The following is a 45,689-nucleotide window of genomic DNA, read 5'->3' on the forward strand; positions in this document are numbered from 1 at the left end:
TCATTTTAATTGGCCATTAACAATTGGCTTCGCGAACGTCCGCACCCCCGGCAAGACTCAACAAAAGCGAACACAGCCCCCCGATGTGATATGAGCCAATTTCCCCAGTGCTGTGAAAAACCTACGTCCAGTCTGTCTCGATATCAATGCTTCGAGCCGCACCCCAGATGCCTGCCATGAAATCGCAGATGCTGCTCGATAAAGCTCGAGATAAAGAAGTAGCTGTGGTCGTAGCCCTCCCGGAAATTGAGCTCCAGCGGGTAATTGTTGATGCTGGCTGCGGCCTCAAGCGCCTCTGGCCGAAGCTGCTCAGTCAGGAAGTTATCCGCGTCTCCCTGGTCGACCAGTGCCGGTACGAACTGTGTTGCATCCCGCATCAGCAGGCTGGCGTCGTATTCGGCCCAACGCGAGCTGTCTTTGCCCAGGTAGGCAGTAAAGGCTTTTTTGCCCCATGGGCAGTTTACCGGGTTGCTGATCGGGCTGAAGGCCGACACGGACTGGTAGCGCTCCGGGTTGCGCAGAGCCAGAACCAGGGCGCCATGACCACCCATTGAATGGCCCGCAATCGAGCGTTGATTCGTTACCGGGAAAACAGATTCGATCAGTGCAGGCAGCTCATTCAGAACATAGTCGTACATGCGGTAGTGGGGATGCCATGGGCTTTCGGTCGCGTTTACATAGAAGCCCGCCCCCTGGCCAAGATCGTAGCTTTCATCGTCGGCAACGTGATCGCCCCGGGGGCTGGTATCCGGTGCCACGATGGCCATGCCCAGTTCCGCAGCCGCGCGATGGGCGCCGCCTTTCTGCATGAAGTTTTCGTCTGTGCTGGTGAGGCCGGAAAGCCAGTAAAGCACCGGCACTTTCTGTCCATTGGCAACCTGCGGTGGCAGGTAGACCGCAAAGCGCATGGCGCAGCCAAGGCTTTCAGACGGATGGCTGTACTGTTTGTGCCAGCCGCCAAAACTTTTGTTACTGCTCAGGTTTTCAAGGGTCATTGGACACTCCGTTGCGGGGCGGCCCGCCGAAGTGGCAGGCCGCCCTCAACATCACTTGTCGAAATGGATAACGCTGCGAATGCTCTTGCCTTCGTGCATCAACTCAAAGGCTTCGTTGATGTCATCGAGGCCCATGGTGTGGGTGATGAAATCATTCAGCTTGAACTCACCTTGCAGGTAGCGTTCAACAATGCCGGGTAGCTCGGAACGGCCTTTGACCCCTCCGAAGGCGGAGCCTTTCCAGACGCGACCGGTAACGAGCTGGAACGGGCGGGTGGAAATTTCCTGGCCTGCCCCGGCAACGCCAATAATGACCGACTCGCCCCATCCCTTGTGGCAACATTCCAGTGCGGACCGCATGACATCGACGTTGCCGATGCATTCGAAGGAATAGTCCACGCCACCGTCAGTCAGTTCAACGATCACTTCCTGAATCGGCTTGTCATAGTCTTTGGGATTGATGCAGTCGGTTGCGCCAAGCTGTCGTGCCAGGTCGAACTTGCTGTTGTTGATATCGATGACGATAATCCGACTCGCCTTGGCCATGGTCGCACCAATAATCGCAGACAGGCCGATACCGCCGAGACCGAAAATGGCCACCGTAGCGCCTTCTTCCACCTTGGCGGTATTCATGACCGCGCCCATGCCGGTGGTTACGCCGCAGCCGAGCAGGCACACCTCTTCCAGCGGGGCTTCCTTGTTGACCTTCGCCAGCGAAATCTCCGGCAGAACGGTGTACTCGGAGAAGGTCGAGCAGCCCATGTAGTGATAGATTGGCTGGCCGTCCTTGTAGAAGCGGCTGGTGCCATCGGGCATCAGCCCCTTGCCCTGGGTTTCGCGGATTTTCCCGCACAGGTTGGTTTTGCCGGACAGGCAGAATTTGCACTCGCCACATTCGGGGGTATACAAAGGAATCACATGATCGCCGACGGCAACACTGGTAACGCCTTCACCAATCGCCTCTACAATGCCGCCCCCCTCATGGCCAAGGATTGAGGGAAAGTTGCCCTCGGGATCCTCACCCGAGAGGGTAAACGCATCGGTGTGGCATACACCGGTTGCGATCACTTTTATCCGTACTTCCCCTGCTTTCGGGGGCATCACGTCCACCTCTTCAACCGACAGTGGCTGACCCGGGCCCCAGGCAATTGCTGCTTTTGATTTGATTATCTCAGCCATAACGTTCTCCATTGATTATTCAGGAAGGGCGGGACGCCCAAGCGAAGTCCATATTGTATTTATGGCTATTTGATTGATAATCGCTGTTTTTATCAAATCACCTTTACGTGTGTGCAATAATCGGGTGTTGCAAAGCAAACGGGGAAAACCATGTATCGCTGGGAAGGGATAAACGAGTTTGTGGCGGTTGCCGAAACCGAGAGTTTCACGCGTGCCGCGAAGCGACTGGACGTGTCGACGGCACAGGTCAGCCGCCAGGTCAGTGCCCTGGAGGCCCGCCTATCGACCCGGTTGTTCTACCGCACCACACGCCGGGTGTCGGTAACCGAGGCCGGACAGATCTTTTACCAGCACTGCCGGCAGGTACTTGATGCCCTGGAGCAGGCGGAACGCTCTATTACCAACATGCAGTTGGTCCCGCGAGGCAGGCTGAGGCTGACTGCGCCGGTGACCTATGGAGAGAAATCCATTGCGCCGCTGGTCAATGACTTCGTTTTGCGATACCCCGAACTCGACGTGGACATGAAGCTTACCAACCAGACACTGGATCTGGTCGCTGAGGGGTACGATCTTGCCGTGCGCATGGGAAAGCTCGAGGATTCGACCTTGATGGCCCGGCGTCTCGCATCCCGAACCCTATACGTGTGTGCCTCGCCCGATTATCTCGCCACGCACGGCACGCCCCACTCGTTGACCGAACTGGCGAACCACAACTGCCTGCTGGGAAATCTGGATTACTGGCGCTTCCAGGAAGCGGGCCAGCCGCGCAATGTACGGGTAACGGGGAACATCCGTTGCGACAGTGGCAGGGCCCTGCTTGATGCCGCCCTCAAGGGGATTGGCATTGTTCAGCTTCCGGATTACTACGTTCAGAGCGCACTGGATTCCAGGCTGTTGATTCCGGTGCTGACCCGTTATCAGGAAGACGATGACGGTATCTGGGCGGTGTATCCCCATAACCGTCATCTGTCGCCGAAGATAAGGCTGCTGCTGGATTTTCTTTCGGAATCCCTGAAACCTGGCGGTTCTCCGCCGGACGCAGCAAACGCGGATTATTAAGCAATGAACCGATAGGATTGTGTATTCAAAGAACGGCGCTTTGCGACCGTAGCTCCCGTCTGTACCTCCTCAAGCCAGCCTGAATTCCAAAGAGTGTCAGGAGCACCGACCAAGCTGTCGGCCACACCTCAGCGCCAACGGCCGGCCAAACTGTGGGTTCAAGAACACTTTTGTTATACTCGCCGGATTCGACAATAAACCGGGTCATGGAATGGGCCGAACACGATGATGACCAAAAAGGATCTTCCCCTCCGTCAGTTGCTGAAGCTGCGCAATTCCTGGATCGCCTGGGTGGTATTCCTGGTGTCTGTGGTTGCGACGGTATTGCTTTGGCAGGTCTCCATCCGGCTGGTTGAAGATCGCACCGAGGCCCGATTCCGCACTCAGTCCCTGCAGCTTAAGACCGCGATTGAAGAACGCCTGCTCAATTACGAACAGGTTCTTGCCGGCAGTGCCGGTCTGTTTGCTGTCACCGGTAAAGTCACACGCGATCAGTGGAAAGAGTACGTCGACAACGTCGATATCAATCGTTATTACCCCGGTATTGAGGGTATCGGCTACGTTGAGCGTATTGGTGTCCGCGAAATGGCCGATCACATTGCCTCGGTTCGGGCGGAGGGGCTCTACAATTATCTGGTCAAGCCGCTGGGTACCGGGCCCTACTACTATCCCATGGTTTATCTGGAGCCGGGCACCGAGCGTAATCGCAAGGCGCTGGGTTATGACGCTTTCAGTGACCCCATCCACCGCACCGCCATGGAGCAGGCCCGGGATGACGCTATCCCGACGGTCACCGGCAAGGTTGTGCTGGTGCAGGAGTCTGTGGCCGAGGATCAGGCCGGTTTTCTGATGTACTACCCGGTGTTCCAGGGCGGCGAGATTCCGGAGATCCGGGCCGAGCGCCGCATGATGCTGGCCGGCTACGTGTTCAGTGCCTTCCGGATGAACAACCTGATCGACGGTATTGTTGGCCTGATATCGCCATTTCTGGATGTGCGCATCTACGACAGCGGGGTGGTGGCACGAGATACCCTGATGTATGGCTCCAATCTCGGTTCGCTGGACAACGAATTCAGCTTTGAAATGAGCCAGACCATCCGACACGGTGGCCGGGAATGGCTGCTGCAGACCCGTTCAACACCAGCCTTTGATTATCTCGCCGCCGATCCACGGCCTCCTATTGTTCTCGGCTCTGGCCTGGCCATCAGTTTGTTGCTCTGGCTGTTCGTGCTGGCCCTGATTCGCTCCCGGCTGATTGCCCAGGTCAGCGCCGGTCGCTATCGCGCGATCACCGAGGGTGCAGCCAACGTCACTCTGGTCATGGATCGTCGGGGGCGCCCGCTGTATGCGAGCCCGTCCAGTCGTGACATCCTGGGATTCGATCCGGACAAGGTGGAAGCCCTGGAATTCGAGAAGCTGGTGCACATGGATGACTGGTCGCACCTGCAAAGAGGCTTTGAAGAGTCCATGGCCTCACCGGGCAAACAGATGCCGGTGGTGCGTGCCCGGGTGCGCGATGCCGATGGCCAATGGCGTGATATGGAAGGCACCTTCACCGCGATGCTCTCGGTGCCTGGCGTCAACGGTGTGGTTCTGAGCCTTCGCGATCTTACCCAGCTCAAGGCGGCTCAGTCCGAACTGCACCGGCTGGCGTTCTACGATCCACTGACCGGGCTCGCCAACCGGCAGCTGTTCCGGGATCGGTTGAATCACGTGGTTCGTCGCAGTCGCCGAAGTGGCGAGGCGGCAGCCCTGATGTTCCTTGATCTGGACGGTTTCAAGCGGATCAACGATACCCTGGGGCACGATGCCGGTGACGAACTTCTGCGTCAGGTCGCGCAATGGCTGGAAGGCTGTGTCCGTGAGGAAGATTCCGTGGCCCGGCTCGGTGGCGACGAATTTGTGGTGTTGTTGTCCCGGATCAGCGGCTCTGAAGCCGCCGGCAAAGTGGCGGAAAACATTTTGCGGCGCCTGTGCCAGCGTATTCGACTGAACGACCATGAGGTAGGTGTGACCGTCAGCATCGGGATCACCATGATCCCTCACGACAGTGAGGATGCAGGCGCGCTGATGAAATATGCCGATTTAGCTATGTATCGCGCCAAGGAATTGGGGCGCAATACCTATCAGTTCTTCACGCCGGCCATGAACATCCAGGCCGCCCGTCGCTTGCTGCAGCAGGAAGAGCTGGCCACGGCACTCGATGGCGACCGGTTTGTCCTGCACTACCAGCCAAAAGTGGATCTGGCCACTCAGCGGGTGATCGGTGTGGAGGCTTTCCTGCGCTGGCATCATCCGGAAAAAGGCCTGGTCTCGGCCCAGCAGTTCATCACTCTGGCGGAAGAAACCGGGTTGATTATCCGCCTGGGCGAGCTGGCGCTGCGGCAAGCCTGTATCCAGGTCCAGGCGCTTGAGCGGGCCGGGTTCGAGTCGCTGAAGATGGCGGTGAACTTCTCGGTGCGTCAGCTGACGGACTCCGGCTTCCTGGACATGATCCGGCGGGTAATTACCGAGACGGGGGTCTCTCCCGAGCGGCTGGAGCTGGAAATGCCGGCGGAGTTGCTCAATGAAGATCCGAGAATGCTGCGGGAATTGCTGGTGTCCCTGAACGATCTGGGCGTGTGCCTGATTCTGGATGATTTCGGTACCGGCTCCTGCTCACTGGTGGCGCTGCAGCAGTTGCCGCTGGATGTGATCAAGATTGATCATCGCTTCATTCGCGACATTCCCTACAACGTCAGTGCCACCGATGTGGCGTCGGCGGTGATCGCCCTGGCTCACAAGCTGCACCTGACGGTGGTGGCGGAAGGGGTGGAAACGCTACAGCAGCTGACGTTCCTGAAATCCGCCGGTTGCGCCCAGTGCCAGGGCAATCTGTTCAGCTATCCGCTGGACGAAGATGCCCTGATCGGATTCCTGATCCGGCAGTACGAGAAGCCGCTTATTTCCTGATCATGGCAATGGCGGCCTGTAACCGGTAAAATCACGCCGTTCCCGGATCCCGGTAGCGGCCCCTCCGGGCTCAATCCTACGTCTTATATGAGTAATCATTGTCTGTGACTGAACTGAGCCGAATCCGTAACTTTTCCATTATTGCCCACATCGACCACGGTAAATCCACGCTGGCGGATCGTTTTATCCAGATCTGCGGTGGCCTGACAGACCGTGAAATGGCCGAACAGGTCCTGGACTCCATGGATCTGGAGCGGGAACGCGGGATCACCATCAAGGCCCAGAGCGTTACGCTCAACTACAAGGCAAAGGATGGGGAAACCTACAAACTGAATTTCATCGATACCCCGGGCCACGTGGATTTCTCCTACGAGGTGTCCCGCTCACTGTACGCCTGTGAAGGGGCGCTGCTGGTGGTGGATGCCGGTCAGGGTGTGGAAGCCCAGTCGGTGGCCAACTGCTACACCGCTATCGAACAGGGCCTTGAGGTGGTGCCGGTCCTGAACAAGATGGACCTGCCCCAGGCCGAGCCCGAGCGGGTTGCGGCGGAAATTGAAGACATTATCGGCATTGACGCTTCCGATGCCGTGCGCTGCAGTGCCAAAAGCGGACTGGGTGTTGAGGATGTACTCGAGGATCTGATCAAAAAGATTCCGCCCCCCAAGGGTGATCGCAGCGCGCCGTTGCAGGCACTGATTATTGATTCCTGGTTTGATAACTACCTGGGCGTGGTGTCACTGGTTCGGGTGACCGAAGGTGTACTGCGTAAAGGCGACAAGATCGTTATCAAGTCCACCAAGAAAGCCTGGAACGCCGACAAGGTCGGTGTCTTCAATCCCAAGCCCACCGACACTGATGTGCTTGAAGCGGGTGACGTCGGTTTCGTCGTTGCGGGAATCAAGGATATCCACGGTGCGCCGGTGGGTGACACCATCGTGCACCAGAAGTTTGCGGAAGAAACCCCGATGCTGCCGGGGTTCAAGAAAGTCAAACCCCAGGTATACGCCGGTCTGTTCCCGGTCAGCGCCGACGATTATGACGATTTCCGGGATGCCCTGGAAAAGCTCACCCTCAACGACGCCTCGCTGTTCTTTGAGCCCGAGAACTCGGATGCTCTGGGCTTCGGTTTCCGCTGTGGTTTCCTGGGCATGCTGCACATGGAGATCATCCAGGAGCGGCTGGAACGAGAGTACGACCTGGATCTGATTACCACGGCGCCGACGGTAATCTATGAAGTGGTCACCAAGCAGGGTGAGACTCTGTCGGTGGACAACCCATCACGGCTTCCGGATATTGGTTCCATCGAAGAAATGCGTGAGCCCATTGTCGAGGCCAACATCCTGGTACCCCAGGAGCACCTCGGTAATGTCATTGCCCTGTGTGAAGAAAAGCGCGGTGTGCAGAAGAACATGCACTTCATGTCCACACAGGTACAGCTCACCTACGAGCTGCCGATGGCGGAAGTGGTGATGGACTTCTTTGACCGGATCAAATCGGCCAGCCGTGGCTTTGCGTCATTGGATTACCACTTTGTCCGTTTCCAGAGTGCCAACCTGGTTCGACTGGATGTGCTGATCAACGGGGATCGTGTCGACGCCCTGGCGCTGATTGTGCACCGGGATCTGTCCCACCGCAAAGGGCGCCAGTTGATCGAGAAGATGAAAGAGCTGATCCCGCGTCAGATGTTTGATATTGCCATTCAGGCTGCCATTGGTACCCAGGTGGTCTCCCGGGTAACGGTCAAGGCCCTGCGCAAGAACGTAACGGCGAAGTGTTACGGTGGCGACGTCAGCCGTAAAAAGAAACTGCTTCAGAAGCAGAAGGAAGGTAAAAAACGCATGAAGCAGCTGGGTAATGTCGAGGTGCCTCAGGAAGCGTTTCTTGCTGTATTGAAAGTGGATAACTAAAAAGGCACCTGGATGGACATCGATTTTCCACTGGTACTGGTGGTTCTGACTTTCGTGACCGGAGCGGTCTGGCTGGCGGACATCGCGTTCCTGAGAAAGCGTCGGCTTGCCGGCGCAGAGCAGGGTGGCCAGGTAGACGAATCGGCCGATGAGTTCGAGGACCGGGAACCCTGGCTGGTGGATATCAGCCGCTCATTTTTCCCCGTGCTGGCGGTAGTCCTGGTGCTTCGGTCGTTCCTGATCGAGCCGTTCCAGATCCCCTCAGGCTCCATGTTGCCGACCCTCGAAGTGGGGGATTTTATCCTGGTCAACAAGTACGCCTATGGCCTGCGCCTGCCGGTGGCCGGTACCAAGATTGTTGAGATCGGCGATCCGGAGCGGGGTGATGTCATGGTGTTCCGCTATCCTGAGGATGGCACCACCAATTACATCAAGCGGGTTGTCGGCCTGCCGGGCGATCATATTCGTTACCGCAACAAGCAACTGTTCATCAATGATGAGCCGGTTCCCCGGGATTTCGTTGCGCGCTTGCCCCCCATGGAACGCTGGCGGGAACAGTTGGGTGAGGTTGAACATGATCTGTACCTGACCATGGGGCGGGTGAGCGGTTCCGGTGAGGGAGAATGGGTTGTTCCTGAAGGCCATTACTTTGTCATGGGCGATAACCGCGACAACAGTAACGACAGCCGTTTCTGGGGCACGGTGCCGGATGAGATGGTGGTGGGCAAGGCCTTTGCCATCTGGATGCACTGGAAATCACTGACAAGTCTGCCATCTTTTGATCGGGTGGGTGGCATCCAATAATTCTGATGGTTCCGGAGTACAAGACGATGAGAAGACACTATCCCGCAGGCCTGACCACTCAGCAGGGCGGCGCTTTGACGATGATGATCATGGCTCTGTTCTTTGGTGGCCTGCTGACTCTGGCGATCAAGATCGGGCCGGCCTACCTGGATGACTTTACCATCCAGGAGGCTCTGGAAAGCCTGGATGGTACCGACGGCCTGTCACAGATGGGGCCTGCACAGGTGCGCAGCCTGATTAACAAGCGCCTGAGTGTGAATAATGTTGACGGTTTTGATCCAAAGAACATCTCCGTTGAAAAAAATGGCGAACTGGTCGTGATCAAGGTGGATTACGAGGTTCGCAATAACATCTTCCGGAACGTGGACACCGTTGTGCACTTCCAGCACGAGTATGAGTTTCAGGGCCAGTGAGTTCACAACCAGACCTAGACCAACTTCAGCGCCGCATTGGCTACCAGTTCAAGGAACCGGAGCGGCTTCTGCTGGCGCTGACCCATCGCAGTTTTGGCAACCAGAATAACGAACGTCTTGAGTTTCTGGGCGATTCTATCGTGAACATGGTGATCGCCGAATATCTGTATCTTCATTTTGAGAAGGCCCGGGAAGGGCAGTTGAGCCGGCTTCGGGCCCGTATGGTCAAGGGGGTTACCCTCGCCGAGATCGGTCGTGAATTTCAGTTGGGCCAGTATCTGAGGCTCGGTTCGGGAGAGCTGAAAAGTGGTGGTTTCCGCCGTGAGTCCATACTCGCCGATGCCGTGGAATCCATTATTGGGGCCATTTATCTGGACAGCGACTTTCATACCTGTCGGGCTCAGGTGTTACGCTGGTTTGAACAGCGCTTGGCAAACCTGGATATTCAGGACACCCAGAAAGATCCGAAAACCCGGTTGCAGGAGTACCTGCAGTCCAGGCAATTTCCGTTGCCGCGCTATGAAGTGATTTCTGTTGACGGCGAGGCCCACAACCAGACTTTCCATGTCTCCTGCGCCTTGCCCTCGCTGGACCGTAAAACCACCGGCACTGGCAGTAGTCGACGTGTTGCTGAACAGCAGGCCGCCCGAAATGCACTCAAGCAACTGGGTGTGGAGAATTCCTGATGACTGATATTACCCGCCCGGAAAACCCGGAAAGCCGCTGTGGTTTCGTCGCCATTGTCGGCCGGCCGAATGTGGGCAAGTCCACACTGCTCAATCACATCCTTGGCCAGAAGCTGAGCATCACCTCACGGAAGCCTCAGACCACCAGGCATCAGGTTCTGGGCATCAAGACCGAGGGCCCGGTACAGGCCATTTATGTCGATACACCGGGCATGCATGAGGATGAGCCCCGGGCCCTGAACCGCTATATGAACAAGGCGGCGGCGTCCGCCCTGATCGACGTGGATGTGGTGGTCTTCGTGGTGGATCAGCTGGCGTGGACCAGTGCCGATGAGATGGTGCTGGAGAAGCTCAAGCGGGTAAAGTGCCCGGTTATCCTGGCGGTCAACAAAGTCGACAAGCTGGAGAAACGGGAGCTGTTGTTGCCCCATCTGGAGGCTCTGTCTAAAAAGCGGGACTTTGCCGAGATCATTCCTCTTTCGGCACTGAAAGAGACCAATCTGGAGCCGCTGGAATCGGCTGTTGGCCGTTTCCTGCCCGAAAGTGTCCACTTCTACCCCGATGATCAGATCACAGACCGCAGTGAACGCTTTATGGCGGCCGAAATGGTCCGGGAGAAAATCACTCGTCAACTGGGCGCTGAACTGCCGTATTCCGTGGCAGTGGAGATTGAAGAGTTCAAGCACCAGGGCAATACCCTGCATGTTTCGGCACTGATTCTGGTCGAACGGGAAGGCCAGAAGAAAATCATCATTGGCGATAAGGGTGAGCGCCTGCGCAGTATCGGTCAGGAAGCCCGGGTTGATATGGAGCGGATGTTCGGATCCAAGGTGATGCTCCGGCTCTGGGTCAAGGTCAAGCGAGGCTGGGCTGACAGCGACAGGGCTTTGAAAAGCCTGGGCATGAGCGATTTCTGAGGCCGCCATGAAGGGCGCGGTGCAGCAAGAGCCCGCTTATGTGGTCCATCGGCGACCCTGGCGCGAAACCGCCTTGCTGGTGGATCTGTTTACTCTGAATCACGGCCGCATGAGTGTGGTTGCCCGAGGCGCCAACAGCACCAAGAGCCCGCTCAAGGCCCAGCTTCAGCCATTCCAGCCGTTATTAGTGGACTGGACCGGCAAAAGTGAGCTGAAAACCCTGGTGCAGCTGGAAGTGCGCAGTGCGCCAGCGGTCAGCCAACCCCGCGCGTTGTACAGTGGTTTCTACATTAATGAACTGGTTCAGCGGGTGTTACCGGTGGCCGATCCCTCCCCCGCGTTGTTTGCCAGCTACATTGAAACCCTGCAGGCCCTGGCGGATCTGTCTTCACAGGACGATGTGGAGCCGTTGCTGAGGCGTTTTGAGCGCGCATTTGCCGCCTCGCTGGGCTACGATTTTGCCTGGGACGAAACCACGGATACCGGTATGTCTGTACAGGCGGGGGAGCTCTATGGCTACGACCCGGGCCAGGGGATCGTTTCCAATCTCGCGCCCGAGCTGCCATTGCGCCAATTGCCGGGTGAGGCATTGCTGGCACTGGCGGCCGGCGATTTCATGAGTGAAGCGCCCCGTAAAACCGCCAAGCGCGTCATGCGGGTGCTGGTGGATTACCTTTTGCAGGGCCGGCCGCTGCACAGCCGTTCCCTGTTCAGTCATTCGAATCCGTCATCTGGGAGAGAATCATGAATACCCGAGTCCTGCTTGGAGTGAATATTGATCATGTGGCCACCTTGCGTCAGGCCCGGGGCACCCGTTACCCGGACCCCGTGCAGGCGGCGTTGGTGGCGGAAGAAGCCGGTGCTGATGGCATCACCATTCACCCCCGTGAGGATCGCCGGCATATCCAGGACCGGGATGTGCTGCTGTTGCGGGAAGTACTGCAGACCAAAATGAATCTGGAAATGGCGGTGACAGACGCCATGCTGGCGTTCGCCGAGCAGGTGCGCCCGGAATGTGTCTGCCTGGTGCCGGAAAAACGCGAGGAGCTCACCACCGAAGGTGGACTGGATGTGGATGGCCAGGAAGAGCGCGTGGCCAAGGCCTGTGATCGTCTGGCAAAAATCGGCGCCGAGGTTTCGTTGTTTATCGATCCGGACCCGGTACAGATCGACGCGGCGGTGCGCTGCGGTGCGCCGGTGGTTGAGTTGCATACCGGTGAATATGCCGAGGCCGGGGAACCCGAAGCGGTGGAAGCCTCATTCAAAGTGCTTGCCGATGCCGTGGCCTATGCCCGCAAGAAGGGGCTGATTGTGAATGCCGGCCATGGTCTGCATTACCACAACACCGAGCGGGTGGCCGCTATTCCGGGTATCAATGAACTGAACATCGGCCATGCGATCATCGCCCGTGCCGTCTTTACCGGCCTGAAAGATGCGGTCCGGGACATGAAGGCGATTCTTGACCGGGCCAGGGCCTGATCAACAGTCAGGTGGTTTCCGGCTGGCGCTGCTGTTCCCGGAACAGTTGCTGCCAGTCGGTCTGCTCACTCCAGATCTGCAGCCGCTCCATGGCCGCAATCAGTTGATCTTTTAACAGCTCACGATCCGGAGCCTCGCACTTCAGGGCGGTCTCGAACCGGTTGGCGGCTGTGCGCAGCTCGGGAACGCCGCAGTACCGGGTGGCCCCGTGAAGCTTATGCACGCACTCAAGCAGGGGCTCGTTGTCGCCGGTCTGCCAGAGCGCCTGAATCCGGTCGATATCGGTGTGTAACTGCTCCAGCAGCATGCTGAACAGCTCCTCCGCCAGATCGGCCTTGCCCGCCGCCAGTTGAATGCTCTCCTCTACACTGACGCAGTCCTGCTGCATCCGGCGGTTTGAAGGCCGCAGTGTCCGGCGGGTATCCCGTACTTCGGAGATCCGGAAGCGGTCGGCGCTATTGGTGCAGTCGTAGCCGGTGTATTCGCGAATCAGTTCTACCAGTTGGCTGCTGCTGATCGGCTTGGGCATATAGCCGTCGAAGCCTTGTTGCGCCAGCCGTTCCTGTTCGTCCGCCAGAGCGTGGGCGGTCAGGGCAATAATGGGGGTGTGGTGTGAACCGCTGTCCAGATCACGGATGCGGGCCGTGGTTTCCACGCCGTCCATCCCGGGCATCTGCAGGTCCATGAACACCAGGTCAAACGCCTTCTGGCGCACCTTGGTCAATGCCTCGAATCCGCTGGAGGCGCCTTCGGCTTCCAGGCGGCAGTCATTGAGCAAGGTCATCACCAGTTTCAGGTTGGCTTCGTTATCGTCCACCGCCAGAATGCGGGGCGTGCCTGAGCCGCTGTTCTGCCTTAATGGTAGCGCGGCTTCCGGCGCGCTTCGGTTGCCCGACTGAATGCCATGGATCAGCAACAGCAGTTCGTCGTAGAGGGCGTCCCGGCAGACCGGTTTGGTCAGGTGGCCGCTGGCCAGGCCCGACAGCGGCGTGTCATGGGTTTCCAGAGTGGGCGTCAGCAATAGGGTGCGGCAGTCGCGTTCCACTTCCAGGGAACGCACCAGGTTGCAGTACTGGCTGGAGTTGAGCAGGTGGCGGGTAATGCCGATGATGGCGCCGGCGTAGCCTTCCTGCCGTCGTTGCGCCTCTTCTATCTGTTCCTGCAGCGCCCCGGGTGAGGCAACCCGTTCAACGGCCACGCCCCAGTCCCTTAACAGGTGTTCCACCGCCAGCCCGGTGGTCTTCTGGTGTTCGAGATAGATGATCTTCTCGCCCCGGAGCGCCTCTTTGGGGCTGGAGCTGTCGCCGGTTGAGGACAGTTCCGGCGTCAGGGTAAACCAGAACGTGGAACCTTTGCCCAGCTCACTTTCCAGGCCGATCTTGCCGCCCATTTCTTCCACCAGCCGTTTGGAGATGGCCAGCCCCAGACCGGTACCGCCATACTGCCGGGCAGTGGAGGCATCGGCCTGGCTGAAGGCGTTAAACAGTGACTGCTGCTGGGCACGTGACAGACCAACGCCGGAATCGGTTATGCTCAGGCGCAGTGTGACCCGGTTATGCTCGGTATCTTCGTCTTCCAGACTCGCCCGTAATACCACTTCGCCGGTCTGGGTGAACTTGATGGCATTGTTCACCAGGTTGGTGATCACCTGCTTGACCCGCAGCGGATCCCCCATGATGTTGTCCGGTACATCGTTGTAGACCAGTGGCACCAGGTCCAGGTTTTTAGCGTGGGCCGCCGGTGCCAGCATGACCATCACTTCCTCAACGATATCCCGGAGCTGGAACGGCACGCGGTCCAGGATCAGTTTGCCGGCTTCGATCTTGGAGAAATCCAGAATGTCGTTAATGATGGTCAGCAGGATTTCCGAGGATTTGCGGATGGTGTTCAGGTGGTCGCGCTGCTGGCGGGGCAGTGGGCTTTTCAGCAACAGTTCGGTGAAGCCGATGATGCCGTTCAGCGGCGTCCGGATTTCATGTGACATGTTGGCCAGGAACTCGGATTTGATCCGGCTCGCTTCCAGTGCTTCCTTGCGGGCAAAGTCCAGTTCGATATTCTGGATTTCAATGGTCTCCAGGGTCTCCCGCAGGTCTTCGGTGGCCTGGTCAATGTTCTGTTGCATTTCGGCCTGGGCCTTGCTCAATTCCGAGGCCATATCATTGAGCCCCGACTCCAGCTGTTCGAACTCCGGGCCGGCACTGGTGTAAACCCGGGTGTCGAGCTTGCCTTCCTTGAGTTTGGCTACGGCTTCGTTGAGCTGGAATACCGGGTCGGTGAAGGCACGGCTCAGGCGCAGCGCGATGGCAAGACTGAGCAGGACACCACCGATCACCAGCAGCAGCGAGATCAGTAGCGCCTTGTAGGTTTCCTTTTCCGTGCGGACGTGGGACATCTCTACGGCAACCCAGCCCAGCGGGGCCTGGCGTTCCGCCGCAGACTGGCGGGCGTCCGGGTCCAGCATGGTCTCGATCATCAGATCCTGAAGGTGAACCGGCGTGACAAAACGAGTGCTGCTGTCGTGGGTCAACCGGATCGGCTGGTTGGGTTCCAGCGGTGCCATCGCCACGGTTTCAGCGCTGCCTGGGCCAGTATGAAGCATGCGCTGGCCATCGCTGCCATAGAAGGTGATGGAGCGAACATCCTGTTCTTCAAGAAGGGCGTTGGAGAGGCTGCTCAGCAGGCTGCGATTGGCCGTGAACAGGCCGTATTCAGAGCCTGCGGCAAGCTGTCGGGACAGGGACTCACCGCGATCCTTCAGCAGGTTCTCAATGTTGTTCACCCAGCTGTAGGTAAAGAATAGCCCTAACAACAGCGTGGTGAGCAGGGTGGGAACCAGAGTTACCACCAGTACTTTCTTGCGAATGCCCCAACGTCGCATACCGTGTTCCTGTAAAATTACCTTGTCCGCCGGCAGGGAGCGCCTGCTGGTGGATACTTCCTTGTCAGCATAGCTGAACGGCAATGATATAACCGTGGCCGTTATCCCGGAAACAGACAGTTATAGCCGCAGGTCATGGATATAGCGACAAGCTGTATTGGGACAAGGCGGCCATAACGCGTATGATTCGAATCCGAAAGTGTATCACAGGGTTTCAATATGATTTTCCCCACCATTGAAGATTATGTCGGCCATACACCCCTGGTGCGTCTGCAGCGTCTGCCGGGAGACACCAGTAACGTCATCCTGGCAAAACTGGAGGGGAACAACCCGGCAGGTTCGGTGAAAGACCGGCCGGCTTTGAGCATGATCCAGGAGGCTGAACGCCGGGGCGAGATCAAGCCCGGGGACACCCTGATTGAAGCCACCTCCGGCAATACCGGTATCGCGCTGGCCATGGCCGCGGCCATCAAGGGCTACCGAATGGTGCTGATCATGCCTGATAACCTGAGTGAGGAGCGCCGGGCCTCCATGCGTGCATACGGCGCCCAGGTGGTGAACGTTTCCCGTGAGCAGGGCATGGAAGGCGCCCGGGATCTGGCCATTCGAATGGAGGCCGAGGGCAAGGGCAAGGTTCTGGACCAGTTCAGCAATGCCGATAACCCTTCGGCCCACTATCACACCACGGGCCCGGAAATCTGGGAGCAGACTGCCGGGCGGGTTACGCACTTTGTCAGCTCCATGGGCACCACCGGTACCATCATGGGCGTGTCCCGTTACCTGAAAGAGCGCAATCCCGATATCCGTATTATCGGCCTGCAGCCAGAGGATGGGGCTTCGATTCCGGGTATTCGCCGCTGGCCGGAGGCTTACCTGCCGAAAATCTACGATGCCAGCCGGGTCGACCAGGTTCTGGATATTGGCCAGCAGGAAGCCGAGGACACTATGCGGGCACTGGCCGAGCGAGAGGGCATTTTCTGTGGTGTGTCCTCCGGCGGTGCCATTGCAGCGGCCCTGAAATTGTCCCGTGAGGTTGAAAACGCCGTGATCGTGGCCATTATCTGTGACCGCGGAGACCGTTACCTCTCCACCGGTGTGTTTCCCGGCGCCTGAGTGGCCCCCAATCAAGAGAATTCTATATGAGTAAGCGTCGCCGCAAGGTTCTGCCCAAGGAGCCCGTGCGTTGTGAAATCGAGACCCTGAGCCACGATGGCCGGGGCATTGCCCGCGCTGATGGCAAAACCCAGTTTGTTGACGGAGCCCTGCCGGGCGAAACCGTGATGGCCAAAATGGTCAGCACCCGCAGCCGGTTTGATGAGCTGCGCACAACCGAAGTGCTGGAAGCAGCCCCTGACCGCCAGCAGCCACCCTGTGAGTTTGCCGATCTTTGCGGTGGTTGCAGTCTTCAGCACATGAGCGCCGATGCCCAGATACGGTTCAAGGAAAATACCCTGCGCGAGCATTTTGCCCACTTTGGGGGCATTGAACCGGAGCAGTGGGTGGCTCCGATGCGTTCTCCGGATAGCCTCGGCTATCGTCGCAAGGCGCGGCTGGGCGTACGTTATGTGAAGGCCCGGGAGTCGGTGCTGGTTGGTTTCCGGGAGAAGCGCAATAGCTTTCTGACCGATATTGACCGCTGCGTGGTACTGGATCCCCGGATCGGTGAGCGAATCGAGCCTCTTCGGGAGTTGCTACATGGCATGGCGGCATTTGACCGGATTGCCCAGGTAGAAGTGGCCTGTGGCGATGATACGGCTGCCATGGTGTTCCGGAACATGGATGACCTGGTGCCGGACGACCGGGAAAAGCTGATCGCCTTTGGTCAGGCCCATGACTTGCATATCTATCTGCAGCCCAAGGGCCCGGACACCGTGCACCGGATCTGGCCGGAATCCGGCGGGCGGGACGATGAACGCCTGACCTATCGTATGGATGAGTTTGACCTCACCATGGCCTTCCATCCCATGGACTTTACCCAGGTGAACGCCGGCATCAACCGCAATATGGTGCACCGCGCGGTCGAGTGGCTGGACGTCCAGCCCGGTGAGCGGGTACTGGATCTTTTCTGCGGCCTGGGCAACTTTACGCTGCCACTGGCCCGCAAGGGCGGGCAGGTTGTGGGTGTGGAGGGCGACGATGCCATGGTGGTTCGCGGCCGTGAAAACGCCCGCCTGAACGATCTCTCCAATGTGGAATTCCACGGGGCAGATCTGCACGGGGATTTCACCGGGCAATCCTGGGCAAAAGAGGGGTTTGACAAGATTCTGATCGATCCGCCTCGTTCAGGCGCGGAGGAGATTTGTAAGTATCTGACCGCTTTCGGTGCCAACCGCATTGTTTACGTGTCCTGCAACCCCGCTACCCTGGCGCGGGATGCCGGGGTGATGGTGCGCAATGGTTATCGGCTGGTACAGGCCGGTGTGATGGATATGTTCCCCCATACCACCCACGTTGAGTCCATTGCGTTGTTTGAGCGTAGCGCAGACTGACCGGGTTTCGGGGGTATGCAACGGAACGGCCAGGATGGCCGTGAGAATAACCGGAAAACAAATGGGTAAAGCTCTGCCATGGTAAAAGTTCGGGAAGACTATTCGATCAGCGGTGACGGCGAGGTCGATATAGACCGCTGCGTGCAGCACATCGCTGAACAGACTCATCTCGAGGACCCGGGTCAGCTTCGGAGGGCTTGTGAGAAAGCCGCCCAGATCGCCGTTCAGGCGTTCCGGGAAGACCGCTTGTGGGCGCCCGGTGCCAGCAGTTTCCGGACCGGTCTGGAAATGGCGCAGGTTTTGGCAGAGCTGCATCTTGATCAGGCCAGCCTGGTTGCCGCCGTGCTCTATCGGGCGGTGCGTGAAGAACGGGTGCCGCTTGAAGAGGTTCGCAAGGAATTCGGCGATGAAGTGGCGGGGCTGATTAACGGCGTGCAGCAGATGGCTGCGATTTCGTCCATCCATCATCCGCTCAAGGGCAATGTCCTGGGGCAGAGCGAAGGCCAGTTGGACAATGTCCGCAAGATGCTGGTCACCATGATTGATGACGTTCGGGTGGCGCTCATCAAACTGGCAGAGCGCACCTGCGCTATCCGCGCAGTGAAAGATGCGCCGGAAGAAAAACGCATGCGCGTGGCCCGGGAAGTCTTCGACATCTATGCTCCGTTGGCGCACAGGCTTGGTATCGGCCACATCAAATGGGAGCTGGAAGATCTCTCGTTCCGCTACTTGCATGGCTCCGCGTACAAGAAAATCGCCAAGTTGCTGGATGAGAAACGGCTGGACCGTGAAAGCTACATCCGCCGGGTGATTGATACCCTGCAAACCGAGCTCAAGGCTTCCGGTATCAAGGCCGAGCTCAGCGGGCGGGCCAAGCACATCTACAGTATCTGGCGGAAGATGCGTCGTAAGGGAATCGATTTTTCCCAGGTATACGATGTCCGTGCCGTGCGCATTCTGGTGCCGGAAGTGCGTGATTGCTATGGCGCGCTGGGGATTGTTCACACCCTGTGGCGCCACATTCCCAACGAGTTCGATGACTACATTGCCAACCCCAAGGAGAACGGTTATCAGTCGCTGCACACGGCGGTGATCGGCCCGGAAGGCAAGGTCATGGAGGTGCAGATTCGCACCCATGCCATGCATGAAGAAGCGGAACTGGGCGTATGTGCCCACTGGCTGTACAAGGGCACCGATACCAGGAACAAATCCACCGGCTACGACGCCAAGATCAACTGGTTGCGCCAGGTTCTGGAGTGGCAGGAGGAGCTGGGCGACATTTCCGGACTGGCGGATCATCTGAAATCAGACGTGGCCTCAGACCGGGTGTATGTGTTTACGCCGGAAGGCCATGTGGTAGACCTGCCCCAGGGCGCCACGCCGGTGGATTTTGCCTACCGGGTGCATACCGAAATTGGTCATGCCTGCCGGGGTGCCAGGGTGAACAGCCGCATCGTTCCGCTGACTTACCCGCTCAAGACCGGGGATCAGGTATTTATTCTGACTTCCAACAATCCGGCTCCCAGCAGGGACTGGCTCAACCCGAGCCTGGGCTATATTCAGACGTCCAGGGCCCGGGCGAAGGTTACACACTGGTTCAAACAGCAGAACCGTGACCGCAATGTCATTGACGGCCGCGCTATTCTGGAAGACGAGTTCAAGCGCCTGTCGCTGTTTGATGTGGAGCTGGAACAACTGGCGGCCAAGGTCAACTACCACAGCATTGATGATATGTTTGCCGCCATCGGGGCGGGAGATCTGCGGCCTACTCATGTGGCCAATGTGGCTCAGCAACTGTTGGAGCCCCGGTCTGAACAGCTGGATCTTAAGCTGACCCCGAACCGGAAAAAGCCCTACGACACTGAATCCGATATCCAGATACTTGGTGTTGGCAAGCTGAAAACTCAGGTGGCCAAGTGCTGCAAGCCGCTGCCCGGAGACCCGATCGGAGGCTATATCACCGTGGGCCGCGGCGTGACCGTGCATCGCCAGGACTGCCTCACGTTCCTGAATCTGCGGGAATTTGAACCGAACCGCATCATTGAAGTGAACTGGGGCGGGCAGCCGGCGGCGGTCTATCCAGTGGATATCGAAATCGAGGCCTACGATCGATCCGGTCTGCTGCGAGACATCACCCAGGTGCTGTCTTCGTCCCGCAGTGATGTGTTGTCTCTCAACACCGTGACCAACAAAGACGAAAACACGGCCACTATGCGGGTGACGGTGGAAATCTCCAGTCTGGAGCAGTTGGCGCGGCTGCTGGCCCAGATTCGGAACCTGCCGAACATCATCGACGTAAGGCGGAAACGCGGATGAGTTACAGCATCGAAGATCTGAAACACCTGATGGCCCGGCTCCGGGATCCGGACACCGGTTGCCCCTGGGACACCAAACAGACCTTTGCCAGCATCGTGCCTCACACGATTGAAGAAGCTTACGAAGTCGCTGACGCCATCGAGCAGGAGGATTTCCCACATCTGAAAGACGAACTGGGAGATCTTCTTTTCCAGGTCATCTTCTATGCCCGCATGGGAGAAGAAGCCGGCCACTTTGAGTTTGATGGCATTGTTGACCATCTGGTTCGCAAGCTGGTTCGGCGCCATCCCCACGTGTTTCCGGGGGGCACGCTGGAGAGTCGTATCGATCCGGATAATCGACCCGACGAAGCCTGGATCAAGGAAAGCTGGGAGCGCATCAAGGCCGAGGAGCGTGCTGAGAAGCCGGTGGCGGATACTCCGGCCAGCCGTCTGGACGGTATTGCCCGCACTCTGCCGGCCATGGCCCGGGCGGAAAAACTGCAACGGCGTGCGGCCCGGCATGGCTTCGACTGGCCGGATATCGGCCCGGTGTTCGACAAACTTCACGAAGAGATCGACGAGCTTAAGGAAGCCTGGCAAATGGCCGAGGCCGGTACCGGAGATCTGGATGCGGTTGAGGACGAGCTGGGTGACCTGCTGTTTGTTTGCGTAAATCTGGCACGTTTCCTGAAAGTAAATCCCGAGCAGGCCCTGAAGCGAACCAATCACAAGTTTGATGCCCGGTTCCGTGCCATTGAGCGGGTGCTGGAAAAAGAAGGTCGTAATCTGGATGAAGAAACCCTGGAAGCGCTGGATGCCGTGTGGCAGAGCGTGAAAGGGGTGGAAAAGGAGTAGGGAAGCGGAACTGGAAACTGTCACCGATAGGTACAATCCGTTACCAATTTTCCGTCACCGGCCTGTCATTCTTCGTCTACACTTCCGGGAACAGTCGCACTGAAAAAGTGCGTTGTGCCATCAAACAAGATGCAGGAGTGAAGGCACCATGAAGATCAAAGATCTGGTCAAGCACTGGGATAAACACGGCCGTGGAAGACTGACCCGGGACGCCGCCTATCTGTCTTTGGCTGACCAGCATCATGACCGCTTGCAGAAGCTTGCGGCATTGTATCCGATGAAGTCCACTCAGGATCTGATGCGGGATCTGATCTCCGCCGCTCTCGACGAGCTGGAAACCAGTTTCCCCTACGTTCAGGGTGAGAAGGTTGTGGCTTACGACGAGGATGGCTTTGAAATCTATGAGGACAAAGGCCTGACACCGCAATTCGTTGCCCTGAGCCAGAAACACATCAAGCGCCTCAAGGCCCGCCAGTTGGAGTCGGTTGCCTGACGGTTGCCAACACCCATTGCCATAGATTCTGTAACAACAACGCCGGGCTCAGCCCGGCGTTGTTGTTTGTATTACGACTTCTTCTGTTCTGCCAATCGATCTTTCAGCGGGCCCTGGCTGATCAGGTCGTCCAGAGCGGCGGCAATCATGTCGTTCAGGATCTCACTTTCGCTCCGGTCCGGGTAGAGTTCCGCCAGGGCCGCAATCCGTGCGGCATCTTCCAGAGGCAGGCGCAGGTTGTATTCATGGCTGCGCTCCTGGGCCTGTTTTTCCTTTTCCCAATGCTGGGGCAGATCGGTCACTTTCATGTCAGCTCCTGAGCGAAGTGGTTGAATCGTCAATAGACTTTCTGCGTTGCTCCCTAGTATCGTAAGTTTAGATTGTTTCCGTCAATTCAGAAGGAACCTGCCGTGACCGAACTGCACCCGGATCTTCGAGAAAACGTACGTTTGCTGGGCGATCTGCTTGGCCAGAGCATACTCCGATTCCCCGGACAGGACTGCTACGACCGCATTGAAGAAATCCGCGCCGCCGCCAAGGCTGACCGGCGCCAGGAAAGCGGTTCCGGACAACGCCTGGTGAAGCTCCTGGGCCAGCTCAGCGATGATGAGCTGTTACCGGTGACCCGAGCCTTTAACCAGTTCCTTAATCTTGCCAACCTGGCTGAGCAGTACCATGGAATTCGTCGCAAGCAGGGGCATCCGTCAGATCTGATGGTGGAATCCCTGGGGGACGTGTTTGATCGGCTGAAGTCCGGGGGGATAGACCCGCAAGAGTTGCATCGGAAGGTTGCAGATTTACGCATAGAGTTTGTGCTCACCGCGCACCCCACCGAAGTGGCCCGGCGTACATTGATCCTCAAGTACGATGAAATGTCCGATTGCCTGTCGAGGCTGGATCATGACGACCTGATGCCCGGTGAACGGGAGGAAATTGTTGACCGGTTGTCGCTGTTGATTGCCGAGGCCTGGCATACCGACGAGATTCGGCATGAAAGGCCGACCGCCGTGGACGAGGCCAAGTGGGGCTTCGCCGTTATCGAGAACAGTCTCTGGCAGGCGCTGCCGAAATTTCTCCGTAGCCTGGACACCTCGCTGTCGGAGGCGACCGGTCAGGGGCTTCCGTTGCAGGTGTCGCCGATCCGAATTGCCTCGTGGATGGGGGGAGACCGTGATGGCAACCCCAATGTCACCCACGAAGTGACCCGGGAAGTGTTTCTGCTTGGTCGCTGGATGGCCGCAGATCTCTATCTGCGCGATATCCAGGCGCTGAGAGCAGAGCTTTCCATGTGGCAGGCAAGCGATGAATTGCGGGCCGAGGTGGGAGATTCCCGGGAGCCGTATCGCCAGGTGCTGGCCCAGTTGAGGGAACGCCTGATCAAGACCCGGGACTGGGCCGAAGCCAGCGTCAAGGGCGAGCCGGCAGACGATTCGGGCATTCTGTTCGAGAATGAGGATCTCACCGGGCCGTTGGAATTGTGCTATCGCTCCCTGATGGAGTGCGGGCTGGAAGCCATTGCCAATGGTCCGCTGCTGGATACCATTCGCCGGGCGCACACCTTCGGCCTGCCACTGATCCGACTGGATATCCGCCAGGAGGCCTCACGCCACGCCGAGGCGGTGGCAGAGATGGTGAACTACCTGGGGTTGGGTGACTATCTGTCCTGGTCGGAACAGGAGCGCCAGGCGTTTCTGGTCAAGGAACTGAAGGGGCGGCGCCCCCTGGTGCCCCGGAATTGGCAACCCTCCGAGCCGGTGCGCGAGGTGCTGGCAACCTGCGAGGTGGTCGCTGGCCAGACACCGGAAGCCCTGGGTTCCTATGTGATTTCCATGGCCAGCAAGCCCTCGGACGTTTTAAACGTGATTTTGCTGCTGCGGGAAGCGGGGATGACTTTCCCCATGCGCGTTGTGCCGCTGTTCGAAACGTTGGATGATCTCAAGGGGGCTCCCGACAGTATGGCGGCCCTGTACGAGGTGGACTGGTATCGGGAATACTGCAGCGGGCGCCAGGAAGTGATGATCGGCTATTCAGACTCCTCGAAGGATGCCGGCCAGTTGATGGCGGCCTGGGCCCAGTACCAGGCCCAGGAGAAGCTGACCGAAGTGGCCAATCGGTATGGAGTGCATCTGACTCTGTTTCATGGCCGCGGCGGCACCGTAGGCCGGGGCGGTGGTCCGGCGAATCGGGCGATTCTGTCCCAGCCGCCGGGCTCGGTGAACGGCAGCTTCCGGATTACCGAGCAGGGCGAGATGATCCGCTTTAAATTTGGTCTGCCGAGGCTGGCGGTGCAGAGTCTGACCTTGTACACCACCGCGGTGATTGAGGCGACCCTGGCGCCACCACCTGTGCCAAAGGATGAGTGGCGCGAGGTGATGGACTGGCTGACCGAGCGTTCGCTGCGGTCCTACCGTGAGGTGGTCCGTGAGAATCCGGATTTTGTGCCTTACTTCCGCCAGGTCACACCGGAAACGGCTTTGGGTAAACTTGCCCTTGGCAGCCGGCCGGCCCGGCGCAAGGCCACAGGGGGCGTTGAAAGCCTGAGAGCCATTCCGTGGATTTTTGCCTGGACCCAGATGCGGTTGATGCTGCCCAGCTGGCTGGGCAGTGATGTTGCCCTCGAAGAGGCGGCCCAGGCGGACCGCCTGTCCGAGCTGCGGGAGATGATGCAGGGCTGGCCGTTCTTCCGCACCTACGTGGATATGCTGGAAATGGTCCTCGCCAAGGCAGATTTGCGTATTGCCAGCTATTACGAGCAGACCCTGGTTGAGGACGAGCACTTGCTGGCGCTTGGCCAGAGCCTGAGGCAGCGTTTGCAGGGCTGCATTGAGCGTCTGCTGGAGCTCAAACAGCAACAGACTCTGCTGGAGCAGGAGCCGGTGTTTGCCCATTCAATGAAAGTTCGGAATCCCTACACTGATCCGCTGCACTATTTGCAGGCAGAATTGCTCAGGCGTGACCGGGAAAGCGAGGGGGCAGGAAAGGTGCCGGAAATGGTCGAGAGGGCGCTGAAGGTGACCATGGCCGGAATTTCTGCCGGTATGCGAAATACCGGTTAAGGTGCATAATAAGGCCGGGGCCGGACAGCCCCGGCCCATTTGCTTTAAGGAGTTACCCCCGTTGGCATTGTCGGAGAGGCTTTCGCGTTTTCTGGCCCGCAAGGGCATTACCTACCAGCCACTGGAAACGGAGCCCGTTGCCAATCTGGACGCGGCGGTGCTTGCTTCGGGTAAACCCCAGCATGACTTTATCAAGGCGACCCTGCTGATCGATATCAATGGGGTGGTTATGGTGGTACACCGTTTTGACAGCACGCTTGATATGGATGCCGTGCACCAGTTCACCGGTCGGCGCCTGCAGCCGCTGACGGCGCGCCAGACTTCCCGGTTGTTCGGAGACTGTGACGCCGGATTCGTACCTCCGATCGGAGCCGCCTGGGAGCTGCCGGTTCTGGTGGATGAAGATGTAGTGACAGCCGAAAGTGTGATCTTCTCCGGCGGCACGGACCACAGCCTGGTTGAAATGGACGGCCGGGCCTTCCGCCTGGCTCAGGCTGGCGCCCGGCAGGGGCATCTGGTTATTCGTGGTCAGGGCGTGGAAGATCGCGAAGCCCTGACTCTGGAAGACGTGGCAGACAAACTGCAAAAGCTTTATCGGCTGCCGCCAATGCCGGCTCTGGCATTGCGAATCCTGCGGCTGACCGCCAACACAGAAGCGACGGCCAAAGAGCTGGCCGAGTTGATTGAATTTGACCCCAGTATGACCGCGCAGATCATGCGCTATGCCCGATCAGCGCTGTTCAACTACCCCGGCCAGATAAACTCTGTACAGGAAGCGGTCACCCGGGTCCTCGGCTTTGACCGGGTTGCCCACATTGCCTTGGGTATTGCCTCGGTGCGAGCGTTTGATGTGCCCCGCGGAGGCATGCTCGGCATGGACAATTTCTGGCGCCACTCGCTTTATTGCGCGTTCCTGTGCCAGAACCTCGCCGCCTATTCCGGCCGCGACAAGGGGCTCGCCTATCTGTGCGGATTGCTGCACAACTTCGGCTTGCTACTGGTGGGGCATCTGTTTCCATCGGAGTTTGAAGAGCTTAATGCTCTGCGGGAAATCAACCCGGAGGCAAGCATGCACTCGCTCGAGCAGGAAGTGTTTGGCCACAGTGAGCGCCAGGATATTCTGGCTGTTGGTCATGGTGCCATTGGCGGTATTCTGCACCGGCTGTGGCAGTTGCCGGAAGCCGTAATCAAAGCGGCCGGCATGCACCAGCACATCGGATACCATGGCGAGCACGAGGAATATGTCCAGATGGTGCAGCTGGCCAATGCCATGCTCAAGGAGCGTGGTATCGGTGACGAACTCAATCCTGACGACCTGCCGGCACTGGTTGAAAGCCTTGGGCTCCGGGCGGATGTGCTGGAACGGGTTCAGAGCGACATGGACCAGGTGGCTTCCGATCTGGACGTGTTGGCGTCTTCCCTCGCTTCCTGATTATTCCCAGCCCTGCACCGGCCGTTGAGGCTGCTGACAGCCAGGCTTTCGGACAATGATACGGAGGTCGACTTTCTCTGCCGGGTGTGAGTTCGTATAATGCTGCCTCGTTTTTGTGCGTGTGCGCCGGATACACGGTCCGGAGCCGTCGAGAGGTTGTCGCAAAGGCAGAGGTCTTTGCCATAACTTTTCAAACGATAATATAAAGCAATGGGAGCACAACGTTATGCGAATCATTATGTTAGGCGCGCCAGGCGCAGGTAAGGGCACCCAGGCCCAGTTTATTACCGAGCGTTTCGAGATCCCCCAGATCTCCACGGGTGATATGCTCCGCGCTGCGGTCAAAGCCGAATCCGAGCTGGGCCTGCAGGTTAAAGAGGTTATGGCGTCTGGTGGCCTGGTGTCTGATGACATCATCATTGCCCTGATTGAAGAGCGTATCCAGCAGCCAGATTGCAAGAACGGCTTCCTGCTGGATGGCTTCCCGCGCACCATTCCACAGGCTGAGGCCCTGAAAGACCAGGGTATCGCCATCGACTACGTAGTCGAAATCTCGGTTGAAGACGAAGAAATCGTCAGCCGCCTGTCTGGCCGTCGTGTACACGAGGGCAGTGGCCGCATCTACCACGTTAAATACGATCCGCCCAAGGTAGAAGGCAAAGACGATGAGACCGGCGAAGCGCTGATCCAGCGTGAAGACGACAAGGAAGAGACCGTTCGCAAGCGCCTCAAAATCTATCATGAGCAGACAGCGCCGCTGGTGGGCTTCTACCAGAGCTGGGCAGAGAAAGCCCCGGCCGATGCACCCAGGTATGTGCGCGTTGAAGGCGTTGGCAGCCTCGACAGCATTCGCGATCAGATTCTGTCCCAACTGAAGTGATCGAAACCGGCTCAGCCCAGGAGGCGTGATTCTGTGAAACTTCTGGCACTGGATACCTCATCCGAGGGCTGTTCCGCGGCACTCTGGCTGGATGGCCGGGTGACCGAGCGATTCGAGGTGGCTCCGCGGGGCCACACTCGCCTGTTAATGCCCATGGTTCGCGAATTGTGCGCGGAGCAGGGCCTGTCCCCAACCGATCTCGATGCGCTGGCGTTCGCCCGGGGCCCAGGCTCTTTCACCGGGCTGCGGATTGCAACCGGTGTAGTCCAGGGATTGGCCTGGGGGCTGGATATCCCCGTGGTTCCAGTGTCGTCCCTGGCGGCGGTGGCGCTCGCGGCGATCGAAACGCACGCCCTGCAGGAGGGTGATTGCATTGCGGTGGCCTTTGACGCCCGCATGGGGGAGGTTTACTGGGGCGTGTTCCGCTGTGAGGCGGGGCTTCCAGTGTTGCTGAGCGAGGAGCGGGTCTGCCCGCCTGACGCGGTGACTCTGCCACCGGATGCCGGTGGCAACTGGTACGGCGCCGGTCAGGGCTGGACCCTGAAAGAGCAGATGCCCGGTGAACTCGTTGAACGCCTCGCAGCCATTGACGATACGTTGTTGCCGGCAGCGGCTCAGGTGGCGAAGCTGGCCGAACAGGGAATGTCGAACGGGCAGGCGGTGCCAGCAGAGCAGGCACAACCGGTGTATATCCGGGACGAAGTGGCCTGGAAGAAGTTGCCCGGTCGGGAGTGAACCCCGCTCCAACCGCCGTCTTTGCATTCTGCACCAGATCCTCCATAATGCGATGACGACTCTGAATCCTCACCCCGGTGGTGCGTTATGATTGGCGGCATCAATCCCTCAAATCCTTCGTTGTACCAGGCGGGTAATAACTCCCCGGCCCGGGAACGCACGGATGTATTCCGCACCCCGGCGGCGGACCCCCAGGCACTTGCCACGGGTGATGTTCGCAACCAGCTCAATACCGCCCGTCAGGATCGGGATACCGCCCCCGGTAATCCGGCACAGCCCGGTGGTACCGGCCCGGAACTGGACAGCCGGCGTGTCGAAGCCCGGCGCGCGGCGGAAGATGCCCGGCTTGAACGTTTCCGCGCAGATGAATTGCCGCTTCCTGCCGCCCGCGCGCTGTCGGCTTTTGCCGGCGTTGCCGCTGCCGGACAGGAGTTTGAGAGCGGCAGCGTGCTGAGCGGAATTGATATTCTGGTCTGATGCCGTCGCCTTCCTCTCACACCGAGCTTCCGGATTCCTCGTCTCTCCGTCACATCCTGGCCGTTGCTCATAGCCCCGTGGCTGAACCGGGCGTAGCCCGTACGCTGGCCACCGAGCTGGGGCTTGACTGGCTGGGCGTGGTCGCCCCCAAACAGGTTCGGGACTACGGTCTTCTATTGTTCATGGACGAGCATGGGCTGGCGTTACAACAAACCGGTAAAGGTGCGCCCGGGCCAGTCAGGGCGGAATTTGTCAGTGGCAAGATGGGCTACCGGCGCGAGCACGGTGGTGGCGCTGGCCAGTTGGTGGCGCGCGCCGTGGGTATGCAGAAAACCCGCGCTCCGTTGCAGGTGCTTGATGCCACCGCCGGCCTCGGCCAGGACGCCTTTGTACTGGCCTCCCTGGGGTGCCAGATGACACTGTTCGAGCGTAACCCGATCATTCATGCCCTGTTGGCCGATGGCCTGTACCGGGCTAGCCTGAATGAGGCTTGTGCACCGATTGTGGCGCGAATGACGCTGCACTCTGGCAACTCACTGGACTGGATGAACCAGGCAGGACCCGAAGCCGTCGATGTGGTCTATCTGGACCCGATGTTTCCGCATCGGGACAAGTCTGCGCTGGTCAAGAAGGAAATGCAGGTGTTCCGGCAGGTGGTGGGTGATGATGACGACGCCAGCCAGCTACTGGAGGCCGCGCTCGGCTGTGCCCGCTATCGGGTGGTGGTCAAACGCCCCCGCAAGGCACCCGCGATCGCCGGACCGGAGCCGGCTGCACGGGTTGAGGGTAAAAGCAGTCGCTACGACATCTATCCGATCCGGGCGCTGCCGGCCTGACAGTGCCGCAGCGATCTGTCAGGCGTCGAGCATGGTGACCTGCTGGATCGCCTGGCGTTTCTCCACGCTCAGAACCAGACGGGCGTCTTCAGCCACTTCATCCAGACCCTCGCCATAGCACAGCCGGCCGTCTTCATCGGTTGTGAGAACGCCGTTTTTCTGCATATTGGCGATGAAGTTCCGGAACAGGGTCTTGTCAAAGAACTCCGGTGCGTTCAGGCCGAACAGAATCGACATCCTTTCCGCCAGCAAGGTGCTCTGTTCTTCCAGCTCCGCCGCCGTCAGGTTGCCGGAGCCATATTTTCTGAGTATGCCCAGGGTGATGTGGTAGCGTTCCAGGGTCTGGATGATGAAGCGGGACAGGATCCGCGACCGCAGCATCGCCTCGGTACCTTCCTCTGGCCGTCCCAGGCGTTCATCGTCGAGCCTGATCAGCAGGCCCTGATCCACCAGCACGTCAATCCACTGATTGATCACCGCGTCTACCTTTTCCTGGTCATACTGCAGGAACAGCTCTGACTGCAGGTAGGGATAGGCGACGCCGGTGAGGAAAACGATCTTTTCCCGGCTCAGGCTGGCCTTGTTCTCGAACAGGCTGGCAATGAGGGCTGGCAGAGCAAACAGATGCTGGATGTTGTTCCGGTAGTAAGTCATCAGGATGGCGTTCGAGCCCTCCAGGGCAATAATGTCGCCCAGTTTCTGGGGCTGACGGGTAATCAGCCCCATGTTCTCGCAATAGGCAATCCAGTCCCGGCCGCTGCCCTCGGGCAGGGTAATGGTTTCGGCATAGGGATAGGCGCGGAGCAGGTCAGCATACTTGTCCAGCAGGCGGATCAGCTGGCCCTCATCCATCGCCAGCCGCTCGGTACCCAGCAGAACGGTGGCCGTCATGCCAATCGGGTTCACGGCCACCGAGGCGTTGATGTTGCTGGCCACACGCTGGGACAGATTATCAACGGCCTGGTTCAGCCAGGACGGGCGGTATTCGGTGTCATAGGCTTCGTGGCGCCAGCTTTCGTGAACGTCGTCCAGTACCTTGTCCAGATGGATCGGATCACCGAAGTTGACGGCAACGCGGCCAAACGAGTTGGTCAGTTTGCGAGCGGTCTTGGCGAGACCGAAAATGCTTTCTTTCTGTTTCTTTTTCCCGCGCAGCTCGCCGAGGTAGGAGCGCCCTTCCATGACTTTCTCGTAGCCGATGTACACCGGTACAAAAACGATGGGCTTGCGGTGATCCCGCAGGAAGCTTCGCACGGTCATTGACAGCATGCCCGGGCGCGGAGGCAGCATGCGGCCGGTCCGGGAGCGGCCACCCTCGACAAAATACTCCACCGAGTAGCCCCGGGTGAACATCACATGCATGTACTCGTTGAACACCGTGGCGTAAAGCGGGTTGTCCTTGAAGCTGCGGCGCATGAAAAACGCGCCACCACGTCGCAGGATTGGTCCCACGATGGGCATGTTCAGGTTAATGCCTGCCGCAATGTGGGGCGGCATCAGGCCGTTTTTGTAGAGCACATAGGACAGCAGCAGGTAGTCGATGTGGGAGCGGTGGCAGGGTACGTAGACCACAGCGTTGTCCTGTGCCGCTTCCTTGGCTACCCCAATGTTGTGGATGGCAATGCCGTTGTAGATCCGGTTCCAGAGCCAGGCCAATACCAGTTCCAGGAAGCGAATAGTGACAATCGACATGCTGGCGGCGATCTCGTCGGCGTATTTGTAGGCCTTGGCGCGGACCTTCTCCGGCGGGATATCATCCTTCGCAGCAGTCTCACGGATGGCTTCCTTGACCGCCTGGGTGCGTACCAGCCCCTCCACCAGGGTGCGTCGATGCGACAAATCCGGCCCCAGCACCGCCTGGCGTACACGACGGAAGTGGGTTCGCAGAATTCGCGCCAGCTTGCGGTTGGCCTTCTGCTCGTTGTCGCGATACTCGTCCACCACCTGCCTGAGTGACAGCGGCTGGTTGAACTGCACGTAGGTGTTGCGACCATGCACAAGAATAATCAGAAATTTCTGCAGGCGGCCCGCCACCGACCAGGTGTCTGAGAGCAGTAGCTTGACTAGGGACTTTTCCTTGTCGGGTGATCGGCCCCAGAACAGCGAGACGGGCACAATCTGGACGTCCTGATCCGGATGTTCCAGCCCGAAGTGGACCAGATCAGTAAATTCCCGGGTAGGCACCGGCTTGTGCCGGCCGCCCCGAAACAGGCCGCCAATGCGTTTGTAAAGGAAGAAAAACGAATGCGAGGGCCCGTTTTTGACCGGCAAGGTATCTGTGGCTCCCGGCAACCGGGCCCGGATGACTTCCTGCTCCAGCACCAGACGGCTCGACAGTGAGCTGTACTGGAGCACGTAACAGACGGGCTTGTCCGGGTCCAGCCCGAGGGCTTCCAGGGTATTGCCACTGACATCAGTCCTGACCCATAAAAACAGGATCTTTCGGAAAAGAGACAGGATCAGGCTGCGAATGCCCTGATAAAGTCGCATAAACGGTTACTCCGGTCCTGGAAACAGGCGCCAAGTTTAACGGGTTGGGGCGGTAGCGGAAAGTCGCGCACCAATTCTTGGTGATGAATGTGATGTGGTACATTTCGGGACTGGTATACAGGCAGCAGGAAAGACAGGGCATGGCAGACAACAAGGCACAGTGGACACCCGGGTGGAGCGAGGCTTTGCCGAAGCAGGGCGATCTGCTGCTGGCATTCTCAGGCAACAGTATTCTGAAGCCGGCTGATGGCTGGTTCCTTCGCTGGGGTGGCCCGGAAATGGGTGGAAGCCGACCGGAGGCGCTGTCCCTGGGCACCTGGGAGGGCCGCCCTCTGTATGTCACTATGCTGCCGGACACGGGTGTGCCGGGCATGCAGACGCTGTCCCTGCGTGAGGCCATGCTGCTCACGCCCGAGGCGCCGGCGGATCTGCTCAGCACCGGTTATCAGGTCTGGCAGTGGTGGCAGGACCATCGTTACTGCGGCCGCTGTGGAGACAAAACCGGAGCCCATCCCCGCGAACGGGCACGCTGGTGCAACCGGTGCGGCATCCCCTGGTACCCGCGCATTGCCCCTTGCATCATTACCGTCATTCGCCGGGACGACCGCCTCCTGCTGGCAAAATCCGCGCGGGTTACCCGTAATTTTTACAGTCTGATCGCCGGTTTTGTCGAGCCGGACGAGAATCTGGAGCAGGCGGTAGCCCGGGAGGTGATGGAGGAAACCGGTTTGGCGGTGACCAATATCCGCTACCAGGGCTCGCAGCCCTGGCCATTTCCTCATCAATTGATGCTGGGCTTTTTTGCCGACTACGAGAGTGGCGAATTGCGGTTGCAGGAAGATGAGCTGGCGGATGCCGGCTGGTTTACCGTGGATGAACATCCTCCGGTTCCGCCGGAAACCACCATAGCAGGGCGATTAATCAACGCCCTGAAAGCAGAGATTGCTGCCGGCAATGGTGGTATCCACCATGATTGACCGTCGCCCAAGGGTGCTGGTGTTTGACTCCGGGGTGGGTGGCCTGAGTGTCGCCGCCTGTATCCACCAGACGTTGCCCGGTGCGGAGCTTGTTTACCTGGCTGATAATGCCGGCTTTCCATATGGCGACAAGCCCGAACAGGTGGTGATCGAGCGCTGTTGCACGCTTATACGGCAGTGCCTGGCCCGGTTCCCCTGTGATGTGGTGGTGGTGGCCTGCAATACCGCCAGCACCGTTGTCTTGCCCGAGCTCAGGGCCGCCATTGATGTGCCGGTGGTGGGGGTGGTGCCGGCGGTCAAACCGGCCGCAGCCTGTTCCGCCAATCGCCGCATTGGCCTTCTGGCGACGCCGGCAACCGTCAAACGCCCGTATCTGGATGATCTGATTCAGGAGTTTGCCCGGGATTGTAAGGTATTCCGCCTTGGCCATCCGGCCCTGGTGCGCTGGGCAGAGGAACTGGTCGGTGGCTCAGCGCCGAATCAGGTGGAGGTGGATGAGGCCATGGTGCCGCTGCGGGATGCCGGTGTCGACACGGTGGTTCTGGGCTGTACCCATTACCCGTTACTGTTGCCCTGGTTGCGCAAGGCGTTACCGGAGGTGATGCACTGGGTGGAATCTGGCGAGGCGATTGCCCGCCGCGTGGCCTGGTGGCTCGATCAGGCGGGGCAGTTGGCCGGTGCGCAGACGCCACCGGGCCACTCCGGGCCGGTGGTGATCAGCGCCTGCTTTTCCGGTGATGCGCCGGATGATCTTGGCCCGTTCATGTCGGAAATGGGCATCCCGGTGGGGCTGGTGGCCGGCCACTGGCCCGGCGTTACAGTAACCGGGTCAGTTTGAACATGGCGAGGAACTCCAGAGCTGGAATAGCCCGCTTGTGGCAGCAGTAGGTTTTGAAGCCATCGCCGCGGAAACGTGATTTGGTGAACTCCAGCCCCTTGAAGTTGTACAGGAAGTTTCCTTTCTCATAGATGCCGTGGAGCATCTTCTTGAGCAGCCGGCTTTCCTGGTGCTCCGTGGCTTTGTCCAGGGACAGAGGTATCAGGCCCAGGTCCAGAAACGGCACACCCTCGGCCTTGAACACGTCCATGGCGTGGGCCATCAGGGTATAGAAAATGCCCTGCCGGAAATCCGCGTTGGCCCGGGAGATGTTGGGCACATAACTGATGATTTCGTTATTGCGATAGATCGGGTCGAAGTAGATAAAGCCGACGGCTTTGCCATCCTGATAGGCGTAGAAATGCCGTTCGTTTTCCCGATAATCCATTTCCATCGGGCGAATCAGGAAACGGATTTCGTTGCTCTTGCATTTTCGGGTGCGAATCCAGGCTTCCGAGATTTCCCGGGTGTGATCATCACTGAAGCGCTCTTTCACCGTGATCCCGTTCTTTTCGGCCTGGTTCAGGGCGGTTCTCAGAATCTGCTTTTTCTTGCCGCTGAGGGACCATTTGCGCAGGTCGATGCGGGATTCGCTGCCAAACTGGGTGCCGTAGAGCCCGAAGCGTAGATGCAGGAAATCCACCACCGGTTTGGAGACCTGGATGTAGCAGGCATTCGGGAACTTCTGGTGAAAGCGTTCCAGAATCACCGGGAAGTTCTCGGGTGCGCAAACCGGGTCTGACAGCACAAAGGTGCCGCCCCATTTGCGCATGTAGGCCACGTAGCCCATCCCTTCAACATCGAAGTACTGCATGCCCGGCTGCAGAGTCGAGAAGGATTGTGAGTGCACGCCGAACTGCTTGAGGTAGTTCACCCGCTCTGAAAACGTAAACTGTCCGTCGGTGAGTCCGTGGGTACGGTCCAGTGCAAGAATCTGGTCTGACATGATGACGCTCCCGATAACCTGTTGTTATTTTTGGTGTCAGGGGTTCAGGCCTGTTTTCGGCCGAGGATGGACCAGTAGCAGTCCATGTTCAGAAGCTTGAAGTGCTTCTTCTCGGTTACCTGCAGGCCCAGGCGCTGCATGTGCTCGGGGTAGTTGTAGATCTTGTGGAAGGCGTTGTTGGCAAACAGCCAGAAAATGAACACTGCCATGTACCAGTAGAGTTTCTTGAACATGCGGGACAGGATGTTGCCCGTCGGGTAGCAGAAGTCTCCGACAACCACTCTGGCATCGGCCTTGCCCAGGCGGATCAGGTGCTCCAGCACCTTGACCATCATGTCTTCGTCAAACACATTCAGGAAGAAGTTGGCGACCACCATGTCGTACTGCTCGAATTCATCGACCTTCATGATGTCGCTGTGGATGCGGCGAATGGTCAGGTGAGGCGCTTCTTTATGCTGGGCATCGGCGAATTTGCGCAGCATGGTCTCGGACAGATCGACCACCGTTACCTCCGCTCCCAGCTCTGCGGCTCGGATAGCGTCCCGGCCGTGGCCGACACCGGCAAACAGAATGCGGTCTCCGGGTTTTACCGTTTCCACATCCAGCATCGCGGTCTTGCAGCGATGGATGTTCTTGCCGCTGTAGAGGTTGCTGAGAAAGTCGTAGACGGGGCCAATATACTTGTACTTGTCGCGCATGATGACTGCTGCCTTCTTCTTGTTCCCTGGTTGTCCGCCACCGTTATTGTGATTGTTGCTCCGACAGCCTGTCGGACATTCCGGTGATCGGTTACTGATAAACCGAGCTTAGAGAAGGGGTAGGTTGAAAGATGTGCAGTACTGCGCATTTCCGGATACACAAAGTAACGTAAGGATACACTTTGCAAACCGGGTCAATGTTTTGGTTCTGAGTGTCAGACAATCGATAATCGTTTTAACCGGTATATGCGAAGGCCAGCCCATCTTTGGCCAGCAACCGTGTAATGTCGGCGGCGGGTCGGGCGGGGCCGTAGAAGAAGCCCTGAACCTGGTGACAGCCGAGGCTTTTCAGGTACGCAAGTTGGTCGTCGGTTTCCACACCTTCGGCCACAATCTCGAGTTTCAGGCCGTGAGCCATGGCGATAATGGCGTTGACGATGCAGGCTCCGTCTTCCCCACTGCGTATGGCTTTAACAAAGGACTGGTCCACTTTCAGAGTGTGAATCGGTAGACGGTGCAGGTAATTGAGCGAGGAATAGCCGGTACCGAAATCGTCGATGGCGATGCGCACGCCGGTGGCGGCCAGCTCCTTGAGCTTGCGGCTGATCTGTTCAAGATCATTCATGATCACATTTTCTGTGATTTCGATTTCCAGGTTATCGGCGGGGAAGTTGTGGGCGGCCACCCGGTTCATCAGGGTTTCGACGAATCTGGGGTGCTCCACCTGGCTGGGGGAGAGGTTAACCGCCAGGCGCAGGTCGGAATGTCCACTGCTGATCCAGCGGCCCACGTCGCGGCAGGCCTGATCGATAACCTGTTCACTGAGTTTGCCAACCAGCCGGGTTTCTTCTGCCAGGGGCAGGAAATCCCCGGGGTAGAGCAGTCCCCGTTCCGGGTGCTGCCAGCGCACCAGGGCCTCCAGGCCCACCACCCGGTTGGAACGGGAGCATACCTGAGGCTGGTAAAACACCCGGAGCTCGTTGCGTTCCAGTGCCAGGCGAAGATCCCGCTCCAGGCTCAGCCGGTTGGCGGTGTTGATGCTCATGCTGTCGGAATAGAAGCGATAGCCATCCTTACCCCGCGCTTTCACGTGGTACATGGCAATATCGGCGTTCTGTATCAGCAGATCCATGGTCTCGCCGGCTTCCGGGAACACTGAAATCCCGATGCTGACCCCCACAAAGACCTCGTGGTCCCCCAGTTGGAACGGCGCTTTCAGAGCGTGGATCAGTTTACGGGCGATGTTCCTTGCGTCGTCATGGCCGTGAATGCTCGGCAATAACAGGGTGAATTCATCGCCCCCGAATCGGGACAAGGTGTCTCCGCGGCGCAGGCACTTTTCCAGTCGATGCGTGACCGCCTGCAACAGGCGATCTCCCATGGCGTGTCCGAGCGTGTCGTTAACCACCTTGAAGCGGTCCAGGTCCAGAAACATCACGGCCAGTTTCTGCTGGCTGCGCCGTGCATGGGTGATGGCCAGTTCAAGCCGGTCTTTGAACAGAGCCCGGTTCGGCAGCCGGGTCAGCAGGTCGTGGTAAGCCTGGAAATTGATGAAGGCCTCGGCCTCCTTACGCTCGGTGACATCGCGGGCGATACCATAATACCGCGCAGGCTGACCGGTGCAGCCGCCCTGGGTTTTGCCGGTCTGGGGCCAGGTTTGCGGGTCTACCGGAAAGGCGGTGATCTCGAAATGCCGGGTGGCCTTGCGGCTGCCCCGGGTTTTCAGGCGGACCTCCAGCACCCGGGGATTATCGGCAGAGATATTAGGGCCCTGCAGAGCATAGGTGCCACGGGCCACGTCCCGGTCATCCAGTATATGGCGGAAATGCTGCCCGCAGAGCTCTGAGGGCTGATAGCCGAGCAGGCTTTCGACCTTGTTGTTGATGAAGCAGATATGCCCGGTTTCATCGAGCATAAACACGATGTCCGGCGAGCTGTTGACGATATAGCGGTGCAGGGCCTCGGATTTCTCCAGCCGGGACTGAACCATCTCATGGGCACGAATAAGCGACTGCTTGCCCAGAACCCCTTCCACAGTCGCCAGCAATTCTTCCGGGTCAAAGGGTTTACGGATGTAATCCAGTGCGCCTCGGCGCAGGGCCCGACTGACGGTGCTGAAAGACGACTCTCCGCTGACCACAATGACACCGCAATCAGGCTGCAGCCGGCCGGTTTCTGCCATTACCTGGAAACCGTCCAACTCTGGCATGTTCAGATCCAGCAGGGCCAGATCAAAGGCTTGCCGGTGAAGCTGTTCACAGGCCTGTCGCCCACCGTGGGCTTCTGACACCTCAAAACCCCGGCTCCGGAGGAGGTCGGCCAGGGTTTTGAGCAGGCGTGGCTCGTCGTCTGCCACCAGGATACTGGGGCGTCGTGAAAGGCTGGAGGACTCTGTGGTCTGTTCGCTTGCCATGGCTGTGTGTCCGTGGTTTCGTCGTCAGTCGGTGTCGTTATCGTTATGACTTGCCGCCGGCAGCAGTATCCGGAAGGCCGTGCCCTCCTGGCCGGTGTGGCAAGCAATGATGCCCTCCATGTCATCAATCAGTTGTTTAACAATGCTCAGCCCCAGGCCGCTATGGCCATCTCCCTTGGTGCTGTTGACCGGTTCAAACAGTCGGCGTTGCAATGGCTCCGGAATGCCGGGACCGTTATCGGTGACCTGCAACTCAACCCAGCGACGTCGGTTCTGAAACAGGGGTGCCGTGGTTTTCAGAGTGACGGTTCCGGGCCGCTCTCCAAAACCCTCAACTGCGTTTCTGACCAGATTAAGGACGATCTGGCGGACCGCAGAGGGGGCTGCCTGTACTTGAGTGTCCGCTTTGCAGAGGTGCAGGTGAAGCTCTCGGTGATCGTCATGGAACAGACTGTCCCGAAGGATTCTGCCCAGACCGGTCAGTTCTTCGTTCAGATCGGTGTCGGAGCCTGTTGCTTCGGCAGCGTGCTGGCTGATCTGCAACAACAGGTTGCCGGCACGCTCGAGTTCTTCCTGAATGATGTTCAGCTCATCCTGAACATCTGGATCCTCGAGCCTGCTGCGCAGCTGGAACAGGTACTGCCGGATAATTGTGAGCGGGTTACTGACCTCATGTACCTGTCGGCGCAGACGGTCGTTCACCATTTGCTGGTCCGAGCCAAGGCGATCGGCAGATGACAGCTTGAGAACCGCTGAGAGTTCCCGGGTGAACAACTCTCCGAGGTTGCGCGCACCCGCCACTGTCTGGTCGTCAATGCCAATCACGAACACACTGTCCCCGGTGGCAACGGGGAGCGCCAGCAGTGAGGGTGCGGCCAGCAGGGAGCACAGCTGTTGATCAAGCACGGTGGGTTCGGCCTGATCCATGGTTGTGGTGGTGCCGGTTCTCAGAGCAGTGGTTAGCGCACTGTCGCCGTAAGTAGGATTAACAGACATCTCGGGCAGTTGCCGGCAGGTGCCTGAGCGCAGCGTAAGATCCTCACCCTCCCGGCTGAAGCAGAGCACGGGGAGACCGGTGATCAGTGCCAGGCTGCTGGCGGCTTCCGACACCAGTGTGGAGAGGTTTTCCGGGCCAGAGGCTGGCAACGCCAGCGCGGTTCGCACCATGGTGTGTTCCAGCAGCCGCTGGTTCAACTGACGTCTGGCCTCGCGGGCATCGTAGTCAGTATCCAGAGGGATACCGAGGGATGCGGCCACGCTGGCAACCTCTTCGCCGATCTTCTTGTTGATCTCACGGGTCAGATCTTCCTGCAATCCGAAGATGGTGGCCGCTGCCCCTACGCCTACGGCATCAGACAGAGCGAGCCGGGTAGAGAGACTGACCACCTTGACCAGGTGCCCTGCATCCCTCAGTTGTCCTGGCAGGGCCTGTTGATAGCGCATGGCATCGACAGCCATTGTGCCCAGCCCCCAGGAGGACACAAGCCCGGCGGCGATGTCGTTCTGCTGGTTCAGTATCTGTTGCTTGCGTTCGGGGCAAGGTGTTTTGATCGCAATGAGCTCGCCAATGTTATGCATCATCCCCAGAAGAAAGGCTTCTTCCGGTTCCGGGTAGCGGGTCAGCGTAGCCAGCGTCTTGGCCGTCAGTGCGGTGGTCAGGGAGTGCCGCCAGAAGTCCCTCAGTTGTTGCCACTCGTCGCCTCCAAGTTCAAACATCAGCTGTCGCAGCGCGGACGTCAGTAGCAGCGTCTGGAATTTTCGGGTCCCCAGTCTCAACAGGGCCTGTTCAACAGAATGGCTGGGAGCTCCCCGTTGGTATAGCGCGGAGCTGGTGAGGGCGAGTAACCGGGTAACGAGGGCGGTGTCGGCAGAAACGATACGACTGATTTCGCGATAGCTTTGACCGGAATGGCAGGCGTCCAGAGCGCGCAGGATAACCTCCGGAAGGCTCGGCAGCTGTAGATCTGACGCAATATCCGTCGCTGTAGTCATGGCACGCCCCTTTGGTCCTGCGCGGTCCGCTAATGGCCGTGCGCAAGCTTCCCTGTTCTGTATTGAAATAATATGACAGGGTGTTCATTCTTCTTGTTGGTCCCTGAGCTTAGACAATAATCCGTCACTATTAAATACTTATTGGTGCTTTTTTAAGCAATCTGTCATCCGGTCTGTGATATGTGTACCCTTTTTACAGGTTAAAATGTCGCTTATAGTGACAAGTTTAAGCGTCCAGGCTGTTTTTCATGGAAGTCCCCAAGCAGACACAAAGCCAGAACCCAGCGCAAAAATCGCGCCAGACCCGAACCATCGCCATTACGGGCGGAAAGGGTGGTGTTGGCAAGACCACGGTGGCGCTGAACCTGGCCATTGCCCTATCCGAGCAGGGTCAGAAGGTGCTTCTGCTGGATGGTGATACCGACCTTGCCAACGTCAGCATTATGGTAGGTGCCTACCCTCAGCGCACGCTTGCCGATGTGGTGGCGGGGCGATGCGTCATGCAGGATATTATCATGACCACTTACGGCGGGCTGGATCTGATCCCAGGTGCATCCGGTGTGCAGAGCTGTATGGAGATGTCGGAGCAGGGTGGTCTGGCTGTTCTCCGGGCACTGCATGAGCTTGAGAACCGCTACGACACCGTTATTATCGATACGGCGTCGGGTTTACAGTCGGTGGGATTGCACATGATTGCTGCTGCCGAGCTGGCCTGTCTGGTTGTCACGCCTGATCCGGCCTCACTAACCGACGCTTTTTCTCTGATGAAGGTACTCAAACGCCGCGGCTACCGCCGGACTCCGGCAGTGATCGTTAATATGGCGCAGGGGGCCAGTCAGGCGCGCTCTGTGTTTCAGCGTTTTAATGGTGCCTGTCAGCGCCATCTGCAGTGGTCGCTTCATTATCTGGGCGGGCTCTGGCGTGATGAAACTCTGCGTCAGTCAGTGCTGGACCAGATGCCGGTGACGGTGCTGCCGGCTTCGGACCCCTCCTGTCGGCAGTTTCACTCCCTGGCCGAGATGCTGAACGTTCATGTTGGCCGACTGCCCCCAAGAAAGGCGGGGATCGCCGCTTATTGGTACCGGGCCGCCAAACGCGCCACTGAGTCGGACGCAGGTAATGGTCAGAACAGTGGGGCGGATAAAAGCAGGCGGCAGCATTGTCTGGATCTGATCGCACAATTCGAGCAGTCCATGGTATCGGTATCCGATGATGTCATGCTCAGATATGAAGCATTTACCCGGCTGTTTGCACTGTTGGGGCGCAGTCCCGATGCCGACACGGTGGAGATCATTCAGACCAGTCTCGCCGCCATGAACTGGGATAAGCTGCCGACTCGCGATCGCGCCAGTCTTGCTCGTCATTTGCGGCATTTGTCAGATGAGTTGGCGCCACCGCCGAGTGACCAGCCCCCCTCTCAGGCGGTTCATCACAGCCTTGAGGGGCCTCTGTATGACCGGGTCAGTTTTGGTGAGCAGGAGCAACTGGTACGCGCCCTGCGGGAAAAACCGGCCAATGTCTCACTGGACGACCTGTTGCGGGCGCTGGCGGGCAAAGACCGAACAGGCTCCTGAGGCAGCCGTTTCCGGGGCGATCCATGTGCCTTTTTAATTGTCATTTTATTAGCGTTTTTTGTGTCGTAATTTTGCAGTCTGTCACCGTGCTGTCACGTTCGTTGTGTGAGAATTGACCGATATCGTGGCTCGTGGCCCGCAATATGCAGGCACTCTGACAGGCGGTTGCAACAGGGAATCAGTGACGACGGGGAAAGGGATGTGCCCCGCCCGCACAGTACTGGCCGGTGTCAGATCGGCATTAGTGATCTCAGAGAAGGAGTTCTATCATGGCAATACAGCAGGTACATCACGCTGACACTTCATCATCAAAGGTGCTCGGACAGCTCCGTGGCAAGCGGGTTCTGATCACCGGTACCACTGGCTTTCTCGGTAAGGTGGTGCTCGAAAAGCTGATTCGGGCGGTGCCTGATATCGGCGCTATTTACCTGCTGATCCGGGGCAATAAACGGCACCCGGATGCTCGTTCCCGTTTCCTGGAAGAAATTGCCACGTCCTCGGTGTTTGACCGTCTTCGCGAGGCCGATTCAGAGGCATTTGATGCCTTTCTGGAGGAGCGCATTCACTGCGTGACCGGTGAGGTGACCGAAGCGGGTTTCGGGATAGGGCAGGAAGACTATCGCAAGCTCGCCACCGAACTGGATGCGGTGATCAACTCCGCCGCAAGCGTCAACTTCCGTGAAGAGCTCGACAAGGCGCTGGCCATCAACACCTTGTGCCTGCGGAATATTGCCGGCCTGGCGGACCTGAACCCGCAGCTGGCGGTCTTGCAGGTCTCTACCTGCTATGTCAATGGCATGAATTCGGGGCAGGTAACCGAATCGGTGATCAAGCCGGCGGGCGAGGCGGTGCCACGTTCCCCGGACGGCTTCTACGAGATAGAAGAGCTGGTTCGTTTGCTGCAGGATAAAATCGAAGACGTGCAGGCCCGTTATTCCGGCAAGGTGCTGGAGAAGAAGCTGGTGGACTTGGGTATTCGCGAGGCGAATCGTTATGGCTGGAGCGATACCTACACCTTTACCAAGTGGCTGGGTGAACAGTTGCTGATGAAGGCGTTGAACGGCCGCACCCTGACCATCCTGCGTCCTTCGATTATCGAAAGTGCCCTGGAAGAGCCAGCGCCTGGCTGGATTGAGGGTGTGAAGGTGGCAGACGCCATTATCCTGGCCTACGCACGTGAGAAGGTGACCCTGTTCCCGGGCAAACGCTCCGGTATCATCGATGTGATTCCAGTGGACCTGGTGGCCAACTCCATCATCCTTTCCCTGGCGGAAGCTCTTGGAGAACCCGGTCGGCGACGCATCTATCAATGTTGCAGCGGGGGCGGCAATCCAATCTCCCTGGGTGAGTTCATCGATCATCTCATGGCGGAATCAAAAGCCAATTACGCTGCCTACGATCACCTGTTCTACCGGCAGCCCAGCAAGCCGTTTCTGGCGGTTAACCGGGCGCTGTTTGATTTGGTGATCAGTGGTGTTCGCTTACCGCTCTCCCTGACGGACCGTGTGCTCAAATTACTGGGAAATTCCCGGGACCTGAAAATGCTCAGGAATCTGGATACCACCCAGTCGCTGGCAACCATTTTTGGTTTCTACACCGCGCCGGATTATATCTTCCGGAACGATGAGCTGATGGCGCTGGCGAACCGTATGGGTGAGGTCGATAAAGGGCTGTTCCCGGTGGATGCCCGCCTGATTGACTGGGAGCTCTACCTGCGCAAGATTCACCTGGCCGGGCTCAATCGCTATGCCCTGAAAGAACGAAAGGTGTACAGCCTGAAAACCGCGCGCCAGCGTAAAAAAGCTGCCTGAAAATTTTCTCCGGGGCAGGAAAGCGTTTCTGCTCCGGATTCCTCCTTCTGTTTTGGCCATTTCCTGCGGGCCAACTATCCTTGAGAGAGTTATCTGGTAGTGGCCCGTCACTGCCGTTATCGCTGCATTTCTGAGCAGGTTGCCCCTAATTGCCGGGCATCTTAGGACGTTAGTCTAATTCATTGTGCGGTGGCACACATGTTGAACTACAGGCATCTGTCTTGCGGGCGAAAAATGCCCGACCACCCTGAATTTAAAAACCGACAATGACAACAGACTCAGATCAAGGGGGAGCACAATGACTGACAAACAGGTATATCCGGTAAGTCCGGAGGTCGCCGAGCGCGCACTGGTCAGCAAATCGCAATATGAGGAAATGTATCGCCAGTCCGTAGAGGACCCGAATACCTTCTGGGGCGAGCATGGCAAGCGTATTGACTGGATCAAGCCGTTCACCAAGGTCAAGAACAGTACCTACGATTACAATAACTTGTCCATCAAATGGTTCGAGGACGGTGTCCTGAACGCTTCGGCCAACTGCCTGGACCGTCACCTGGAACAGCGGGGCGATCAGACCGCGATCATCTTTGAGGGGGACGATCCCTCGGTATCCCGGAATGTCACCTACCGGGAGCTCTACGAAGAGACCTGCAAGTTCGCCAACGTGCTCAAGGACCAGGGCGTCCAGAAGGGTGATGTGGTTACCATCTACATGCCCATGATCGTTGAAACCGCCGTTGCCATGCTGGCCTGTGCCCGTATCGGTGCGATCCACTCTGTTGTGTTTGGCGGCTTTTCTCCGGAAGCTCTGGCCGCGCGGATTGTGAACGGCAAATCCCGTTTCGTGATCACTGCGGATGAAGGTCTGCGTGGCGGCCGTGCCATCCCGCTGAAGAAGAATGTGGATTCCGCCCTCAAGCATGAGGACGAAGCCAAGGTCGACAAGGTGGTCGTGGTGTCCCGCACCGGCAACGATCAGGTGCCCTGGACCGAAGGCCGCGACCTGCGTTACGAAGACCTGATGAAGAACGCCTCGGCTGAATGCCAGCCAGAGCCGATGAATGCGGAAGACCCGCTGTTCATGCTGTACACCTCTGGCTCTACCGGTGCGCCGAAAGGCGTTCTGCACACTACCGGTGGTTACATGGTCTATGCCTCCATGACCCACCAGTACGTGTTTGACTATCACGATGGTGATGTTTACTGGTGTACCGCTGACTTCGGTTGGGTAACCGGCCACAGCTACATTCTCTATGGCCCGCTGGCAAACGGCGCCATCACCCTGCTGTTCGAGGGCGTGCCCAACTATCCGGACAGTTCCCGTATGGGGCAGGTGGTCGACAAGCACAAGGTCAACATCCTGTATACTGCGCCGACCGCTATCCGCGCACTGATGGCGCAGGGTGAGTCCTGCATGGACGGCACCACCCGTGACAGCCTGAAACTGTTGGGCTCTGTGGGTGAGCCGATCAACCCGGAAGCCTGGGAGTGGTATCACCGCGTTATCGGTAACAGCAAGTGCCCGATCGTAGACACCTGGTGGCAGACCGAGACCGGCGGCATCCTGATTTCTCCGCTGCCTGGCGCGGTGGACCTGAAGCCGGGTTCCGCGACGCTGCCGTTCTTCGGCGTTCAGCCGGCTCTGGTGGATAACGAAGGCAACATCCTGGAAGGCAAGACCGAAGGTAACCTGGTGATCCTCGACAGCTGGCCGGGCCAGATGCGCACCATCTACGGTGATCACGAGCGTTTCGTTCAGACTTACTTCAGCACCTACAAGGGTATGTACTTCACCGGTGACGGTGCCCGTCGGGACGAGGACGGTTACTACTGGATTACCGGTCGGGTGGATGACGTTCTGAACGTCTCTGGCCATCGACTGGGCACTGCGGAAGTTGAGAGTGCGCTGGTTGCCCACGACAAGGTGGCTGAAGCTGCCGTGGTGGGTTACCCGCATGACATCAAGGGGCAGGGCATCTACGTGTACGTAACCCTGGTGCAGGGCGAGGAGCCCAGCGACGAGCTCAAGAAAGAGCTGGTACAGTGGGTGCGCAAGGAAATCGGTCCGATTGCCTCGCCGGATGTGATTCAGTGGGCACCTGGACTGCCCAAGACCCGGTCTGGCAAGATTATGCGCAGGATTTTGCGTAAAATTGCCGCTAACGAGCACGATCAGCTTGGAGATACATCCACTCTGGCTGATCCGGGCGTAGTGGATGAGCTGATCAGCAGTCGGGCGTTCAAGTAACGCCCCGCTGCTGGCACTAACCTGTGAGGAATCTGTTGAATGACACAAACAATTATCGTCGCTGATGATCACCCGCTGTTTCGGGCAGCACTGAAACAGGCGGTCAATCAGGCGGTGCCAGATGCCGAGACGGTGGAGGTCGACAGCATCAAGGCGCTGCAGGCGGCGGTAGAGTCGCACCCGGACGCGGACCTGATCCTGCTGGATCTGAACATGCCGGGTGCCCATGGCTTTTCGGGTCTGGTGTTCATGCGAGGCCAGTACCCGGGTTTGCCGGTGGTGGTTGTGTCCGGTTCAGAGGATCTGCAGGTGATGCGCCGTTCGATTGATTACGGTGCTTCCGGCTTTATTCCCAAATCGGCACCTTTGCCGACCATTACCGAGGCGATACAGGCGGTGCTGGAGGGGGATGTCTGGCTGCCGGAGGGAGTCGCCGACAAGATTGAGCGGATGCAGGCTGAGACCACGGATTTCTCTGAGCGTCTGGCGTCGCTGACACCGCAGCAGTTCCGGGTGTTGGGGATGCTGGCCGAGGGGCTTCTGAACAAGCAGATCGCTTACGATCTGGATGTTTCGGAGGCGACGATCAAAGCTCACATCACGGCGGTGTTCCGCAAGCTTGGGGTTCGTAATCGGACTCAGGCGGTGATCGCCATTCAGCAGATGGAGCTGGATCCTTCGGAGCAGTCGCTTTCGGGGAGTTGAGGTTTTAGCTTTTCAGTTTGTTTCAAAACGGGAGCCTTTGGGCTCCCGTTTTTGTTTTCGGCTTGCTTGTGTTCTGTAGCTCTCGGGGCTGGTGCTGTGCCGCAGGTGGGGAGGCTTTCCCTGGGACCGCTACAAGCAC

35 protein-coding genes are annotated in these 45,689 nt (G+C 58.5%); 26 read left to right on the plus strand and 9 right to left on the minus strand.

The window, feature by feature from the left end; all coding sequences use genetic code 11:
- Window positions 1-143: 143 nt before the first annotated feature.
- Complete coding sequence (gene fghA / locus B3Y70_RS14380) at window positions 144-995, minus strand: S-formylglutathione hydrolase (RefSeq protein ID WP_273030363.1); 852 nt, start codon at window positions 993-995, stop codon at window positions 144-146.
- Window positions 996-1,046: 51 nt separating this feature from the next.
- On the minus strand, window positions 1,047-2,165 hold the full coding sequence (locus tag B3Y70_RS14385; RefSeq protein WP_272998953.1) for an S-(hydroxymethyl)glutathione dehydrogenase/class III alcohol dehydrogenase: 1,119 nt from the start codon (window positions 2,163-2,165) through the stop codon (window positions 1,047-1,049).
- Between the two features lie 159 nt (window positions 2,166-2,324).
- Here B3Y70_RS14385 and B3Y70_RS14390 point away from each other — a divergent pair, with 159 nt between their 5' ends.
- The 9 genes from B3Y70_RS14390 (at window position 2,325) to pdxJ (ending at window position 12,391) form a co-directional block, all read left to right on the plus strand.
- Window positions 2,325-3,233, plus strand: coding sequence for a LysR family transcriptional regulator (locus tag B3Y70_RS14390; protein ID WP_011785717.1), 909 nt, complete (start codon window positions 2,325-2,327; stop codon window positions 3,231-3,233).
- 225 nt (window positions 3,234-3,458) lie between these two features.
- The gene (locus B3Y70_RS14395; RefSeq protein ID WP_011785716.1) at window positions 3,459-6,185 is read left to right on the plus strand and encodes a bifunctional diguanylate cyclase/phosphodiesterase; all 2,727 of its coding nucleotides are present in this window, start codon (window positions 3,459-3,461) and stop codon (window positions 6,183-6,185) included.
- Window positions 6,186-6,289: 104 nt separating this feature from the next.
- The gene (lepA, locus tag B3Y70_RS14400) at window positions 6,290-8,092 is read left to right on the plus strand and encodes a translation elongation factor 4 (RefSeq protein ID WP_011785715.1); all 1,803 of its coding nucleotides are present in this window, start codon (window positions 6,290-6,292) and stop codon (window positions 8,090-8,092) included.
- A gap of 12 nt (window positions 8,093-8,104) precedes the next feature.
- Complete coding sequence (gene lepB, locus B3Y70_RS14405; RefSeq protein WP_023007924.1) at window positions 8,105-8,896, plus strand: signal peptidase I; 792 nt, start codon at window positions 8,105-8,107, stop codon at window positions 8,894-8,896.
- A 26-nt stretch (window positions 8,897-8,922) separates the two neighbouring features.
- Window positions 8,923-9,309 (plus strand): DUF4845 domain-containing protein, encoded by a 387-nt coding sequence (locus B3Y70_RS14410; RefSeq protein ID WP_011785713.1) that lies wholly within the window; start codon window positions 8,923-8,925, stop codon window positions 9,307-9,309.
- A complete protein-coding gene (gene rnc / locus B3Y70_RS14415; RefSeq protein WP_011785712.1) occupies window positions 9,306-9,995 on the plus strand; it encodes a ribonuclease III in 690 nt (229 codons plus the stop codon). The genes B3Y70_RS14410 and rnc overlap by 4 nt, the downstream gene beginning before the upstream one ends.
- Window positions 9,995-10,912, plus strand: a complete 918-nt coding sequence (era, locus tag B3Y70_RS14420) for a GTPase Era (RefSeq protein ID WP_011785711.1) — start codon at window positions 9,995-9,997, stop codon at window positions 10,910-10,912. Before rnc ends, era begins: the two co-directional genes overlap by 1 nt.
- Window positions 10,913-10,919: 7 nt before the next feature.
- Window positions 10,920-11,660, plus strand: a complete 741-nt coding sequence (gene recO / locus B3Y70_RS14425; protein ID WP_153741216.1) for a DNA repair protein RecO — start codon at window positions 10,920-10,922, stop codon at window positions 11,658-11,660.
- Window positions 11,657-12,391 (plus strand): pyridoxine 5'-phosphate synthase, encoded by a 735-nt coding sequence (gene pdxJ, locus B3Y70_RS14430; RefSeq protein ID WP_014420775.1) that lies wholly within the window; start codon window positions 11,657-11,659, stop codon window positions 12,389-12,391. Before recO ends, pdxJ begins: the two co-directional genes overlap by 4 nt.
- A gap of 7 nt (window positions 12,392-12,398) precedes the next feature.
- On the opposite strand, the gene B3Y70_RS14435 is transcribed toward pdxJ, so the two are convergent.
- Complete coding sequence (locus B3Y70_RS14435) at window positions 12,399-15,269, minus strand: ATP-binding protein (protein ID WP_286894998.1); 2,871 nt, start codon at window positions 15,267-15,269, stop codon at window positions 12,399-12,401.
- A 219-nt stretch (window positions 15,270-15,488) separates the two neighbouring features.
- Between B3Y70_RS14435 and cysM the strand changes: the two genes are divergently transcribed.
- From cysM to B3Y70_RS14460, 5 genes are all read left to right on the plus strand, one after another.
- Window positions 15,489-16,382 (plus strand): cysteine synthase CysM, encoded by an 894-nt coding sequence (gene cysM, locus B3Y70_RS14440; RefSeq protein ID WP_011785707.1) that lies wholly within the window; start codon window positions 15,489-15,491, stop codon window positions 16,380-16,382.
- Between the two features lie 26 nt (window positions 16,383-16,408).
- Window positions 16,409-17,758 (plus strand): 23S rRNA (uracil(1939)-C(5))-methyltransferase RlmD, encoded by a 1,350-nt coding sequence (rlmD, locus tag B3Y70_RS14445; RefSeq protein ID WP_014420778.1) that lies wholly within the window; start codon window positions 16,409-16,411, stop codon window positions 17,756-17,758.
- 78 nt (window positions 17,759-17,836) lie between these two features.
- Window positions 17,837-20,074, plus strand: coding sequence for a GTP diphosphokinase (gene relA / locus B3Y70_RS14450; RefSeq protein ID WP_288589984.1), 2,238 nt, complete (start codon window positions 17,837-17,839; stop codon window positions 20,072-20,074).
- Complete coding sequence (mazG, locus tag B3Y70_RS14455) at window positions 20,071-20,910, plus strand: nucleoside triphosphate pyrophosphohydrolase (RefSeq protein ID WP_023007929.1); 840 nt, start codon at window positions 20,071-20,073, stop codon at window positions 20,908-20,910. The genes relA and mazG overlap by 4 nt, the downstream gene beginning before the upstream one ends.
- A gap of 148 nt (window positions 20,911-21,058) precedes the next feature.
- Window positions 21,059-21,403: a hypothetical protein gene (locus B3Y70_RS14460; protein WP_011785703.1), complete on the plus strand. Its 345-nt coding sequence runs from the start codon at window positions 21,059-21,061 to the stop codon at window positions 21,401-21,403.
- Window positions 21,404-21,474: 71 nt separating this feature from the next.
- Here the strand turns inward: B3Y70_RS14460 and B3Y70_RS14465 are convergent, their stop codons facing one another.
- Window positions 21,475-21,711: a hypothetical protein gene (locus B3Y70_RS14465; protein WP_199453796.1), complete on the minus strand. Its 237-nt coding sequence runs from the start codon at window positions 21,709-21,711 to the stop codon at window positions 21,475-21,477.
- 102 nt (window positions 21,712-21,813) lie between these two features.
- Here B3Y70_RS14465 and ppc point away from each other — a divergent pair, with 102 nt between their 5' ends.
- The 6 genes from ppc to B3Y70_RS14495 all read left to right on the plus strand — a co-directional run bounded on the left by ppc (window position 21,814) and on the right by B3Y70_RS14495 (window position 28,819).
- Complete coding sequence (ppc, locus tag B3Y70_RS14470) at window positions 21,814-24,459, plus strand: phosphoenolpyruvate carboxylase (RefSeq protein ID WP_153741221.1); 2,646 nt, start codon at window positions 21,814-21,816, stop codon at window positions 24,457-24,459.
- A 61-nt stretch (window positions 24,460-24,520) separates the two neighbouring features.
- Window positions 24,521-25,891: an HDOD domain-containing protein gene (locus tag B3Y70_RS14475; protein WP_286895006.1), complete on the plus strand. Its 1,371-nt coding sequence runs from the start codon at window positions 24,521-24,523 to the stop codon at window positions 25,889-25,891.
- Window positions 25,892-26,117: 226 nt separating this feature from the next.
- A complete protein-coding gene (gene adk / locus B3Y70_RS14480) occupies window positions 26,118-26,771 on the plus strand; it encodes an adenylate kinase (protein WP_011785699.1) in 654 nt (217 codons plus the stop codon).
- Between the two features lie 33 nt (window positions 26,772-26,804).
- Complete coding sequence (gene tsaB / locus B3Y70_RS14485) at window positions 26,805-27,506, plus strand: tRNA (adenosine(37)-N6)-threonylcarbamoyltransferase complex dimerization subunit type 1 TsaB (protein ID WP_286895009.1); 702 nt, start codon at window positions 26,805-26,807, stop codon at window positions 27,504-27,506.
- A gap of 87 nt (window positions 27,507-27,593) precedes the next feature.
- On the plus strand, window positions 27,594-27,983 hold the full coding sequence (locus tag B3Y70_RS14490) for a UDP pyrophosphate phosphatase (RefSeq protein WP_273030342.1): 390 nt from the start codon (window positions 27,594-27,596) through the stop codon (window positions 27,981-27,983).
- On the plus strand, window positions 27,983-28,819 hold the full coding sequence (locus tag B3Y70_RS14495) for a class I SAM-dependent methyltransferase (RefSeq protein ID WP_273030340.1): 837 nt from the start codon (window positions 27,983-27,985) through the stop codon (window positions 28,817-28,819). The genes B3Y70_RS14490 and B3Y70_RS14495 overlap by 1 nt, the downstream gene beginning before the upstream one ends.
- A gap of 18 nt (window positions 28,820-28,837) precedes the next feature.
- On the opposite strand, the gene plsB is transcribed toward B3Y70_RS14495, so the two are convergent.
- Window positions 28,838-31,309: a glycerol-3-phosphate 1-O-acyltransferase PlsB gene (gene plsB / locus B3Y70_RS14500; protein ID WP_288589985.1), complete on the minus strand. Its 2,472-nt coding sequence runs from the start codon at window positions 31,307-31,309 to the stop codon at window positions 28,838-28,840.
- A 140-nt stretch (window positions 31,310-31,449) separates the two neighbouring features.
- On the opposite strand from plsB, the gene nudC reads away from it, so the two are divergent.
- Together nudC and murI are read left to right on the plus strand one after the other, a co-directional pair.
- Window positions 31,450-32,286 carry an NAD(+) diphosphatase gene (gene nudC, locus B3Y70_RS14505; protein ID WP_286895013.1) on the plus strand — a complete coding sequence of 279 codons (837 nt, stop codon included), beginning with the start codon at window positions 31,450-31,452 and terminating at the stop codon, window positions 32,284-32,286.
- On the plus strand, window positions 32,279-33,124 hold the full coding sequence (murI, locus tag B3Y70_RS14510; protein WP_278350023.1) for a glutamate racemase: 846 nt from the start codon (window positions 32,279-32,281) through the stop codon (window positions 33,122-33,124). The genes nudC and murI overlap by 8 nt, the downstream gene beginning before the upstream one ends.
- Here the strand turns inward: murI and B3Y70_RS14515 are convergent.
- The 4 genes from B3Y70_RS14515 to B3Y70_RS14530 form a co-directional block, all read right to left on the minus strand.
- Entirely contained in the window at window positions 33,102-34,109 is a 1,008-nt protein-coding gene (locus tag B3Y70_RS14515) for a DUF2156 domain-containing protein (RefSeq protein WP_199453776.1), read from the minus strand. The two genes, murI and B3Y70_RS14515, sit on opposite strands and share 23 nt — an antisense overlap.
- A gap of 44 nt (window positions 34,110-34,153) precedes the next feature.
- Window positions 34,154-34,807: a class I SAM-dependent methyltransferase gene (locus tag B3Y70_RS14520; protein WP_011785691.1), complete on the minus strand. Its 654-nt coding sequence runs from the start codon at window positions 34,805-34,807 to the stop codon at window positions 34,154-34,156.
- A 235-nt stretch (window positions 34,808-35,042) separates the two neighbouring features.
- A complete protein-coding gene (locus B3Y70_RS14525) occupies window positions 35,043-37,220 on the minus strand; it encodes a putative bifunctional diguanylate cyclase/phosphodiesterase (RefSeq protein ID WP_011785690.1) in 2,178 nt (725 codons plus the stop codon).
- 24 nt (window positions 37,221-37,244) lie between these two features.
- Window positions 37,245-39,212 carry an HDOD domain-containing protein gene (locus tag B3Y70_RS14530; RefSeq protein ID WP_273030330.1) on the minus strand — a complete coding sequence of 656 codons (1,968 nt, stop codon included), beginning with the start codon at window positions 39,210-39,212 and terminating at the stop codon, window positions 37,245-37,247.
- A gap of 248 nt (window positions 39,213-39,460) precedes the next feature.
- Here B3Y70_RS14530 and B3Y70_RS14535 point away from each other — a divergent pair, with 248 nt between their 5' ends.
- From B3Y70_RS14535 to B3Y70_RS14550, 4 genes are all read left to right on the plus strand, one after another.
- Window positions 39,461-40,786: a MinD/ParA family ATP-binding protein gene (locus tag B3Y70_RS14535; RefSeq protein ID WP_288589988.1), complete on the plus strand. Its 1,326-nt coding sequence runs from the start codon at window positions 39,461-39,463 to the stop codon at window positions 40,784-40,786.
- A gap of 269 nt (window positions 40,787-41,055) precedes the next feature.
- On the plus strand, window positions 41,056-42,597 hold the full coding sequence (locus B3Y70_RS14540; RefSeq protein ID WP_288589989.1) for a fatty acyl-CoA reductase: 1,542 nt from the start codon (window positions 41,056-41,058) through the stop codon (window positions 42,595-42,597).
- 298 nt (window positions 42,598-42,895) lie between these two features.
- Window positions 42,896-44,845, plus strand: a complete 1,950-nt coding sequence (acs, locus tag B3Y70_RS14545; RefSeq protein WP_286894543.1) for an acetate--CoA ligase — start codon at window positions 42,896-42,898, stop codon at window positions 44,843-44,845.
- 39 nt (window positions 44,846-44,884) lie between these two features.
- Window positions 44,885-45,550, plus strand: a complete 666-nt coding sequence (locus B3Y70_RS14550) for a response regulator (protein ID WP_011785685.1) — start codon at window positions 44,885-44,887, stop codon at window positions 45,548-45,550.
- The last annotated feature ends 139 nt before the right edge of the window (window positions 45,551-45,689 follow it).

The sequence above is a fragment of the Marinobacter sp. UBA5687 genome (genome assembly GCF_002420325.1).
Taxonomy (GTDB): Bacteria; Pseudomonadota; Gammaproteobacteria; order Pseudomonadales; family Oleiphilaceae; genus Marinobacter; species Marinobacter nauticus.

Excerpts from the sequence above, each read along its gene's own strand:
- acs (WP_286894543.1), top strand. The coding sequence starts at position 42,896 with ATGACTGACAAACAGGTATATCCGGTAAGTCCGGAGGTCGCCGAGCGC.
- lepB (WP_023007924.1), top strand. The coding sequence starts at position 8,105 with ATGGACATCGATTTTCCACTGGTACTGGTGGTTCTGACTTTCGTGACC.
- B3Y70_RS14435 (WP_286894998.1), bottom strand. The coding sequence starts at position 15,269 with ATGCGACGTTGGGGCATTCGCAAGAAAGTACTGGTGGTAACTCTGGTT.
- B3Y70_RS14390 (WP_011785717.1), top strand. The coding sequence starts at position 2,325 with ATGTATCGCTGGGAAGGGATAAACGAGTTTGTGGCGGTTGCCGAAACC.
- plsB (WP_288589985.1), bottom strand. The coding sequence starts at position 31,309 with ATGCGACTTTATCAGGGCATTCGCAGCCTGATCCTGTCTCTTTTCCGA.
- B3Y70_RS14525 (WP_011785690.1), bottom strand. The coding sequence starts at position 37,220 with ATGGCAAGCGAACAGACCACAGAGTCCTCCAGCCTTTCACGACGCCCC.
- murI (WP_278350023.1), top strand. The coding sequence starts at position 32,279 with ATGATTGACCGTCGCCCAAGGGTGCTGGTGTTTGACTCCGGGGTGGGT.
- relA (WP_288589984.1), top strand. The coding sequence starts at position 17,837 with ATGGTAAAAGTTCGGGAAGACTATTCGATCAGCGGTGACGGCGAGGTC.
- B3Y70_RS14550 (WP_011785685.1), top strand. The coding sequence starts at position 44,885 with ATGACACAAACAATTATCGTCGCTGATGATCACCCGCTGTTTCGGGCA.
- B3Y70_RS14530 (WP_273030330.1), bottom strand. The coding sequence starts at position 39,212 with ATGACTACAGCGACGGATATTGCGTCAGATCTACAGCTGCCGAGCCTT.
- cysM (WP_011785707.1), top strand. The coding sequence starts at position 15,489 with ATGATTTTCCCCACCATTGAAGATTATGTCGGCCATACACCCCTGGTG.
- B3Y70_RS14495 (WP_273030340.1), top strand. The coding sequence starts at position 27,983 with ATGCCGTCGCCTTCCTCTCACACCGAGCTTCCGGATTCCTCGTCTCTC.
- recO (WP_153741216.1), top strand. The coding sequence starts at position 10,920 with ATGAAGGGCGCGGTGCAGCAAGAGCCCGCTTATGTGGTCCATCGGCGA.
- B3Y70_RS14490 (WP_273030342.1), top strand. The coding sequence starts at position 27,594 with ATGATTGGCGGCATCAATCCCTCAAATCCTTCGTTGTACCAGGCGGGT.
- B3Y70_RS14515 (WP_199453776.1), bottom strand. The coding sequence starts at position 34,109 with ATGTCAGACCAGATTCTTGCACTGGACCGTACCCACGGACTCACCGAC.
- B3Y70_RS14460 (WP_011785703.1), top strand. The coding sequence starts at position 21,059 with ATGAAGATCAAAGATCTGGTCAAGCACTGGGATAAACACGGCCGTGGA.
- rlmD (WP_014420778.1), top strand. The coding sequence starts at position 16,409 with ATGAGTAAGCGTCGCCGCAAGGTTCTGCCCAAGGAGCCCGTGCGTTGT.
- B3Y70_RS14540 (WP_288589989.1), top strand. The coding sequence starts at position 41,056 with ATGGCAATACAGCAGGTACATCACGCTGACACTTCATCATCAAAGGTG.
- B3Y70_RS14535 (WP_288589988.1), top strand. The coding sequence starts at position 39,461 with ATGGAAGTCCCCAAGCAGACACAAAGCCAGAACCCAGCGCAAAAATCG.
- era (WP_011785711.1), top strand. The coding sequence starts at position 9,995 with ATGACTGATATTACCCGCCCGGAAAACCCGGAAAGCCGCTGTGGTTTC.
- B3Y70_RS14395 (WP_011785716.1), top strand. The coding sequence starts at position 3,459 with ATGATGACCAAAAAGGATCTTCCCCTCCGTCAGTTGCTGAAGCTGCGC.
- nudC (WP_286895013.1), top strand. The coding sequence starts at position 31,450 with ATGGCAGACAACAAGGCACAGTGGACACCCGGGTGGAGCGAGGCTTTG.
- mazG (WP_023007929.1), top strand. The coding sequence starts at position 20,071 with ATGAGTTACAGCATCGAAGATCTGAAACACCTGATGGCCCGGCTCCGG.
- B3Y70_RS14465 (WP_199453796.1), bottom strand. The coding sequence starts at position 21,711 with ATGAAAGTGACCGATCTGCCCCAGCATTGGGAAAAGGAAAAACAGGCC.
- B3Y70_RS14520 (WP_011785691.1), bottom strand. The coding sequence starts at position 34,807 with ATGCGCGACAAGTACAAGTATATTGGCCCCGTCTACGACTTTCTCAGC.
- fghA (WP_273030363.1), bottom strand. The coding sequence starts at position 995 with ATGACCCTTGAAAACCTGAGCAGTAACAAAAGTTTTGGCGGCTGGCAC.
- pdxJ (WP_014420775.1), top strand. The coding sequence starts at position 11,657 with ATGAATACCCGAGTCCTGCTTGGAGTGAATATTGATCATGTGGCCACC.
- B3Y70_RS14410 (WP_011785713.1), top strand. The coding sequence starts at position 8,923 with ATGAGAAGACACTATCCCGCAGGCCTGACCACTCAGCAGGGCGGCGCT.
- adk (WP_011785699.1), top strand. The coding sequence starts at position 26,118 with ATGCGAATCATTATGTTAGGCGCGCCAGGCGCAGGTAAGGGCACCCAG.